Consider the following 57,671-nt stretch of genomic DNA (forward strand, 5'->3'; position numbering starts at 1 on the left):
TAGCTAAGCTCCCCAGCGCTGATGGTACTGCACTCGCTAGGGTGTGGGAGAGTAAGACACCGCCGACACAATCCTTATGAGCGGGGCCGGTTGATCCGAGCAGGATCAACCGGCCCCGCTTTTTCGTGTCTCCGCTCGACAAGGTCGTTTCCGTGCTTGAGACTTGGTCGCCGGAGTCCGGGCGAAAGGGGCACGGGAGTGGAAGAGAAAGACCTCCGATCGTTGCTGGAGAAGCTGACGGTGGAGGAGAAGGCCCGGTTGCTCACCGGTGCCGACTTCTGGACGTTGCACCCGATGCCGAAGATCGGCCTGCGCCGGCTGGTGCTGTCGGACGGCCCGAACGGGGTCCGGGGCACGACCTGGGACGAGCGCGACACCTCGCTGCTGCTCCCGGTCGCGTCGGGCCTGGCCGCGACCTGGGACCGGGCCGCGGTGCGTCGGGCCGGCGAGCTGTTCGGTGACGAGGCCGTCCGGCGCGGTGTGCACGTCGTGCTCGCACCCACGATCAACCTGCACCGGAGCCCGTTCGGCGGCAGGCACTTCGAGAACTTCTCCGAGGATCCACTGCTGACCGGTGTGATCGGTGCGGAGATCGTCGCCGGCATCCAGTCGCGCGGTGTCGCCGCCACGCCCAAGCACTACGTCGGCAACGAGAGCGAGACGGAACGGCTCACCTACAACGCGGTGATCGACGAGTCGACGCTGCGGGACTGCTACCTGGCGCCGTTCCGGCGCATCGTCGACGAGGCGCAGCCCTGGGCGATGATGGCCGCTTACAACTCGGTCAACGGCCACACGATGACCGAGCACTCGGCGCTGGTCAACGACGTGCTCAAGGGCGAGTGGGGCTTCGACGGCGTGCTGGTCTCCGACTGGTTCGCCACCAGGTCCTGCGCCGGTGCGGCCAACGGTGGACTGGATCTGGCGATGCCGGGCCCGAAGAGCCCGTGGGCCGATGGTGCCCTGGCGAAGGCGGTCCAGGACGGTGAGGTCGACGAGTCGGTCCTGGACGACAAGGTCCTGCGATTGCTGCGCCTGGCGGACCGGGTCGGCGCGCTGGGCGAGGACGAGGCCGAGCGGAAGACCGCGGAAGCCCCGCCGGAGCAGGCGCGCGCCTCGATCCGGGAGCTGGCCGCCCGCGGGTTCGTGTTGCTGCGCAACGACAAGTCGCTGCTCCCGTTGGACCAGGAGATCACCAAGGTCGCGGTGATCGGTGAGAACGCGACCTTCCCAGCGGTGCAGGGCGGGGGTTCGTCGCACGTCAGTCCTCCGCACGTGGTGACTCCGCTGGAGGGCATCCGCAGGGCCCTGCCGAACGCGGAGGTCCACTACCAGCGCGGTGCGCGGCACCGGCGGCTGCTCGACCCGATCCCGTCCGAGCTGGTGCTCGACCCGCAGGGCGAGGGCAACGGTCTGCGCGTGGAGTACCTGGGTGACGAGGGACAGGTGCTCGACACCGAGCTGCGCGGCACCGAGCGGTTGACCTGGCAGCGGGGCGCGATGCCGGAGGGCACCAGGAAGCTCCGGGTGAGCGGACGGCTCGCCGCCGAGGTCGGTGAGCACGTGTTCGGCGTCAACGGCACCGGGAACTTCCGCGTCGAGGTCTCGGGTCGCGAGGTGCTGTCCGCCGACGTCAAGAGCAGCAGCGAGATCGACGATCCGCTGGGCGACATGCTGGCGCCGCCGGAGCAGCGCTTCAACGTGGTGATGGTCGAATCAGACCTGGACGAGGCGGGTCGAGTCCGCCTGTCGGTGGAGTTCACGCCGCTGGAGGTCGACGCGGACCTGGTCTGCGTGGGCCTCGGCCACCGGCCGGAGCGCTGGGACGACGCGACCGAGCTGGAGGCAGCGTTGCGGGCGGCGCGGGACTGCGATGTAGCGGTGGTCGTGGTCGGCACCAACGACGAGGTCGAGACGGAGGGCCGGGACCGGAACTCGCTGGACCTGCCGGGCCCGCAGAACGATCTGGTGGCGAAGGTGATCGCGGCCAACCCGAACACCGTCGTGGTGGTCAACGCGGGTGGTCCCGTGCTGATGCCGTGGGCGACGGAGGCGTCGGCGGTGCTGTGGACGTGGTTCGGCGGTCAGGAGTACGGCGACGCGCTGGCCGACGTTCTGCTGGGAACCGCGGAGCCGGGCGGCAGGCTGCCCACGACGTTGCCCGCGGCGCTCGCGGACGTCCCGGTGCCGCTGCCGGGCGTGCAACCCGTCGACGGCGAGCTGAGCTACGAGGAAGGGCCGCTGATCGGCTACCGCGCCTACGCCGCTCGGGACATCACGCCGGGCTTCTGCTTCGGGCACGGGCTGGGCTACACGACGTGGTCGTACGACGAGGCGACGCTCGACGGCGACGCGGTCACGGTGAAGCTGCGCAACACCGGTGACCGCGCCGGCCGCGAGGTCGTGCAGGTCTACACCGCGGATCCGTTGCGGCTAACCGGTTTCGCGGTGGCCGAGGCAGAACCCGGGGCCGAGGTGGAGGTGACGGTGGAGGTCGAGCCGGGCGCAGCGGACGTGCGCGTCGGTCCGAGCTCCGGCGATCTCCGCCTCGACGCCGGGCGCTGACTCACTTCTTGGCGACGAACTTCTCCAGGTCGTCGAGCACCAGGTTGGCGGCGAGCGGGCCCAGGCCCAGGTACCAGGTGTCGTCGGGCACCTCGATGGCCTGGCCCGCGCGCACCGCGCCGAGGGTGGTCCACTGCACCGAGCCGGTCACCTGGTTCATCTGCTGGCGGGCGTTGTCGCCGTAGGCGGCGTAGAACAGCATGTCGCCGTCCGCCTGGGAGATCTGCTCGCGGCTGAGCTTGGTGAAGGTCTTGTCGCCGAGCTGGTTGTCCGGGCGGTTGAAGCCCGCGTCGGCGAGGATCGTTCCGATGAACGATCCCTTGTTGTAGAGCCGGATGTCACCGGGGATGAATCGGAGCATGCTGACCTTGCGCCCGGCGGCCTGCTTGCCGATCTCGGCGGCGCGGGCCTGGTAGTCGGCGAGGATCCGGTCGGCCTCCGCGCGCTTGCCGAGCGCCTCGGCGTCGAGCAGGAAGTTCTCCTTCCACGTCTTGCCCACGGTCTGGGCGAAGACGGTGGGGGCGATCTTGCTCAGCGCCTCGTAGTGCTCGTCGTCGCGGGTCTTGCTGGACAGGATCAGGTCCGGCTTGAGGGCGGCGATCTGCTCCAGGTTGGGGGAGCCGATGGTGCCGACGATCTGGGGGTTGCCCGCCTTCTGCGCCAGGTACGGCTGGAGCTGGGTGTTGGCGTCGGGCAGCACGGTCGCGACCGGCTTCACGCCGAGCGCCAGCACGGAGTCCAGCTCGCCGGTGTCGAGAACGACCACGCGCTTCGGCGTTCCGGCGATGGCGGTCTGGCCCTTGGCGTGCTGGACGACGCGGCTCTGGGCGGGAGCGGGCTGCTCGGGCGCGGGCGTGCCGCAACCGGCGATGCCCAGGGCGAACGCGGCGGACAGCGCCGCGATGAGTCTGCGATGGCGCAGCATGGGGCACCCAATCTGTCGTAATCGTGCAAAAGTTTGGGTAGCCTAACCTGTCCACGTGGGAGTGACCAGAGCTGTGGCTTGTAATACTGATCATTAGCAGGGAGAACTGTCAGCGCCTGCTTACCGGGGACTTTCTAGAGCATCACCAGGAACATGTGGGCCATCGCGGCCGACAGCGCCAGCTCGACCAGGGATCGCAGACGCGGCGGTGGAGTGCGCACCAGGTCGGTGGCGGCGAATCCCGCGGCCAGCGCGCAGTAGGCCATCAGCGACCAGGCCAGCAGCGGGTACGCGAATCCCGGGGCCTGCGCCGCGATCGTGACCGAAGCGTGGTGGTGGCCGGCCGTGACCAGCGGTGCTCCGGCGGCTCCGGACTGCTGCCCGGCGAACATGTAGACCATCGCCAGCGCTCCGATCGCGTGGTGCAGGTGCGAGCCGGTGCGCAGCCACGCCGCGCGAAACCCCAGCCAGCAGGCCAGAACGAGGAAGGGGCCGGCGAGCAGCGGCGACGGAGTGACGTGCATCGCGATCATGCCCAGGCCCATCATCAGCTGGGCGACGTCGACGTGGCATGGGTCTTCGCGATTGCGGTGGCCGATGCCGAGCCGCACCAGCGCGGTCACCGTCGCCGCGATGACCGTGCCGGTCATGACCTGCTCGAACATGACCCTCCACCATCGCTGGAGCCGCGTGCGCGATCGATTGTTGGTGCCCCGGGAGGCCCGCAGATACCGCCTTGCGGGCGGACTTCGGCGAACCGGTGGTGACCAGGCGTGGTCAGGTCCTCAGTGGACGGTCATGATGCCGTGCGGTGGACGAAGTCCTCCAGCGAGACCGACACCTCGTGGCGGGTTTCGCTGTGCCGGGTGCAGTAGGTCGTGGGGTACCAGCCGGTTTCCTGCCACGCGGCCGGGAGCTTGAAGTCGAAGCACCCGTCCTCGACGGCTCCGGTGCGGAGTCCGTCGAGCCATGCCGAGGTGATCATCGGTTCGAAGTAGGTGACCTCGCGGTTCCAGACCCCGTAGATCCAGGTGTGCCGGAACGGCCGGCCGTTGAACTCCGGCGCGGTGCGATCGATGAGGTGGTTGCCCATCGCGGGCTCGATCGCGTCGGCGTCGGTGAAATCGGCTGGTACGTAGCGGGAATCGGGCAGCCGCTTGCCCAGCTCGTAGTCGTCGCAGTGCACCAGCTGCGGGCACGGGCCGGTGCGGATCGCCAGGCGCTCGGCGTTGTCGTTGAGGTAGAAGTGCACGTCGTAGTGCGGTTTGTCGTAGACGCCGAGCGGGATGTGACCGTGCGGGTTCCAGTTGTTGAGGACGTAGGTGAACGGGAAATCCGGCTGCTGCCGGGCGCGTTCACCGAGTCCGAGCTTCTGCCCGTAGCCGCCGGAGCACTCGTGGACCGGGTCGGTGCTGCCGTCCCCGTTCTTGTCGAAGCACAGCGTCCCGTCCGTCGGCGGGTCGTGCGGCAACCCGCTGAAGCTCGCGTCCGACATGCGCACGCCGATGGACACCGGACGCGAGTCGAGGAACTGGGTGTAGGCGGTGATCCGGCCGTCGCCGAGCGGTGCGGACTCGCCGTACTCGGCGCAGGGACCGCGGTAGGACGGCGTCTCGGCGACCAGCCGGTCGACGGCGCCGCCGGGCAGCAGCAGCGACTGCTCCCGCGCGGTGACCGCGCAGACCCATTCGAGCTCGTCGGTCGCTGCGGCCTGCGTCGTGGATGCGTTGGTGGCGGCGAGCAGGAGCGCTCCTGCGGATGCCATCACGAGCGGGATCTTCATGATTCCTCCGGGGTGGTCCTGGTCAACCACGCCAGAGTCCCGCCGGCTGCTGTCCCGCCGCTTTCACCGGCCACCAAAATGAAGGAAGACCCGCCGATGGGGCGGGTCTTCCTTCGCTGTGCGCCAACAGGGACTCGAACCCCGAACCCGCTGATTAAGAGTCAGCTGCTCTGCCAGTTGAGCTATTGGCGCTAGTCCCGAGTCTCCCCGGCAACGCGAAAAAGATTAGCACGCGCTCGGAACGGCCTGTGCAGCAGGTCCGACCGTGTTCGCGGTCGTGTTTCGTCCGAGCGGTATCGGAAATGAAAAAGACCCGCCGATGAGGCGGGCCTTTCGTTTGCTGTGCGCCAACAGGGACTCGAACCCCGAACCCGCTGATTAAGAGTCAGCTGCTCTGCCAGTTGAGCTATTGGCGCTAGCGCGTCCCCCGGGGTTTCCGTTCGGTCTCCCTGGCGACGTCGAAAACATTAGCACGGGCCGTCGGTGCCCTCGGCGGGGGGTCTCCTCATCGGCCGAGGGCAACCCCGGTGCCCCGCCGCACGTCCACCGGACGTGCGCGGAGGTGGCCGGAGCACAGGGAATATGACACTGAGTGCGGACCCGGTCGCTGCACGCACGGTCGGGTGATTACGGCACACTGGTGTTCAGGCGCAGGTGTGGTTTGTGACGGGACGGATAGTTGCCAATGAGGAAAAGGCGTAACCCGGTCGGGTCTCTCTCGCGGGTTAGGCGGCTGACGACCGCGTCGGTCGTCGGGCTGGTGGGTTTGCTGGTCGCCGGGTGCGGCGGCGGGGGAGTGGAGGCCGGGCAGGATCAGGGACCCCCGGCTCCGGTGGTGCGGTTCGCGCAGCCGAACGGGGCCAAGGACGTGTCGCCGGCGGCTCCGGTGACCGCGAACGTCAGCGGCGGCCGGATCGTGAACGCGACGCTGACCAACTCCGACGGCAAGCAGGTGCCGGGACAGGTGTCCCCGGACGGCGCGAGCTGGTCGTCGACGGAGAAGACCGGCTACGGCAAGACCTACACGCTGGCGGTGACGGCTCGGGGCGAGGGCAGCCCGGCCATCACGCAGCAGTCGACCTTCACCACGATCGACCCGAAGTCGCAGACCTACGTGTCGATGATCCCGCTGGACGGCGAGACCGTAGGGGTCGGTCAGCCGCTGGTGTTCCGCTTCAGCAGCAACGCGCCCGCTCCGGACAAGCGGAAGGCGGAGGAGGCGATCAAGATCGCCACCGAGCCGGTCGTCGAGGGCGCCTTCTACTGGTTCAACAGCCGCGAGGTGCACTGGCGGCCCAAGGACTACTGGCAGGCGGGCACCAAGATCTCGATCGCGGTGGACGTCTACGGTCGCGAGTTCGGTCCGGGTCTGTGGGGCGAGGAGGACCGCAAGGCCACCATCACCATCGGCGACCGCGTGGTGCTCAAGGCCGACGGTGCGTCGCACCAGATGAGCGTGGAGAAGAACGGCCAGGTCATCCGGACGATGCCGGTGTCGCTGGGCAAGCCGGAGTTCCCCTCGAACAACGGCGTGCACGTGGTCACCGAGCACCACCGCAAGAAGCTGATGGACTCGACGACCTACGGGCTGCCGCTGGAGGCCGGTGGCTACCAGACGGAGGTCGAGTGGGCGGTCCGCATCTCCAACGGGGGTGAGTTCCTGCACGCGGCTCCCTGGTCGGTCGGCGACCAGGGGCACCGCAACGTCAGCCATGGCTGCATCAACATGAACAACGCCAACGCGGAGTGGATCTTCAACCTGCTCAAGAAGGGCGACGTGGTCGAGATCACCAACTCCGGCGGCCCGGACCTCCGCTCCTGGGACGGCTTCGGGGACTGGCAGGTCCCCTGGAACGAGTGGCTGAAGGGCAACAAGTAGCCCTTGCGAGCGAAGCGACTGCGCCGGAATCCGACGCAGTCGCTTTCTCTTTCCCGGTCGAGGCGGTCACAGCAGGCAGTTCGGCTGGAATCCGGGGTCAGCGGGTCCTTCGCGGTCGAGGGCGTGCAGCACCCACTGCACGACCACCGGGTCGTTGGGGCTCTGGTCGTGCTCCGCGAGGTCGTTCGGGCACGCGTCCTGCACGGTGATGTTGGTCAGGTCGCCGGCCGGGCCGTCGTGGAGGAAGGAGTTGGTGTACGGGGTGACCACCTGGTCGTAGCGGGTGGTGACGACGGTGTAGTCGGGTCCGTCCGGGGTGTCGTCGCCGGCGTTGAGCTCGGTCAGGAACGGCGAGCCCTGCATCTGCTGGGTGCACGCCTCGCAGACGACGCCCGCCGGGGCGATCAGCGGAGTGGTGGTGCCGTAGTTCGACGGGACGATCCCGATCAGCTCGCCGGTCTTCGCGGCGCCGCCGAGGGACTTCAGGTACGCGCGGGGCATCATGCCGCCCTGGCTGTGCCCGACGAGGTCGACCTTGCTCGCGCCGGTGGCCGCGAGGACCTCGTCGACGAAGGACGCCAGTTCCTGCGCGGAGTTCTCGACCCGGCCCGTGGCGTTGTTGCCGTAGTCCAGCGCGAACACGCAGTAGCCGGCCCGCTTGATCTGCGGGGCCAGCAGGGACCAGTTCTTGGCCATGTTCTCGAAGGTGCCGTGCACGAGCACGACCGGCCGCGGGTGTTCGGGGCTGGGCGTGCAGCTCCAGTCGTTGGCCCCGGGCGGGGAGACGCCCACCGGGGCGGCCTGCGCGGTGCCGGATCCGAGCAGTGCGGTCGCGATCGCCAGCGCGAGCAGTGCCGGCAGCCCTCGGTGTCGCATGCGGTCGTTCCTTCCAGCAGCCGGGAGCGCTCCGAACACCGCTGGGCACAGGGCCGAACGGGTTGCGGTGCAGTGGTTCTTAGCCCGGGGAGCGACCGGTGTCAAACGGGACGTTGATGATCTGACCTGACCGAACGCCGGTCGAGGGCTTCTTCGATCACCGGTGGGTTCGAGCGGAGGGGACGCGCGAATTCCGCTCTCGAAATCGCCGCGCCACGCAAAGAACTCCGGCCGACCACCATGTCTGGCGATCGGCCGGAGTTCTCCTCGAAGGGTGAGTGACGGGATTCGAACCCGCGACTCCTGGGACCACAACCCAGTGCTCTACCGACTGAGCTACACCCACCTCGGCCGCTCGGACCGGCCCTGGCGGGCCCCGTCCGGAGCAACGGAAACCATCCTAGCGTGTGCCCGCCACGGGATTTCCACCGCCTCCGGTTTTCGCGTCCGAGCAGCTCAGCGGGGTCTCAGGACTCCTCGCGGGCTCGCGTGGTCCCGCTGACCCCTCCGGGGTCGCTGAGCAGTTCGGCTGCGATGGCCTGTGCCTGCTCGCTGCTCGGACCGGGGCGCGGGACGAACGCGGTGCGCCGGTAGTACGCGAGCTCGCGGATGGATTCGCGGATGTCGGCCAGCGCGCGGTGGGCGAGGCCCTTCTCCGGCTGCGCGTAGTAGATGCGCGGGTACCAGCGCCGGCAGAGCTCCTTGATGGAGGAGACGTCGACCATCCGGTAGTGCAGGTGCGCGTCGAGCTGCGGCATGTCGCGCGCGATGAACCCGCGGTCGGTGGCGATGGAGTTGCCCGCCAGCGGCGCGGACCGCACGTCGGGCACGTACTGCCGGATGTATTCCAGGACCTGCTGCTCTGCTTCGGCGAGGGTCACCCGGGATGCGCGGACCTCCTCGGTGAGCCCCGAGCGGTCGTGCATGTCGCGCACGACCTCGGGCATGCCCGCGAGGGCGTCGTCGGCGGCGTGGATGACGATGTCCACGCCTTCGCCGAGGATGTTGAGGTCCGCGTCCGTGACCAGGGCGGCGATCTCGATCAACGCGTCCTTGCCGAGCTCCAGCCCGGTCATTTCGCAGTCGATCCACACTAGACGGTCATTCACTCGACGCAGCCTAACTCCCGCGACCGGTTGATCGCGGCAAGAGTGTCGGGATCGCAAGCTTCGGGGCTACCCGTCGAGGTGCGTCCGCAGTTCGCGGGGGACCACCTTGCCGGTGGCGTTGCGGGGGAGCTCGTCGAGGAAGATCACGTCGCGGGGGACGGCGAACTTCGACACCCGGCTGCGGACGTGGTCGCGCACCTGGTCGGCGTCCATGGAGCCCTTCTCGCGCGGGACCACGAAAGCGGCCAGGCGCTGGCCGAAGTCGGCGTCGTCGACGCCGATGACGGCGGCTTCGGAGACCTCGGCGATTCCGACGATGGCGTCCTCGGCTTCCTTGGGGTAGATGTTCTCGCCCCCGGAGATGATCATGTCGTCCTCGCGGCCGGCGATGAACAACCGCCCGGAGCGGTCGAACCGCCCCAGGTCGCCGGTGGACATGAGCCCTTCGTGGCGTTCGCGGCTGTTGCCGTTGGTGTAGCCGTCGAACAGCATGTCGTTGCCGGCGAAGATGCGGCCGGTCTCGCCGCGGCGGACGGGTTCGCCGTTGTCGTCGAGGATGCGCACCGTGGTGCCGCGCGGCGGACGTCCGGCCGAGGACGGTGCGGCGCGCAGGTCGGCGGGGGTGGCGATGCTCACCCAGGAGACCTCGGTGGAGCCGTAGAGGTTGTAGAGGACCGGGCCGAAGGCGCGCTGGAACGTGGTGGCCAGGTCGCCGGGCAGCGCGGAGCCGCTGGCGGCGACGACGCGCAGCGACGAGGTGTCGAAGCGCTCGCGCTCCTCGGCGGGCAGGTCGAGCATCCGCTGGAGCATGACCGGGACGCCGAACATGCCACCGACGCGGTGCCGCTGGATGGTGCGCAGCGTGTCGATCGCGTCGAACTTGCGTCGCAGCACCAGGGTGGCGCCGAGGACGGCGGAGAGCTGGAACCCGGCGATGCCCCAGGTGTGGAACAGGGGAGCGCTGAGCAGCACGCGCTCGCCCGCTCGCAGCGGGATGCGGGAGAACACCGCGCCGGCCGGGTTCAGGCTCGGCGGGTCGGGGCGGCGGGCGCCCTTGGGCGTCCCGGTGGTACCGGAGGTGAGCACGATCAGCCGCGAGTGCCGCTTGGGCCGGGGCACCTGCTTGCCGGTGCCGGTGGCGATGAGGTGGTCGAGGGTGTTGTGCTCGGTGGGGCCGTCGGCCCAGCCGAGGACGACGTCGAGGTCGCTGGGCAGGTCCTGGAGGTGCCCGGCGAACTCCTCGTCGAGGACGAGCACGCTGACGTCCTGCTCGGCGAGCACGTCGGCGAGCTGGCGGGTGCTGAGCCCGACGTTGAGCAGCACCACGTCGACGCCGAGCTTGGCCGCGGCGACGATGACCTCGACGGGGCCGTGGTGGTTGCGGGTGAGCACGCCGATGCGGGTCTTGCCGGGAACGCGGTCGCGCAGCGCGGCGGCCAGGCGCGTGGTGCGGGTGGCGAGTTCGGCGTAGCTGAGCGCGCCGCGCTCGTCGATCACAGCGGGGCGATCGGGGTGGCGGGCGGCGCCGACGGCGAACCCGAGCGGCAGGGTGATGCCCCACCGGCGGTAGGCCAGCGCGATGCGCGCCAGCTTGTCCGGCCGCATGGGCCGGATGACGCCTTGTCTGGCCAGCACGAACAAGGTGTGCAGTGCCGGTGCGGCGTGGTTGGTAAGAAAACTGGGCAGTCGCCGCAAAACGCTCACTCGGTCACCCCTCGTCCGTGAAACCTACTCGGGAGTAGATTGTGCCGTGAGTAATCCTCCCGGCCAAGTCCTCCGTGTCGAGTATCCCGGTTCCGCGATCGCGAGGGGGCGGAGCGGATCCCCTCCTCACCGCTCCGGAAGACCCACCGCCTGGGCGGCGAAGTGAGGCGGTGCGGCGAGGGGAGGAGGAGCTTCCCCCGCCGCGCCGACCCCCAGGTTCCTAGTCGACGCCGGCGGCGGTGACCACCGCGTCGCGCAAGGCCGCGCGCAGGCGGCCGACTTCCAGCGGTGAGAGCACCGCCGTCTCCCCGGGCGGCGCGACGATGACGACCCGGCCGTGGTTGACGAACACCGACATGTCTCGTCGCCGTCCGGCGACGTCGCGGCAGCTGACGTGCCACTCCTGGTTGGGCCCCACAGTCCCAGCCTCCCTGTGCCGATCCGCTTGGTGCGGTGGAGCCGCGCAGCGCGCGCTCCTGGTGGAGGGACGCACCGATCCGAGGGGCGTGACGGCACTTCGCCGAAACAACGGGAAGTGTGCGCGGCCACGGCCGGGTTCGCGGGCCCGAACGCAACTCGGGGCGATCCCCACAACCGGGAATCGCCCCTGAGCGAACGCTGTTAGCCGACGACACTCGTCCGGCCCAAGAAACCGTCAGACCGGACGTACCTTCAGCCCCGCGGGCTCGGCGGAGAGCACGACCGCGCCCTCGAAGTCGGCGATCGGGAGCTCGTCGCGCACCAGGCGGTGCGGCGCGTCGGAGGCCTCGATCCGGATCTCGCCGGTGTTGACCGACCGCTCGTCCAGCTCCTGACCGCCGAACTGCACGCTGAGCCGGTCGCCGGTCACGGTGGCGGTCAGCCAGCCGCCGTCGATGACCTGTTCGGTGCCGTCGAAGGAGACGGTCAGCCGGCCCTCGGTGGGCTGGTCGCCGCGCACCGCGACGTGCGAGAGCGCGACGTCGCGCTTGCCGGACTCCTCGCCGGCCAGGGCGATGACGTCCCGGTTGACCTCGTCACCCGGCTCGGTGCCGGGCTTGGGGGTCAGCACCGGGGCGCGCAGCTGCGCGGCGAGCCGGTAGGGCTGCCACGAACCGGCGCCGATCAGGTTGACCACGGCGCTGACCGCCACGTCGGCCAGCAACCGGTCGCTGCCCGGGGCGGGCGTGACCTCGATCGCGGGCACGTCGCGCCGGGCCAGCAGATCGCGCAGTGCCTTGGCGCGCTGACGGCTGTTGCGGTCAAAACCGCGGGTGATCGCCACCGTCCCCGATCCGGCGGCCGCGACGGCGGCCTCGGTCAGGTCCGCTAGCGGCGCCCAGATCTGCGCGGGGTCCTGTTCGGGACGCTGCCGGCGCGAGCGGGCGAAGCCTGGGGCATCGGTCGTGGTTTCCATCGCCCTCCACTTTAGTCCGCTGCGAAGGATGACCTCGCCTTCCGGTGGGGGCTTTCACGGTGTGAAATCGATCGCGGTCGCACTGCTCCATCGGGGTGGCTTTTCCCTCCGGTGGGCTCATCCGCTGCGGCATTCGTCGCATCCTTGCGGCTCTGGCGAGCCGGGGGGCCGGGATGACCGATCTTCACCTGCCGGGTGAGCGCGCGGGCCCGGCCCGCTGGCGGCTGGTGCGCTGGCTGGCCTCCGACGGGAGCCGGGTTCGGGTGGGCCAGCCGCTGGCCGAGCTGCGCCCCGCCGAGTCCGACGGCGCCGCGATCCGGATGTCGGCGCTGGCCACGGGGACCTTGTGGCACCAGGTGCGGCGGGGCGAAGTGCTCCACGTCGGCCAGGTGATCGGGTTGATCGAGTGAACCGCGCGGGCCGGGGGCTTGCCCTGGGTTGTTAGGTTGGTGCCAGTGACGCGGGGTGCCCTGCCAGGGCTGAGAACAGACCCGTCGAACCTGACCTAGCTCGTACTAGCGGAGGGACGTCATGGCTCCCAATGTGCTGACCATCGCCGGGACCGACCCCAGCGGCGGCGCCGGAATCCAGGCTGATCTCAAGGCGTTCTCGGCCAACGGCGCCTACGGCATGTCGGTGATCACCGCGCTGGTCGCGCAGACCACCACCGGGGTGAGCCGGGTGCAGGAGGTTCCGCCGGACTTCATCACCGACCAGCTGGTGACGCTGCTCGACGACGTTCGGGTGGACGCGGTCAAGATCGGGATGCTGGCCAACGCCGAGGTCATCCGCGCGGTCACCGCCGTGCTGGAGCGCTACTCGCCCCCGTTCGTGGTGCTCGACCCGGTCATGGTCGCCAAGAGCGGTGACCGGCTGCTCGCGCCGGAGGCCGTCGGTGCGCTGCGCGACGAGCTGCTGCCGAGGGTGGACCTGATCACGCCGAACCTGCCGGAGGCGGCCGACCTGCTCGGCGAGGCCGAGATCGGCGGTCCCGACGAGATGCCCGCGCAGGCCGAGCGGCTGGCCGCGCTGGGCGCCAAGCAGGTGCTGCTCAAGGGCGGGCACCTCAGCGGCGAGTCGAGCGTCGACCTGCTCTACGGCGACGGCCTGGCCGAGTTCCTCAGCAGCGAGCGGGTGCCCACCACCAACGATCACGGCACCGGGTGCACGCTCTCGGCGGCGATCGCGGCGCTGCGCCCGCAGCGCGCGGACTGGCTGGAGGCCGTCCGCGAGGCCAAGCGGTACCTCACCGAGGCCCTGCGCGCCTCGGAGCGCCTCGACGTGGGTCACGGCCACGGCCCGGTGCACCACTTCCACCACTGGTGGTGAGGGGCCGAGGGCGGTTCTGGTCCGAACCGTCCGGGCACATCGGACTTCAATCGTGGACGGTTCGCGTCACCACCGCCGTCCGCTTCGCCACCGCACCCGAGATTCCGAATTGTGTGAGGGGTTCTCATGAGCACGTTGCCCGCTCCGCCCGCCGGAGGGTTCTGCGCCCAGGCCTGGGAGCGCACCGCCGGATTGCAGCAGGCGATCGTGGACCACCCGTTCAACAAGGCGCTGGCCGACGGCAGCCTGGAGCGGGACGTCTTCGCCTTCTACATCGTGCAGGACGCGCGCTACCTGGTCGGCTTCGCGCAGGCGCTGTCGGCCGCGGCGACCAGGGCCGATGACGCGGCCGACGCGGCGTTCCTCGCCGGCGCCGCGCAGGGCGCGCTGGTGGAGGAGCGGCGGCTGCACGCCGGTTACGTCGCCGAGTTCGGCCTGACCGACGAGGAGATCTCCGGTGTGGACACCTCGCCGTCGTGCCTGGCCTACACGTCCTACCTGCGCGCCTGCGCGCTGACCGAGTCGTACCCGGTGCTGCTGGCCGCGATCCTGCCGTGCTTCTGGGTGTACCAGTACGTCGGCAGCACGATCCTCGACGCCACCGGCGACATCGAGGGCCACCCCTACAAGGCGTGGATCACCACCTACGCCGACGACGAGTTCGCCGAGGCCGTGCTGGCCGCCCGGGAGCTCGTCGACAAGGTCGCGGCGCGCTCGGACGAGGCGACGCGCGAGCAGATGTTCGCCGCGTTCACCCGGGCGACCGAGTACGAGTGGGTGTTCTGGAACGGCGCGTGGGTCAAGGAAACCTGGCCCACTGCGAAATTCCTTGCATGACAAGGGTTTCGCGTCTCGGAAACGCCGATGACGGCTCGCCGGGAGCGGCGGGCCGTCATCCGTTTCGCACCACGCCACAGCGTGATTCATTCTGTGATGCGTGACACAATCTTGGGGTGTTAACGAAGTGGCTCGCACAGCGACATGCTGGACGAGCCCCCTGTCCTAGCAGGGCGTTGTGAGTGGCGGAATCTTCCGCAGGCGTGGATGGAGTTCTGGGGCAATGTCTTCACTTCTGATCGTTTTTCTCGGCATGTCGGTCCCGATCCTGGCCGCCGCGCCGTTCTACATCGCTGACCGCCGCAAGGACGGTCGCGAGGCTCCCGAGTCCGCGCAGCTGCTCCCCGGCATCGAGGCGCCGCAGATCTGGCCGCAGTCCGCGGTCGAGCCCGAGGCCACGGAGTGCGAGATCCCCGAGTCGCGCACCCCGGAGGGGACCAACGCGCTCGCCGACACCGTGCGCATCGAGCAGGACCGGGTCCCTCAGCCGTAGATCGCCTTCGCCAGCGCCGCCTTGCGCTGCTGCAACTCGCGCAGCGCGGCGGAGCTGAAGCCGCCGGCGCTCGGGCTCGACGGAATCCGCAGTCCCTCGCTTAGCTCCCAGCCGGAACCGCGGTCGATCAACGACCGGTGCTTGTTGGTGTAGTAACCCGAGTTGATCGACACCGCGACCCCGCTCGCGCCCGCAGCGGCGGCCAGCAGGTGCAGGTGGAACCGCGTGGACAACCACCGCTGGCCGGGCTTGGCGGGCAGGCCGTCGCGCAGGATCTCGTCGAACGCGTGGAAGCGGGCGCCCGGCAGATCGTGCTCGACCAGCGAGAACACCTCCCGGTCGGTGCGCGGGATGCCCTCCACGAAGGCGACCTGCTCGGGCTTGACCTGCCACTCGCGCAGCGTGTCCAGCAGGAATCCGGCCAGCGCGGGAACCGATTCGTCGAGCAGGTCCGACTGCATGCACACCACGACGTCGCGGATGTCGTCGTCGCCGGTGCGGAACAGCCCGGGTTCGATGCCGAAGAACATGTCGTCACCGGTGACAGACGGGTCGATCAGCAGCGATGCCGACGGCTCGTCGCGGACGTCGATGACCTCGAACTGCTCGGCGAGGCTGCGCAGCAGCGGCCCGGCGCCCTCGGCGATCGGCGACAGGCCCTGCCCGGTCATCACCGCCCGGCCGCCGGAGCGGTGCGCGGCGGCCGCGGTGGCCGCGAGCAGGCCGATGTGCCGCGGCCAGATGCCGTTGATGAAGCCGCCGCCGATCACGTGGAACAGGTCCATCTGCGAGGCGAGCTCGATGCCGGTGACCCAGCGCGGCGCCATGCCGGGGTTGTGGATCGCGTGCTGCACGAAGGCCGCGACCGACCACGGCTCGTCGTCGGGCGCCTCCCAGCACAACCGCCAGAAGGTGTCGGTGAACTGGACGTTCGGGTGCAGGTGGGAGAGCAGCACGGAGCTGGGCCCGGGGTTGGGGGAGTCCAGCCAGACCTCGCTGTGGGGAGCCACCTTCGCCAGGTGCTTGAGCCAGGCCGCGGCGATGAGCTCGTCGCCGTAGTTGGGGTGGCCCGTCGTGGCGACGAGGTAGGTCCGGGGCGGGTTCTTCACCTGGGAGACTCCAGCCGTAGGTTGCTAGGTTCGCCGTCGAACCTAGCAACCGGCAAAATGCCCGTACCAACGTCGCACCGCACGGGCCGGACGGCCGGGATCAGCCGGCGTTGTTGATCTCCGCGCGGATGCGCTCCAGGCGGCGCTGGGAGCGGTTGAACCTGGCCCGGTAGCGGGCGTCGAAGATGTCGGTCGGCAGCTCCGGCATCTCCATCGGTTCCGGTTCGCGAGGCTTCGGCGCGGTCGCCTCGATCTTCACCGGCTGCGTGGCCTCGCCGTCACCCTCGCGGTCGGTCTTCTCGTCCGAGCCGCTCGCGGCCGGGGTGGTGGCGGTCTCCTCGGGTGCCGAGGTCGCCCGCAGCGCGTGCTTGCCGTGCGGAGCGGCCTGCTGCGATTCGGTCGCCTTGCGGTGCGCGCGGTGCAGCAGCGGCCAGAACACCAGGGTGGCCACCGCGAGACCGCACACGAACATCAGCACCAGCATTTCCACAGCCGCCTCCCTGATCATCAGTTCTGCCGCGCACTGGGAGCCTTCGACGCTCCGTTGGTCGTCTGCTGCGGTTCGATGGGGATCGTGTAGGTCTGCACGTCGTCGCGCTGCTCGGGCAGCGTGACCTGCTGCAACCGGTGCTCTTCCGGCTCGACCGGACCGGAATGCTCCGACGTCGTGACGGCCTCCGTCTTGGCGCGCACGGTCGCGGCCGACTCGTCGAGCACCCGCTTGGCGTTGTCCATCGCCGCGAGCACCGAGGTCCGGAGCTCCTCCAGCCGCAGCTTCTCGACGCGGATCTCCTCCAGCGCCTCCAGCCGCATCTGCTCGGACTCGGCGTCCCACTGGCCGCACTGCCTGCGGGTCTCGGCGATCAGCGCATCGGATTCCTCCTGCGCGTTGGCGATGACCCGCTTGTACTCGTTGCGGATCTCCTGGCGCAGCCGGTACTCGCGGCTGCGCTGCTCGCTGATCTTCTGCTCGTGCTCGCGCTGCAGCTTCGCGCGCCGGGACTCGACGTCGTTGACGAGTTCGGTGCACTCCTCGCGGAGTTCGTCGGCGGCGCGCTCGGCCTCGCTGATCAGCGCTCGGGCCTCGGTCTCCGCGGTGCCGCGGATGATCTCGGCCTGGCGCTTGGACTGATCGCGCAGGGTCTGCACCTCGTCCTCGGCGATCGCGAGCATGTTCTGCACGCGCTGGGAGGCGGCGGGCAGGCCCGTGTCGGAGGACTCGATGCTCTTGAGGCGCTGTTCGGCTCGGTCCAGGCTCCTGCGGGTGTCGTCGCAGAGCGTGCGCAGGTCGTTGTTCAGCCGGACCGCTTCGTTGCGGTCGATGGTGACCATGCGCAGCTGATCTTCCAGGAGCTCGATGTGCTCGACGACCTGGTGGCGGCTGAAGCCGCGGACCTGGATGTCGAAACCCGGCCGGAGCGGCACGACTGCGTCGGCGTCATCCATGGGTGATCTCCTCTCCGGACGGTAGGCCCATTCGATGAATCGGAGAGTAGGGCGGATGTTCAGGCAACGCCCAGCGAGACACAACGACCGTCACCGGATCAGGTGTTGATCAATCGTGTGGTCTTGCTGCCACGTCCGAGGATGCTGACACGCATCTGTCCACTGTGCACGTTGCGGGAGGACGCCGATTCGTCCGGTCGGCCCGATCGATCCCGATCTCCGGGTGATGGCCTGTCTCCCGACGGAGTGATTAGGTTAGGCTCCGCTTACAAATTGTCTTGGGAGGGAGCGCGGCGTGTCTCACGGAGCCGACCTGGTCGGGCGACAGCACCAACGGGCCTCGGTGCTGTTGCGGCGTTGGCTGGCCGAGACCCACGCGCCGGTCGCCGAAGGCCCGCTCCGGCTCACGATCGCATCCTTGTCGCTGCACGTCGACGTCGTCTACGACTCGCCGACCGGTGCGCACGGGTTCGGCTCGATCGGCGTGTTGGACGAGGCCGGTCGGACGCTGGTCTCGGCGGACCCGGCGCTGCTGGCCGCCGCCTGCTCGGCCGACGCGCGGGCGCGCTCGCGGGCGGACGCGCCGGTCAACGCGCCGGAATCGGGAACGCTGGTCGACTGGCTGCTGGACGCGCTGCCGCGTCGCGAGGTCGATCCGCTGCCGCTGCCCGACGACCTGGTGACCGTCGGCCGCTCGCTGTCCAACGCCGCCGAAGCGCAGCGCTGGCTGACCGGGCACATCGAGGAGCGGTTGCTCCCAGGGGTCCTCGCATCCGAGGGCGAGGGTCGCGCGGAGCTGACCGCGCGCCTGCTCAGCCGGGGTGTGCTGGTGGTCGTCGGCCTGCTGGGCCGCCGCGGTGCGGTCCACGAGGAGTACATGCTCGCCGAGCTGGCCAGGCGGCTGGGTGCGATCGCCGAGCAGCACCCGCAGAGCGCGGGCCTGATCGAGCACTGGCTGACGAGCCCCACCCTGACCGATCTCGCCGCGCTCAACGGCTCGCAGCTGCGCTACCGGGACGCAACCGGTGCCGTGCGGGTCCGGCCGGTCACCTTCGAGGTCCGCAACCCGCTGCGCTTGGAGCCGCCGGCGGCGGTGCCCGGAGTGCCGCTGCCGGAGCTCGGCGACGGTTGGAGCCTGCGGCCGGTGGCGATCACCGGCGAGGACGGCGGCCCGGACGTCGAGCTGGTGCACCGCTGGATGAACCGCGAGCACGTCGCGGTCAACTGGAACCAGGACTGGCCGCTCAAGCAGTGGCGCGACGAGATCGCGACGCAGCTGGCGGGGGAGCACTCGGTGCCGTGCATCGTCTCGCGCGACGGTCGCGACATCGGTTACCTGGAGCTCTACCGCGTGCAGCGCGACAAGCTGGCCCGCTGCTACGCGCACGCGCCGCACGACCTGGGCGCGCACATCGCCATCGGCGAGCCGGACGCGATCGGCAAGGGCGTGGGCTCCGCGCTGCTGGAGGCGGTCGCGCGAGGGTTGCTGGCGGCGGACCCGGCGTGCCGCAGCGTCGTCGCCGAGCCGAATGTCCACAATGGAGCTTCGGTGGGTGCGTTCGGCAAGGCGGGGTTCGCCCAGGCGGCCGAGGTCGGTTTGCCGAACAAGAACTCCGCCCTGATGGTGTTCCCACGTCCAGGTGAGTAGTCCCACGTCAGGCGGTCTGGCGTGCGGTTGTGCTCCCGATCGAATCTGAACTAAGGTTAGCCTTACTTTTGTGTTGATCGTGGGGAGAGCAATGCCGTCGCGAGCTGACCAGCTGCCGTTGTCCGCGGCGCAGGCCGGGATCTGGTTCGCCCAGCAACTCGACCAGGCCAATCCGATCTTCAACACCGCTGAGCGCGTGGAGATCGCGGCCGAGGTCGACCCGGAACTGTTCGCCGAGGCGCTGCGCGCGGTGGTCGCCGAAGCCGAGACGCTGCGGATGCGGGTCGTCGACGACGGGGACGGTCCGCACCAGGTCATCGACGCGCTCGACGCCGTCGAGCTGCCGGTGCTGGACTTCGCCGACGAGGCCGACCCGGACGCCCGCGCGCAGGAGTGGATCCAGGCCGACCTGAACGCACCGGTCGACCTGACCCGCTCGCAGGGCGACGGCGGCAGGCTCTGGACCGCCGCGCTGTGCAAGCTCGGGGAGCGGCGCTGGTGGTGGTACCAGCGCATTCACCACGTGGCCATCGACGGCTACGGCTTCTCGATCACCATCCGCAGGGTCGCCGAGCTCTACAGCGCGCTGGCGGCGGGCGAAGACCCCGGTGAATCGCCGTTCGCCGGACTGGACGCGCTGATCGACGACGAGCGCGCGTACCTGGAATCGGCGAAGGCCGAGCGCGACGCCGCCTTCTGGCGCGAGCGCTTCGCCGACGAGCCCGACGTGGTCACCCTGACCGAGCGTTCGCGGTCGACCGCGCGCACCTTCCACCGGCAGCTCGCCGCCGGCTCCTCGCTGGAGGAGCTGGGCGCGGCCGCCGAGGCGGCGCGCACCATCTGGCCGGACGCGCTCATCGCGGCCTTCGGCGCCTACCTGCACCGGATGACCGGGGCGACCGACGTCGTGCTGGGCCTGCCGGTGATGGGCCGGATGGGTTCGGTCGCGCTGCGGGTGCCGGGCATGGTCGTCAACGTGCTGCCGCTGCGGCTGCGCGTCGAGCCGGGCACCACCCGCGACGAGCTGATCGCGCAGGTCGCCCAGGCCGTGCGGGACCTGCGCAAGCACCAGCGCTACCGCAGCGAGCAGCTGCGTCGCGATCTGATGCTGCTGGGCTCGGACCGGGCGCTGTTCGGGCCGATGATCAACATCAAGTCCTTCGACTACGACCTGGACTTCGCCGGTGCGCAGGGCCAGGTGCACAACGTCGCCGCCGGACCGGTCGACGACCTCAGCGTGCTGGTCCGCACCGAGGGCGACGAGCTGCGCTTCGAGTTCGACGCCAACCCCGACCGCTACACCGCCGAGGAGCTGACCGGGCACCGCGAGCGGTTCCTGCGGTTCCTGGACTCCTTCGCGGGCAGCGACGCCGACTTCCCGGTCGGGCGGATCGACCTGCTCACGCCGGCCGAGCGCACCCGCGTCCTCGACGAGTGGAACGCACCGGTGCCCGGCTTCGCCGAGGCCGAGCCCGCGACCCTGCCCCAGCTGTTCGAGGAGCAGGCGCAGCGCACGCCGGACTCGGTGGCGGTGACCTTCGAGGGCGAGTCGCTGACCTACTCCGAGCTGGACGCGCGCGCCAACCAGCTCGCGCACCACCTCATCGACCACGGCGTGGGGCCCGAGCAGCTGGTGGCGCTGGCGCTGCCGCGCTCCACCGAGCTCGTCGTGTCGCTGCTGGCCGTGCTCAAGGCGGGAGCCGCCTACCTGCCGCTGGACCCCGAGCACCCGGCCGAGCGCATCGCCTACATCGTCGGCGACGCGCAGCCGACCATGCTCATCAGCGACCGCGGCCACGCCGACCGGCTGCCCGAGGGCATCACGCGGGTGCTGCTGGACGAGGACAAGGCGATCGCCGAGATCGTCCGGCACTCCCAGCGCAACCCCAAGCCGGGCGAACGCGGGCCGCTGACCAGCGAACACGCCGCCTACGTCATCTACACCTCGGGTTCGACGGGAGTGCCCAAGGGCGTGTCGATCCCGCACCAGAACGTGGTGCGGCTGTTCTCGGCCACCGACCCTTGGTTCGGCTTCACCGGCGAGGACGTGTGGACGCTGTTCCACAGCTACGCCTTCGACTTCTCGGTGTGGGAGCTGTGGGGCGCGCTGCTGCACGGCGGCAGGCTCGTCGTGGTGCCGCACGAGGTGAGCCGATCGCCGCAGGAGTTCCTGAACCTGCTCGAACGCGAGCAGGTCACCGTGCTCAACCAGACGCCCTCGGCGTTCTACCAGCTCAGCCAGGCCGACCGGGAGAACCCGGGCGCGCGGTTGGCGCTGCGCTACGTCGTGTTCGGCGGCGAAGCGCTGGAACTGTCCAGGTTGGACGACTGGTACACGCGGCACCCCGAGTCGCCGAAGCTGATCAACATGTACGGGATCACCGAGACCACCGTGCACGTGTCCTACGTCGAGCTCGACGCCGACCTGGTCGCCCGCCGCGACGGCAGCGTCATCGGCAGGGGCATCCCCGACCTGCGCGTCTACCTGCTGGATTCGCTGCTCCAGCCCGTTCCGCCGGGCGTGACCGGTGAGATGTACGTGGCCGGTGAGGGCCTGGCGCGCGGATACCTGGGCCGGCGCGGGCTGACCGCGCAGCGGTTCGTCGCCGATCCCTTCGGCGAACCCGGTTCCCGGATGTACCGCTCCGGCGACCTCGGGCGCTGGCGGCCCGACGGGTCCATCGAGTTCATGGGCCGGGCCGACCAGCAGGTCAAGGTGCGCGGTTTCCGCATCGAGCTCGGCGAGATCGAGGCGAACCTGGCGGTTCACCCGCAGGTCAAGCAGGCCGCGGTCGTGGTGCGCGAGGACGTCCCGGGCGACGAGCGGCTGGTCGGCTACACCGTCGGCGACCCCGACCCGGCTCAGCTCCGCGTTCACCTGGCCGACCGGCTGCCCTCCTACATGGTCCCGGCCGCGTTCGTCGCGGTCGAGGAGATCCCGTTGACCGCCAACGGGAAGCTCGACGCCAAGGCGTTGCCCGCGCCGGAGGTCGCCGGTGGCGGTCGGCAGGCGCGCAACGACGCCGAGCGGGCGCTGTGCCGGTTGTTCGGGGAGGTGCTCGGCGCCGAGCAGGTCGGCATCGACGACGGCTTCTTCGAGCTCGGCGGGCATTCGCTGCTCGCGACCCGGCTGCTGGCGCGGGTGCGCACCGAACTCGGCGCCGAACTGGGCATCCGGACCCTCTTCGACCACCCGACCGTCGCGGAACTGGCCGAGCGGCTGGAGGTTTCGGGCGGTGGCGGGCCCGAACTGCGTCCCGTGCGCCGTCCCGAGGCGATCCCGCTGTCGTTCGCGCAGCAGCGGCTGTGGTTCCTCAACCGGCTCGAAGGCCCCAGCGCCACCTACAACATGCCGCTGGTGCTGCGGATGGCCGGCGAGCCCGACGTGACCGCGCTGCGCGCGGCGATCGGCGACGTCGTCTCCCGGCACGAGAGCCTGCGCACCACGTTCCCCGACACGCTCGGCGAACCGCGTCAGCTGATCGGCGATCAGGTGCCCGAGCTCCCCGTCACCGAGGTGTCCGATGTGGACTCCGCGCTGGCGGGTGCGGCGCGACGGGGCTTCGACCTGGCGCAGGAACCGCCGATCCGCACCGAGCTGTTCCGCGACGGCGAGCGCACCGCGCTGCTGGTGCTGCTGCACCACGTCGCGGGCGACGAGTGGTCGGTGCGCCCGCTGGTGCGGGACCTGTCGGCCGCCTACGCCGCCCGGCTCGACGGCCGCGCGCCGGAGTGGGAACCGCTGCCCGTGCAGTACGTGGACTACGCGCTGTGGCAACGAGAACTGCTCGGCGACGAGGAGGACCCGAACGGTCTCGCGGCCCAGCAGCTGGACTTCTGGAAGCAGGAGCTCGCGGGCCTGCCCGACCAGCTGGAACTGCCTGCGGACTTCCCGCGACCGGCGGTGTCGAGCCACCGCGGCGAGGCCGTGCGCTTCGGCCTCGACGCCGAGCTGCACCGGCGCATCCGCGAGCTGGCGGCCGAGCACCAGGCCAGCGCGTTCATGGTGCTGCAGACCGCGCTCGCCGCGCTGCTGACCAGGATGGGCGCGGGCACCGACATCCCGATCGGTTCGCCGGTCGCCGGACGCGGTGACGACCGGCTCGACGACCTCGTCGGGTTCTTCGTCAACAGCCTGGTGCTGCGCACCGACACCTCCGGCGAGCCGACGTTCGCCGAACTGCTCGACCGGGTCCGCGACACCGACCTGGCGGCGTTCGGCAACGCCGAGCTGCCGTTCGAGCGGCTCGCCGAACTGCTCAACCCGGCCCGGTCGCTGGCCAGGCACCCGCTGTTCCAGGTCATGCTGGCCTACTGGGGTGCCGCCGAGTCGGTGCGCGCCGACCTGCCCGGCGTCGAGACCGCTGTGGACACCATCCCGGCCGGGGCGGCGAAGTTCGACCTGGCCTTCAGCCTCAGCGAGAGCGCCGACGGCGACGTGCGCGGGCTGGTGCAGTACAGCACCGACCTGTTCGGCGAGCGCACCGTGCGATCCCTCGTCGAGCGGTTCGTGATGCTGCTCGAATCCGCCGTGTCCGCACCGGGAACGCCCATCGGACGGCTCGACATCCTCGGTGCCCAGGGTCGCGAGCAGGTCCTGGCCTGGGGTGACGCCACCACTGACGTCCGCCCTGCGGGAACCTTCCCGCAGATCCTCGCCGAACGCGCCGACGCCACCCCGGACAAGCCCGCGCTGGTCTTCGCCGGCACCGGGCTGACCTACCGGCAGCTGCGCGAGAAGGTCACCGAGCAGGCGAAACTGCTGGTGGAACGCGGTGCCGGGCCGGGTGACATCGTCGGCGTGATGCTGCCGCGCTCGGCCGAGCTGATCATCGGCCTGCTCGCGGCGATGCACGCCGGGGCCGCCTACCTCGCGCTCGACCCGGAGTACCCGCCGGAACGCCTGCGGCACATGGTCGACGACGCCCGGCCGCGCCTGGTGCTCACCGACGACCTCGACGCCGACCTTCCGGCGACGCTGGTGCACCACGCCGACCGGCCCGAGGGCGATCCGCGCCTGCCGGAGCCGCAGCTCGACGACGCCGCCTACGTCATCTACACCTCCGGTTCCACCGGCACGCCCAAGGGCGTCGTCGTCGCGCACCGGGGCATCGGCAAGCTGCTGGCCACCCAGACCCGCCGCGTCGGCATCACCCCGGACAGCCGGGTGCTGCAGTTCGCCTCGCCGAGCTTCGACGTGGCGTTCTGGGAGATCTGCATGGGTCTGCTCGGTGGCGGAACGCTCGTCGTCGTGCCCTCCGACCTGCGGGTTCCCGGCGAAGCCCTCGCCGAGTACGTGCGGCGGCACGAGGTCACGCACCTGGCGATCGGGCCGTCGATGATGGGCATGTTCCCGGCGGACGTGCGGCTGCCGGAGAACGCCACGCTGCTGTGCGGTGCGGAGAAGGTGCCCTCCGACCTGGTGCAGCGCTGGGGCCGGGACCGGCCGATGCTCAACTGCTACGGGCCCACCGAAGCGACCGTGAACACCACGCTGTGGGACTGCGATCCCGACGCGGTGTCGAGCTCGGTGCCGATCGGCGTGCCCGACCCGGGCGCCCGCGTGTACGTGCTCGACCAGCGGCTGCAGCCGTGCCCGCCGGGTGTCGTCGGCGAGCTCTACGTCTCCGGGCTCGGACTCGCCCGCGGCTACCTCAACCGGGCCGGGCTGACCGCGGAGCGGTTCGTGGCCGACCCGTTCGGCGAGCGCGGCGCGCGCATGTACCGCACCGGTGACCTGGTGCGGTGGCGCGCGGACGGGACCCTGGACTTCGCCGGCCGCGCCGACGACCAGGTCAAGATCCGCGGTTTCCGCATCGAGCTCGGCGAGGTCGAAGCCGCGCTGGCCAGGCACGACGACGTCGCGCAGGTCGCCGCTGTGGTCCGCGAGGACACCCCGGGCGACAAGCGCCTCGTCGCCTACGTCGTCGGTGACTCCGACGCCGAGTCCGATGCCGCGGCACTGCGCCGTCATGTCGGCGAGGAGCTGCCCGACTACATGGTCCCGGCGGCGGTGGTGTTCGTCGACGCGCTGCCGCTGCTGCCCAACGGCAAGCTCGACCGGCGCGCGCTGCCCGCTCCCGACCTCGCCGAGGTCGTCGGCAACGACATGCCGCGCAACCCCACCGAGGAGATCCTCTGCGGGCTGTTCGCCGAGGTCCTGGGCCTGCCGCGGGTCGGCGTGCACGACGGTTTCTTCGACCTGGGCGGGCATTCGCTGCTCGCGGCCAAGCTGATCGGCCGGATCCGCGACGCGCTGGGCACCAAGGTCAACGTCGGCAGCCTGTTCGCCGCGCCCAGCGCGGCCGGGCTCGCCGAGCGCCTCCGCACCGGAGGTAGCCGGGACGCGCTGGAGATCCTGCTGCCGCTGCGCACCAGCGGCAGCAAGCAGCCGCTGTTCTGCGTGCACCCGGCGGCCGGTCTGGCGTGGCCGTTCTCGGGCCTGCTCAAGCTCATCGACGACGAGCGGCCGATCTACGGCATCCAGACCCGTGGGTTGGCCGAACCGGCACCGGTCGCGGGCAGCCTCGCCGAGATGGCCGCCGAGTACCTGGAGCACATCCGGACGGTGCAGCCGCACGGGCCGTACCACTTCCTCGGCTGGTCCTTCGGCGGCGTGGTCGCCCACGAGATGGCGACCCACCTGCAAGCCGAGGGGGAGGAGGTGCGCTTCCTGAGCATGCTCGACTCCTATCCCAAGGATGTCTGGGACACCCTGCCGACCGAGGAGGAGGCGCTGCTGGCCCTGCTCTACATGGCCGGCTACGACCTCTCCGAGCTCGGCGAAGGGCCGCTGAGGCGGTCCGACGTGCTGGAGATCCTCTCCGCCGAGGGAAGCGCCCTGGCGAACCTGGAGGAGCACAGCATCACCGCCATCATCGACAACTTCGCCAACTGCGCGGTCCTGGAGAACTCCGCCGACCACGACGAGTTCCGGGGTGACGTGCTGTTCTTCAGCGCCACCGTCAACCCGGCGAAGGAGTCGCTGACCAGCAAGATGTGGCAGCCGTACGTGGACGGCGACGTGATCGACCACGACATCGCCTGCGAGCACAAGGACATGACCCAGCCGGAACCGCTGGCCGAGATCGCAGCAGTCGTGCAGCGAGCGCTCACCGAGACCGAGGGCTGAACCGGCGTTCCGCCCGGCGGGCGGAGTTTCGGGGAGGTCGAGTGATCGGTGGACCGAGGAGGAGCAAGACGATGACGAACCCGTTCGAGGACCCGGACGCGCAGTACTACGCCCTGATCAACGATCAGGACCAGTACTCGCTGTGGCCGGCCGCGATCGAGGTGCCCGCCGGGTGGACCGTCGCGCACGGCCCGACCGACCGGCAGTCCTGTGTCGACCACATCGAGGTGCACTGGACCGACATGCGGCCCGCCCGCTGATGGCCACCGCGTTGCGCCGGGTGAACCCGCAGGTCGCGGTCTGCGTCTGCTACGTCGCGGCGATGTTCATGAACGGCATGGACGCCACGATCGTCAACGTCGCGCTGCCCGCGCTGGTCGAGGACTTCTCGGTGTCGGCGAGCTCGGCGTCCGCGGTCAACGTCGGCTACCTGGTCAGCCTCGCGGTGTGCATCCCGGTGTCGGGCTGGCTCGGCGACCGGTACGGCACGAAGCGGGTCTTCCTGTACGCCTTCGGCGTTTTCGTGTTCGCCTCCGCGCTGTGCGGGCTGTCGGGCGACCTGCTGCAGCTGACGCTGGCCCGCATCCTGCAGGGCGCCGGTGGCGGGGTGATGAGCCCGGTCGCGCTGACCCTGCTGTTCCGCGCCTACCCGCCGGCCGAGCGGATCCGGTTGTCGCGGGTCCTGCTGCTGCCCACGGCAGTGGCGCCCGCGCTCGGACCCGTGCTGGGCGGGTTCTTCGTCGAGCACCTCACCTGGCGCTGGGGCTTCTTCGTCAACCTGCCCGTCGGCATCGCCGCGCTCGTCTTCGGCGCGCTGCTGCTGCGGGAACACGTGGAGGCACCGGACAAGCGCTTCGACCTGCCCGGGTTCGCTCTGGCCGCACCGGGTCTCGGACTCGTGGTCTTCAGCCTGGAGGGCATCGCCACGGGCGCCTCGGCCGCGGTGAGCTGGCTGGCCGGTGCCACCGGGCTCGTCCTGCTGGGCCTGCTGGTGCGGGCCCAGCTGCGCACCGAGCACCCGATGCTGGACCTGCGGCTGTTCGCCGACGACCACTTCCGCAGAGCCAGCCTGATCCTGTTCACCTGCCTGGTCGGATTCCTCGGCACGCTCTACGGGTTCACGTTGATGTACCAGGTGGAGCTGGGCGCGTCGGCGTGGGAGACGGGCCTGGTGACCCTGCCGAAGGCGGTGGGGCTGATGATCGCTTCGCAGCTGGTCGGCTGGGCGCACCGCAGGTTCGGGCCGCGACTGCTGATCGCGGTGGCGATGTTCGGCGCGGCCCTGTCCTTCGCGGCGATGAACCTCATCGGCCCGCACGACGTGTGGATGGCCGCGTTCGTCCAGCTGGCCTCCGGCTTCTTCGTCGGGGCGGCCACGGCCGAGCTGCAGGTGGTCGCGTTCATGACCATCGACAAGACCGACACCGGCGGTGCGTCGACGCTGTTCAACGTGCAGCGGCAGGTCGGTTCGGCGCTCGGCGTGGCCATCACGGCCAGCGTTCTGGCGGCCTCGGGGCCGGGTCTGGGTTCCTACCACTTGGCGATGTTGACCTCCGCCGCTTTCGCGATCATCGGTGTTCTGCTGGCCCTGCGCGTGACGGAATCCGTGGTGCTGCAACGAGAACCGGTCCCGGCGGGGCGCTGAGAGACCTGAGCCACCGAGGGGAAGACAATCGTCCGATCTATGGTTAGGCTAGCCTTAACTCAATGATCGTTGGTGGAGCGGAAAGGAACGCATGGTCGATGAGTACTGCGGATCGACTTCGGCGCAACCGGCCCCCGGCACGTGACCTCGAGGTGCTGCGCACCGCCGAGCTGAGCCCGTCGATGCGTCGGGTCACCCTCGGGGGCGAGGAGCTGTCCGGCTTCCTCGACCAGCACACCGGGCCCAACATCAAGGTCTTCGTGCCGCGACAGGGCCAGGAACGCCCGGTCCTCCCGCAGCTGGACCCCGAGACCGGCCGGTACAGCTGGCCGGAGCCGGAAGTCCGACCGACCATGCGCACCTACACCGTCCGCCGCTACGACGAGTCGCGCGGCGAGCTCGACATCGACTTCGTGATGCACGGCGAGCACGGCGTGGCCTCCAACTGGGCGCGCCACGCCCGGCCCGGTGACCGCCTCGGCGTGATGGGCCCCGGCGGCAAGACCTGCCGGGCCGCCGACTGGTACCTGCTGGCAGGCGACGAGACCGCCATGCCGGCGATCGCCGGCATCGTCGAATCGCTGCCGCCCACCGCGCGCGGACACGTGCTCGTCGAGGTCGACACCGCCGACGACCGCCAGCACGTGCAGTGCCCGCCGGACCTGCGGTGGACCTGGCTGCACCGCGACGGTCGCCCCGCCGGCCTGTCGCAGCAGCTGATCAACGCCGTGCAGGGGCTGGACGTGCCCGCCGACGTCGACGTCTCCGCCTGGGTGGCGGGGGAGTCCGGCGTGGTGCGCGGCATCCGGCGGCACCTGCGCGACGAGCGAGGCATGGACGGCAAGTCCGTGCTGGCCATCGGCTACTGGAAGTACGGCATGGCCGAAACCGAGTACCACGACAAGCACAACCACGATCGGGACTGACCGACGCGGCGAAATCCGGCCTGACCCCCGCGGGTTCGCCGGTACATCCACTCGCCCGCGAATCGGGCACCGGCGAACCGAGGGGACGACGTGTCTGCGGCGCTGAACCAAGAGAAAGTCCACGACGTGCTGGGGATCGGCTTCGGGCCGTCCAACCTGGCGCTGGCGATCGCGCTGGAGGAGCACAACCGGACCGCGGGCAACGACCCCATCGACGGGGTGTTCTTCGAGCGCCAGGCGTCCTTCGGATGGCACCGGGGCATGTTGATCGAAGGCACGACCATGCAGGTGTCCTACCTCAAGGACCTGGTCACCATGCGCAACCCGGCCAGCGACTTCTCGTTCCTGTCCTACCTGCACGCCAAGGACCGGCTGGCCGACTTCATCAACCACAAGACCCTGTTCCCCACCCGGGTCGAGTACCACGACTACCTGGAGTGGGCGGCCGGGCGGCTCGACGACGTGGTGCGCTACGACTCCGAGGTCGTGGAGGTGAAGCCGGTCGAGGAGCACTTCGAGGTCGTCGTCCGGCACGGTGGTCAGCTGGCCGTGCACCGGGCGCACAACATCGTCATGGCCGTCGGGCTCGAAGCCTCCTTGCCGGAGGGCGCCGAACTCGGTGATCGGGTGTGGCACAACCTCGACCTGATGCACCGGGTTCCGGAGCTGACCGACCAGCCGAAGCGCTGCGTGGTGATCGGCGCCGGTCAGTCCGCCGCCGAGGTCACCGACTACCTGCACCGCACCTTCGCCGACGCCGAGGTGTGCGCGGTGTTCGGCCGCTACGGCTACAGCCCGGCCGACGACAGCCCCTTCGCCAACCGGATCTTCGACCCGCAGGCCGTGGACGACTTCTACGCGTCCTCGCCCGAGGTCCGCGCCAAGCTCATGGACTACCACCGCAACACCAACTACTCGGTGGTCGACCTGGAGCTGATCGAGGAGCTCTACTCCCGCTCCTACCAGGAGAAGGTGCGCGGAGCGGAGCGGCTACGGATCCTCAACGCGAGCAGGCTCGTTGACGTCGACACCCGCCCGGGCGGGGCGGAGGTGACCGTCGAGTTCCAGCCCACCGGGGAGTGCAGCGTCCTCGACGCGGACCTGCTCGTCTACGCCACCGGCTGCCGCCCGCGCGACCCCTACACGCTGCTCGGCGAACTGGCCCGGCACTGCGAGTGGGACGAGCAGGGCTCGTTGCAGGTCGAGCGGGACTACCGGGTCCGCACCACCGGCGAGCTGCCGGGCGCGGTCTACCTCCAGGGCGGCACCGAGCACACCCACGGCATCACGTCTTCGCTGCTGTCCAACGGCGCCGTCAGGGCCGGCGAGATCCGCGACTCCCTCGTCGCCCGCCGCAAGGCCCACACCCACGACTACGCCCTCTCCGGCAGCTGAACCCCGCCCCGGCCTGCGTTATTCGAATCTCGCGCGACATTCGAACGGCCCTGTCGTGGCGTGGGAACAAGGTCGGGGGTGCGGGGGTTGTACCGCGTGATGAGTGCGAGTGAGGATCTGATTCGGGGTTCGGCCAAGGGTGAGGCCTCGGTGCCGTTGTCCGTGCTGGACCTGGCGACCGTGGGAGTCGAGGACTCGCCGTCGGACGCCCTGGCGGGGACCACGGAGCTGGCCAAGCGGGTCGAGGAGCTCGGCTACCACCGGATGTGGGTGGCCGAGCACCACGGCATGCCCGGGATCGCCAGCTCCTCACCGGCGGTGGTGATCGCGCACCTGGCCGCGCACACGCGGACCCTGCGGCTCGGTTCCGGCGGCGTGATGCTGCCCAACCACGCGCCGCTGGTGATCGCCGAGCAGTTCGGAACCCTGCAGGCCCTGCACCCCGGCCGGATCGACCTGGGCGTCGGCCGGGCGCCCGGCACCGACCAGGCCACGGCGCGGGCGCTGCGGCGCACCGAGGGGCCGCTGTCGGCGGAGGACTTCCCGCAGCAGCTCGGCGAGCTGATCGCCTTCCTCGACGACGACTTCCCGCTGGACCACCCCTACGCCGAGGTGCAGTCGGTGCCGCACGGCCCGCTGCCGCCCGTGTGGCTGCTGGGCTCCAGCGGCTTCAGCGCGCAGCTGGCCGGGGCGCTGGGGCTGCCGTTCGCCTTCGCCCACCACTTCAGCGCGCAGAACACGCTGCCCGCGCTGGAGCTCTACCGCGAGTCCTTCCAGCCCTCCGAGGTCCTCGCCGAGCCGTACTCGATGATCGGCGTGCAGGCCGTCGCCGCCGACACCGAGGAGGAGGCGCTGGACGTCGTCCGGCCGATCGCGCTGAGCATGCTCAAGCTGCGCCAGGGCGTGCCCGGCAAGCAGCCCACCCGGCAGCAGGCGCGGGACTACCCCTACACCGAGCTCGACCAGGCGTTCGTCGACCACTGGCTGGCCGACGCCGTCCACGGCACCCCGGACGCGGTTCGGGCCGGGCTGGAGGAGTTGCGCGAGCGCACCGGCGCCGACGAGCTCATGATCACCGCCAACCTCCCGGACGCGGAGACCAAGCTGCGCTCGTTCGAGCTGATCGCGAAGTCCTTCCGGATGATCTGACTCGGGCTTCCCAGGTCGGACGTGGTTCCGGCCGCGGTGGAGTGTGCCTGGCCACTCTAGTTCGAGGTCGCGAGCGGGCGCGTGGTGCGCGTGTCGTACGGTCTATTGACACCGGTGTTGCAGGTGCCCGGTGTGTGGGCACGACGCGGGATTGAGGGATTGGCGTGAAGCCTGGTGTGCTGATCTTCTACCGGATCATGGCGTACGTCACTGCCGTGCTGCTGATCCTCTTGTGCGCCGCCATGGTGCTCAAGTACGGGCACTTCCTCGGCCTGTGGCCCGAAGGTTCGGCGACGCAGCAGACCGGTACGACGTGGGTCACCACGATCGGCATCGCGCACGGCTGGCTGTACATGGTGTACCTGCTGGTCGCGGTCGTGGCCACGACGCAGCTGCGGGTCCCGATGGGCCGGATGCTGCTGGTGCTGCTGGCCGGGACCATCCCGTTCGGTGCGTTCTTCGCCGAGCGCAAGGTCGTGCGCTGGCACGAGCTGCGGTTGGCGGGCAAGCCGATCGTGCAGCCGCAGACCGCGGAGGAAACAACCGCCAAATGACAGCCATCCCCGAGTCAGTGAACCGGTCCGAGCAGCCCGCGCCGGAGAAGCCGGTGCGCCGCCGCACGGTGCTCGGCGCGTACTTCGCGCTCACCAAGCCGCGCGTCATCGAGCTGCTGCTCGTCACGACCATCCCTGCGATGTTCCTCGCCCAGCGCGGCATCCCGTCCCCGTGGCTGGTCGTCGTCACGCTGCTCGGCGGCGCCATGTCCGCCGGGAGCGCCAACGCGCTCAACTGCGTCGCGGACTCCGACATCGACGCCGTCATGGACCGCACCAAGAAGCGCCCGCTGGTGCGCTACGAGGTGCCGCGCCGCAGCGCGCTGATCTTCGGCATCGCGCTCGGCGTCGTGTCGTTCCTGGTGCTGTGGCTCGGGGCGAACCTGCTGGCCGCGTCGCTGTCGACGGCCGCGATCCTGTTCTACGTCTTCGTCTACACGCTGGTGCTCAAGCGCCGCACCTCGCAGAACATCGTGTGGGGCGGTGCAGCGGGCTGCATGCCCGTCGTGGTCGGCTGGGCCGCGGTGACCGGCAAGGTCGAGTGGCCCGCGATCGTGATGTTCGGCGTGGTGTTCCTGTGGACGCCGCCGCACTTCTGGTCGCTCGCGATGAAGTACAAGGACGACTACGCCCGCGCGGGCGTGCCGATGCTGCCGGTGGTGGCCACCACCAAGCAGGTCTCGGCGCGCATCCTCGCCTACAGCTGGGCCACCGTCGGCTGCACGCTGCTGCTGTTCCCGGTCACCAGCTGGGTCTACATCGCTCTCGCCGGTGTGTCGGGCGTGATCTTCCTGGTCGTCGCGCAGCGCCTGCACAACAACGCCCGCAAGGGCCTGGCGCTGAACCCGATGAAGCTGTTCCACCTCTCGAACTCGTACTTGACGCTGGTGTTCGTGGCGATCGCGGTGGACGCGGCGCTGACACCCGTGATCGGCTGACTCAGCGCATCACGGGGAACACCGCGGCGTCGCCGCGTCCGGTCGCCGCGTCGATGAGGGTGACCGGGTCGGCGGTCTCGGCCAGCAGCCGGATCGTCACCTTCAGCGCTTCACCGGCCATGGGGCCGGGCATGTCGCGGTCCAGGGCGGCGGCGATGTCGAAGTAGTGCACGACGCCCTCCATCACGAAGATCCGCAGCGCCTCGCGCGCGGGCACCACCGCGAACCCGCCGTAGTGCACCGTTCTCTCCAGGTCGGCCTCGCGGAGCCGGTCGATGGCCTGCGGTGCGACGGTCGCGAACTGGGCGACCAGCTCGTCTGTGGACATCGTCCGCGACCGGGTGGTCGCGGACTCCTTGAGCAGTTCCGCGGACTGGTCCGCCACGCCTCCCGGGCGCTGCATGAACGACAGCAGGTCGGCGGCGTCGTCGTGGCTGACCGGGGCGTCCGGGGAGGGGGCCTCGACACCTGCCAGGGTCGCCGACGGGAACGGGCTGCAATGGGTGTAGACGTCCTTGACGGTCCAGCTCGGAAGTCGCGTGGGTCGGGTCCACTCGTCGTCGGTCAGCTCCCCGCCCAGTCGCGCCCACACTTGCCAGGTCTGGTCCAGGGCGTCGATGATCATGCTTCTCCGATCGGCTGGAAGGACTCTTCTCTTCGGCCTGAGGTACCCATTCACTCACGAGATGTCGGGTGACGCGGATAATCTTTCCGGGTGTTCCGGTGTTGATCGACGACGAGACGCGGGAGCGTGCGATGAGCGGAGGTAGTCCGGCGGAGCAGACGCCGGAGCCACCGGGTACCGGCGAACCGCCTCAGGCCCCGGCCAGGCGCTGGGTGCCGCGCGTCCTGACGCCGGATTCGGTCGAGGCGGTCAACGTCGTCGAGCTGGCCGACGAGTTCGCCCGCACCCGGGGCGAGCCGCACGCCGGCCCTGCCGACCGGCTGGCCGCGGGCGTCATCGTGCTCGGCGAGGCGCTGGCGACCGAGGACTGCGCGCTGGTCGCGGCCTGGCTGCACTCGGCGCCCGCCGACGTGCGCGGGCCGGTGCTGTCGGCGGTGCTGGCCGCCGAGCCGCCGCGCGAGGTGCTCACCGACCTGGCCGCCGAGCACTCCGGTCGTGCCCGGATAGCCCTGCTGCGCTGCGAGGTCGCCGATCTGGTCGGCGGAGCGCAGGTGCCCGAACCGGTGCCGCTGACCTCGAACCCCTGGGGCGCGGACGAGGCCGAGGAAGCCCGGTCTCTGCTGGCCGACGCCGCAGCGGAAGTGGCCCCGGAACGCGTCGACCTGCTGTTACGCACGGCCACCCGGTTCGGCGTCGACCTGCCGCCGGACCGCTTCGCCGCCGAGCGGTTCGTGGGCTGGTGGGCCTCGCACCCCGAAGCCGCGCTGGACCCGGCGGAGTGGCCCTGCGGCGACGAGCTCGTCGCGCTGCTGCGGCAGACCCTCGGCGAGCGGCTCAAGCACTCCGACGTCGTTCTGACCGCCGTGAACGAGCACTGGTGGCCGCTGCTGCGGCGCACCGCCACCGACCCCTTCGAGCCGCTGGACGCCGCGGTCATCTCGGCGGCGGTGCGCGCCAAGGGCGACGCCCGCCGCGAGATCGTCGACCTGTTCGCCGACCGGCTGCGCGATCCCGATCTCCCCGACACCCCGGAGGCGGTGCTGGCCGCGCTGTTCAGCGCCGCACCGCCCACCGTGGACGAGCTGCACCGGCTCATCGGGGCGCTGCCCGCCACGGCCGTCACCGAGTCGATCGCGCAGCGCGCGTTCTCGGTGCTGAGCAAGGCCAAGGTGACCGGCCGCCACCTCGACCTGCTGCGCGTGCTGAGCCACCACCTGTGCGCCGACCAGCGCGAGCTGTGGGCCGAGGACGGGCGGGTGCGCTCCTGGGCGGCCGGGTTCTCCCGGGGCGCTGAGGTCGGCTCCTTGGACGACGTCTCCGAGCGGGTGCTGCGCGCGCGGTTGCCCGAGGTGGTGACCGCGCTGCTGGCCGCCGATCCCCGCGCGGCGGTGCGCGCGATCGCGTCGGCCGGGCAGGCCCTGCAGCGCCTGCTGCTGCGCGAGCTGCCCTCGGTGTGGAACGACGAGCGGGCCGAGGAGTCGCGGCGGGATCGGGCCGTCGCGCTGGCGTTCGTGCTGGCCTGGTCGGACACCGCGACCGCCGACGTGCGCACGGCCTACGACCGCGAGCTGGAGCGCTGGGCGCGCGGAGGCAGGCGCGCCGATCACCGGCGGATCAGCAAGCTGCTGCGCGTCTCGGCCGCGGATCACGCCGCCGGGTGGCACGAGTGGTTGCAGGAGATCGTCAGGACCCCGGCGGAACCCGACCGCGCCCCTCGCAAGTGGTGGCAGCGACGTCGTTGAGTGTCTGGAGCCGTTCAGCCGGCTCACTGGAACGGGTTGCCGTACGGCTGAACGCGTGACACCGAGGGTCAATATCGGGCATTCGTCGCATCGTTAGTGTATGACCGGTCACGGTGCGATAACGATCGACGTTCGGAGCGGGATACTTCTCGTGGGTAGTCATCGCGCAGGGCCACCACCGCATCACCGCCGGTGCCCGCGCCGAAGGAATTCCACGGGAGGTTCGCTCATGGGGGCGGCGCTCAAGGCGCACGCGGCATGGCTGGTCAACGCGCTGGGCATCGGGCGGAACCCGCTGCGCCGGCCGATCGACCGGCTCGCCGCCGGGCTCACGTTAATGCTGCTGATGGTCGCGATGATCGCGGTTCCGGTGTCGGGCATGTTCGCCGAGTCCACGCACCGGGACCTCACCGAACGCGCCGAGCAGGCGGCCCGCACCAGTCGTCCGGTGGCCGCGGTGGTCGTCGCTCCGCCCTCGCTGAGCATCCCGGCCTCCGAGGTCTACAGCCAGGACGCGGTCAGCTCCACGGCGGAGGTGGCGTGGAAGGCGGGTCTGCACGAGCAGCGTTCCCGCGTGCAGGTGCCGTCGTCGGCGAAGGTCGGTGACGACGTCGAGGTGTGGGTCGACGAGCAGGGCTACCGCGTTCCGCCGCCGCCCGACGAGGGCTCCATCACGGCTTCAGCGGTGTTCGCCGCCTTGCTGCTGCTGGTGGTCCTGGAGATCGGGAGCTTCGCGCTGATCGGTGCGGTGCAGGCCGGCGCCCGCCGGATCGCCATGAACGCCTGGGCCCGCGAGTGGGATCACGTGCAGCGCGGCGGCACCTGGTCGCAGCGCTGACCGTCCGTCTCCGCCCCCGCGCGGAGCCGCTGATCGGTCACCCTTCGTCGCCGTGAACTTGAGGCTTCGTGGCGGCAACGTTATCGATGAGCGACGCCAGCGTTCGCTCCCTTCACCCGGTCGGGTTAAATGTGGCCGCCGAACTTGTCAGTGGGACCCGGCGCTGTGTTTGGGTACCCGCGTGGATCTCCACAACGGAGTGACACCTTTGACGAGCCGGTTGGTGCCGAGGCCGGCACGTCATCGCAGGGACGAGGACACTCGCCCGCTGACGATTATGAGGGGATGCGGCAATGGGGGAGCAGCAGTCGACCGAGACGGCGGAGAGCGTGCCGATCTACGAGGAGCTGGCCAGCGAGCTGTGCGATCCGGCCGGCACCACGTGGCAGTTCTCGCCCGTGCCGTCCTTCGCCGAGGAACTGGCCGAAGCGCTCGAGGCCGACGAGGCCGCGGTGGCGAGCTGACCGCTCAGCGCTGGACGGTCTCCGGCACCGTGATGTCCAGATCCTTGGTCTCGCGGGAGAACGCGAACGCCACCAGCGAGATGAGCGCGGTGATGACCATCCACACCGCCACCGACCAGCCCGTTCCTCCGCCCTGGATGACCAGCGCGGAGGCGACCAGCGGGGAGAACCCGCCGAGCGCCGCGCCGATCTCGCGGGACGAGGCGAACCCTGTGTAGCGCACGCGGGCGCCGAACAGCTCGGCGTAGAACGCGGGCTGCACCGCGATCATCGGAGCCAGTCCCAGGCCGGCGGCGACCACCAGCGCGATCCAGATCAACGCGGGCTGCTGGGTGTCGAGCAGGGCGAAGAACGGGAACGCGAACAGCCCGGTGAAGATCACGCTGAACAGGTTCAGCGGTTTGCGGCCCACCCGGTCCGACAGCGCGCCGTAGAGCGGTTGCAGCACGATCACCACGAACGTCGAGGCGATCACGCCGGTGAGGCCGATCCAGCGCGGCAGGTCCAGCGTCTCCTGGACGTAGGCGACGCTGAAGGTCGCGTAGATGTAGACCACGGCGGTGTCGCAGATGTGCGCGCCGATGCCGATCAGGAAGTTGCGCGGGTAGCGGCGCATCGCCTCGAACACCGGCAGCTTGACGGTGCGGCGATCGGCGGACATGCGCTCGAACACCGGGGATTCGGCGACCCGCAGTCGCACGTACAGCGAGAGCGCGATCATCACGAAGCTGAGTAGGAACGGCACCCGCCACGCCCACGCCTGCACGGCCTCGTCGCCCAGGCTCTCCACCAGCAGGAACGACACGGTTCCCAGCAGGAGCCCGATCTGCACGCCGGTCTGGGCGTAGGAGCTGAGGTAGCCGCGCCGGTGGGGCGGGGCGTGCTCGCACAGCAGCGTCGAGGCGCCGCCGAACTCCGCGCCCGCGCCCAGGCCCTGGAGGACTCGCAGCAGCGTGAGCAGCACCGGAGCCCAGACGCCGATCGTCTCGTAGGTCGGCAGCAGGCCGATGAGACCGGTCGACACGCCCATGACCAGCGTGGTGAGCACCAGCGTCGCCCGGCGTCCGACGCGGTCGCCGAGGTGCCCGAACAGGAATCCGCCCAGCGGCCGGATGGCGAAGCCGACGCCGAAGGTCGCGAAGCCGGCGATGGTGCCGACCGCGGGGTCGCTGGTGGGGAAGAACAGCTTGTTGAACACCAGCGTGACGGCGAAGCCGTAGATGAAGAAGTCGTACCACTCCAGGGCGGTGCCGACGACGGAGGAGGTGACCACGCGCCGGAGTTCTCGCGGCTGCGTGGGCGGGATCTGCTCGGAACCGATGGCGGCGCTGCTCATCGTCACTCCTCGATGCACCAGGGCGTGAAAAACCCCTGCGAGCAACGGGTTCCGCGTTGAACCCGGTTGGTGAGGCATGCCCGCAACCGCCCTGTCCGGGTCATTGGCGGCCATCGTGCCACTGCGAATCCGGAAGGCAAACCCTCCGCTTGTCCCGTGGCCCCTTCGTGACCACCCCGTGCCCGCCCTGCTCCGAAAGGCGGACAACCGCTGGGCCGACCGCCGGGGTCCTCGGGGTGGTCGCGTCGTTCGACGTGCGTTGACAGTGGACGGGTTTGATCCGAACGGTCCGCGATCAACGCCCGTTCCGCCGGGTCGGTTCGGGTCGGAACCGCCCGCCGCAGAGGGGCTACCAAGCGGGTGCTTGCTTGGGTAGGCTCCGTCCCGGGTTCGCGACGTCGGTGTCTGACCCCGGGAGGACGAGATGGCTCGTGCGCAGGGCGTGGAGTCGATTCCGGCTGCGGTCCGGAACGCGGCGGAACGCTTCGGCGAGGTGGAAGCGCTGGTGGACGGCCCGGTCCGGCTGACCTTCGGTCAGCTCGCCGAGCGCGTCCGGGAGCTGGCGCGGATGTTCGCCGCCGTCGGCGTCCGCCCCGGCGACCGGGTGGCCCTGAACTCGCCGAACACCCACCACTGGGTGCTGGCCGCCCTCGGCGCCTCCTGCGCGGGAGCGACGCTCGTGCCCGTCAACACCCGCTTCACCGGCGTGGAATCGGCGGACCTGCTGCACCGCAGCAAGGCTCGCGCCCTGGTGGTGGCCGACGAGTTCCTGGGCGTGGACCGGCTCGCGGACGTCCACGAGGCCGCAGGCGACGGTCCCGGCGAGGTGGTCGCCGGATTGCCGGAGCTGCGCGCGGTCCTGCGCGTCCCGGTCGGCACCGCGTCCCCGGCGGGACCTGGCGTGCACGACTGGGACGAGATCGGCGAACTGGCCGCGAAGGTGCCGGAGTCGGAGGTCGAGCGCCGCGCCGACGCGGTCACCGCGGACGACCTCGCCGACGTGCTGTTCACCTCCGGAACCACCGGTCGCGCCAAGGGCGTGATGTCGCTGCACCGCCAGACGCTCGGCGTGGCCAGGGCGTGGGCCGAGTGCGGCAACGTCCGCAAGGGCGACCGATACCTGCTGGTCAACCCGTTCTCGCACAGCTTCGGCTACAAGGCCGGAATCCTGGTGTGCCTGCTGACCGGCACCACGATGGTCCCGCAGGCGATCTTCGACGCGGCCTCGACGCTCGACGTCATCGACACCGAGCGGATCTCGATCCTGGCCGCCGCCCCCACGATCTTCCAGACCCTGCTGCACGCGCCCGAACGCGGTGACCGGGAGCTGCCGGGACTGCGTCTGGCGGTCACCGGTGCCGCGACGGTCCCGGTCGCGCTCGTCGAGCGCATGCGCACCGACCTGGGCTTCGACACGGTGCTCACCGCCTACGGGCTGACCGAGGCGGTCGTGGCCACCATGTGCCGCCCCGGGGACGACGCCGAAACCGTCGCCCGCACCTGCGGTCGTGCCGCCGCCGGTTTCGAGGTGGCGGTGGTCGACGCCGACGGCAACGACATGGACCCGGGGCAGGCGGGAGAGGTGGTGCTGCGCGGTCCGAACGTGATGCGCGGCTACCTCGACGACCCGAACTCCACGGCGCACGCCATCGACCACGACGGCAGGCTGCACACCGGTGACATCGGGGTGCTGGACGAACGCGGCTACCTGCGGATCACCGATCGTCTCAAGGACATGTACGTCTGCGGCGGTTTCAACGTCTACCCGGCCGAGGTGGAGCAGGCCCTGGCCTACCTGGACGGGGTGCGGGACGTGGCGGTGATCGGGGTGCCGCACGAACGCCTCGGCGAGGTCGGCAAGGCGTACGTGGTGGGCGACGACTCGCTGACCGAGGAGTCGGTGCTGGCCTTCTGCAAGCAGCGGCTGGCGAACTTCAAGCTGCCGCGCTCGGTGGAGTTCGTCGGTGAGCTCCCGCGCAACGCCTCCGGCAAGATCCTCAAGCGGGTTCTCGCGGAGCGGTGAGCCGGTTCAGCAGCGCCGTCCTGATCGACGGCCGCGAACCGAACAGCAGCAGGAACGTGGCCTCCCGGACCAGCCGCTGCGCGTGACTGCCCGGCAGCACCGATCGGCTGCCGTGGTGCACCGCGGCAGCCGAGGCCGCCCGCATCGCCAGCTCCGACGCCCGCGCCCGCACCTCGGAGAGCTCCTCGTCGGTGGCGGTGACCAGCTTCGATCGCGTGGCGTCGAGCTCACCGGGCAGACCGCCCGCGTCCTCGCCGAGCAGCGAGATCGCCCGCCCGGCCACGCCGAGGGCGAGGGCGCCGTTGAACCGCACGGAACTGGAATCGCCCTTGAGGAAATCGGCTTGCGGCACGGTCGAGGCGATCCGGTCGCGCGGCACGAAGTGCCTGTTGAACCGCAGCGTCACGGTGCCGCTGGCCCGCACCGCCATCAGGTCGAGCGGTTCGGCGTGCAGGGTGTCGGTCTCCGCGACGTCGAGCATCGCGAAGATCAGCGCGTCCTCGGAGTTGCGGCCGGCGACCAGCAGCGAGTCGACCATGCCCCAGCCGGTGAACCAGGGCGCGGTGCCTTCCAGCAGGTACCCGCCGACGACCGGCGAGGCGCGCAGCGGGGCCGGGCCCGTCCGCAGCGCCGAGGCCAGCGCGATCCCGCCGCGGCGCTTGCCTGCGAGCAGGTCGGACAGGTAGTTCTCGCGCAGGTTGCGGTTCTTGGTGGTCTCGGCGGCGTTGAGCACGCCGTGGTGCTGGATCCAGACGAACGTCGTGGTCAGGCAGCCGCTCGCGAGGACTTCGATGAGCCGCAGCACCGACGCGAGGTCGCCGACGTCGAGCGTGGCCAGCTCCTGGGACGCCGCGAGTCCGTAGAAGCCGCGCTCGGCGAGCAGGTCCAGGTGGCCGTCGGGGACCCGCTCGGCGGCGTCGACCTCCAGCGCGGCGGGGAAGAGCACGTCCTCGGCGATCTGCCGAGCATCCTGCAACGCGGGCGACTCCGGAGTCATCCCCCCAGTTTCCCCGAGTCCCCACGACCGGCACGACAGGGCTCGGCCACCTGGCGGGGAGCGTCAGCGGGGTGCGCCGGCATCACTCGCCGGGGAGGCGTGGTTCGGCCATGCGCACGCCTGCGGTTCTCAGGCGTTCGTCGAAGGATTCGGCGAGGTCGTTGAGCGCTTGTTCGCAGTCGCCCGTGTGGGCGGGGCCGTGCATCAGGCCGAGCGTGGTGGGGTGCAGGTTCGCGAGGGAGCGGATGGTCGGTGCCGTGGAAGGGGTGAGGCAGGTTGCGCCGAAGTTGTCCTCGGCGCTCAGCGCCGGTCCGACGATGTCGGCTTCGGTGAGCGCGGTGGTGCGGCCGAGCGCGGTGAACAGATCGCCGCAGAACAGGGTCCCGGTCACCTCCTCGAACAGAAGACCGGCGTCCCACCCGTGCGGTACGTGCGGTGTTTCGATGCGCCGGACGCGTTTGCCGCCGAGGTCCACCACCTCGTCGTGCGAGAGCTGCCGCGGCGGTCGGTCGGCCATGTCGTTGATCGACAGTCGGCACCCGAGGGTCCCGTGCGCGATCTGCGAGGACGGGGCGGCGTGCAGCCACTCGTTCATCGACCCGCACTCGTCGGCCTCCAGATGCCCGAAGGCCACCCATCGCAGCCGGGACAACGGCACGATTCGCCGCACCGCGGCCGATACTTCCGGGAACAAGCCGCGCATCCCGGTGTGGAACAGCAGCGGTTCGTCCGCGGTCAGCAGGAACTGGTTGAACACGAGGCCGGGCGGCTCCACGTAGGTCGAAATCCGGTGCACCCCGTCAGCGATCTCGGTGGTCTCCGTCGGCATCGCTGCTCCCCCTTGATCCAGCCGTTGTCGTCCGCTCGGGCCCAGTGTGGCCCCGGACACCGACAACGACGAGCGAGCGGGGGGACCGGGCGGTGCGGTGGGAGGTGGGCACCGCCCGGTCCGGACGGCTCGGTGTCGTGTCGGGGGCGCGTCGACACCGAGCCTGGTCTGAGCAGTTCAGGGGTGTTTCGGGTTCGTCGGCATGGGGACGTCGGCGAGGCGGTGGGCGGCGACGTTGCAGTCGGGGCAGGTCGCCCAGAACCAGGCGAAGGTCGAGTTGTCGGCGCGGACGTCGTCGCCGCAGAGGGCGGTGATCTCCGCTTCGTCCGGCCAGCCGCCGGGAGGCCGTGCCTCACCTATCGCGTGTCGTCGGCCGTCCCCGGGGACCCAGCTGAACGGGTGCGGCCGGTAGCGCGGTTCGCCCATGTGCGACGCCTCCATCTGCGGTGATCTCTGCTGGTTGCGGCGTGGGCCACAAGATCAGCTCCACATGGGCGAAGGTATTGCATGTGTACACATACGCCAATTACCGATATGGGTGAACGCAATGTGGGCACTCTTGTTGCAGGATGATCGACAGTCAGATGCGCAGCCAGGGAGTGCGAGAGATGGTCGAAGAGCACGAGGGCGGGCCGGGCCCCAACCTCCGACGCCGCGAGCTCGGGCGGGAGCTCCGCCAACTGCGCGAGCAGGCGGGCAAGAAGGTCGCCGACACCTCCAAGTACGCGGGCCTGACCATCACGACGATCAACAGGATCGAAGGTGGCAAGCAGGTCATCCTGCCGCGCAACGTGCGCTTGCTCTGCCAGTTCTACGGCGTGGAGGCCCCGCTGTCGGACAACCTCGTCCGCCGGGCCGAGGAGTCCAACGAGCGCGGCTGGTGGGCGATGTACTCCGACACCATGCCGGAGTGGTTCGAGAAGTTCGTCGGCCTGGAATCCGACGCCGACGAGCTGTGGAACTACTCGCCGATCGTGGTGGACGGACTCCTGCAAACGCCCGAGTACGCGCAGGCGATGTTCGGGGTCAGGGCATCGGCCGTCGATGAGCAGACGCTTCAGCGCTCCATCGGTCTCCGCAAGGCCAGGCAAGACCGGGTCAACTGCGAGAAGAACCCGACTCGACTGCACGTCGTGCTCGACGAGGCCGCCCTGAGGAGGGCTGTCGGAGGCGAGGAGGTTCTCAGGGACCAGCTGCGCTACCTCGTCGTGACGGCCGCGAAGCCCAACATGACGATCCAGGTCATGCCCTTCGCGGCAGGAGCGCATCTCGGATTGCAGACGCCGTTCTCGATGCTCCGGTTCCCGGAGGGTTTCGACGACATGGACGCCGTGTACGTCGAAAACCTCCGGGGTGGTGTCTGGTTGGAGCGCCCGAACGACATCAAGCACTACACCGAGGTCTTCGAGCAGATGCGTGCCGAAGCGCTCACTCCTGCCGATTCCGCGGAGTTCATGGATAGCCTTGCGTCGTCCCTGTGACACACCTGCGAAGGGGAGGACGCGAACATGAACGAGCTGGCGGGCGCCGTGTGGCGGAAGTCGAGTCGGAGCACCGATCAGGGGCAGTGCGTCGAGCTAGCGCAGAACCTGCCGCACGTCAGCGGGGTTCGTGACTCGAAGGCTCCTGAGCAGGCCGCTTTAGCCTTCTCCAAGAAGCGGTTCGCGGACTTCCTCGTCGCGGTCAAGACCGGCGAACTGGACGGGTGAGTTTCGCTCGGCCCCTGCCTTCGCGGCGGGGGCCGCGCTGTTTGCCGGAGGCGAGTTCGCCGCGGTCGCGTCGAAGGGGTTTTTCGGTCCACCTCGCGCGAAAGGCACGAGCAGTGGTAATCCGTCACGTCGAATCCAGCGCACCGCCCATCAGTTGTCCGTTTTGGGAAGTGCCGAATGACGAAACCGACAAGTTCGAGCCCGGATCACGCATCGCGCGGTTCGACGTGACGAACACCCAGAAGATGCGCTCGGAACTCGGCCTGCGGCATAGCCCCCACCAGTGGGAACGCTGCCGAAGTGCGGTCGGTGCAAGCTTGGCCCCAGAGGGTGCGGTCTCGCGAGCGATCCATCCACTGTGGATTCGGATTCTGCCGGAGCGCCGGAAGAAATCGTGCCGATGCGGCATGGTTGCTTCGCCGAATCGTCTTTCTCGTCACATTTTTCGGTGCTGAGGTAAACAAGTGATCACGATGCGTCCAGTGTGCCCCGCCGTTCACATCGTCTGGTAAGTGTTGAGCCGTGGGGGATGTTGGTGACCGGCCATCCGGTATGGGCCGTTGTCCTTGTATTTCGGGGGAGAGATGAACAAGCCTGACGAGCAGGCGTCTCAGTCGCTCGCCGAATCGACGGCTTCGGTGGCCGCCATGCGCGATGCCGTGGAGTCGTTGGACCTGAAGCTGGATCCGGCGGCGGGCGAGTCGATCCGCTCCGCCCTGGACGAGCGCCTGAACTCGGTCGACTCCTGGTTGTCGCAAGCGCGCAACCTCGCCCGCCAGGCGCCTCTGGGGCAGAACCCGGTGGGCACGGCGATGGCGGAGAAGTTCGCCGGTAGAGCCGAAGGAGCCGAGCACTCGCTGGTCGCGGTTCTCACGCGCTACCGGGACGTCCTCGTGGACGCGCGAGACGCGATAGAGAGCGCGATGCGCACCTACCGGGAGACCGACCAGCGCGTCGCCGACTCCTTCCAGAAGCTCATCTGATCCGCCTGGTACCCAGGCCGAGGAGAAGAGAACATGCCGCAGGACTCACCCGACCTCGCGTTGGTGGAGACGCAGAACTGGGCATCGCGCAGCCACCGCGAGCTCTACGACGCCGTGCACATCGAGAACGATCCCGGCCGCGTCGGTCAGCTCGCCGACGAGTGGACCAAGCTGAGCCGCGCGATGGCCGAGTCCGCAGACCGGATGTCCGAGCAGCTCCGCGCCACCGAATCGGGCTGGCAGGGCGAAGCCGCCGACGCCGCGCGGTCGGCGATCGAGAAGCTGGCGAACTGGAGCCGCGACGCCGGGGAATCCGCTGGGGCGCTGGCAGATCGCGTCGCGGAGCAGGGTCGCGTCATGGAGACCGCGAAGGCCGAGATGCCCGAGCCGGTCAAGGGCGCCGAGGTGCTCCACGCCACCGCCGCGCTGACCTTCGCCACCGGTGACCTTGAGTCCTTCACCAAGGCGATGGGAGACCTGCGCGCCAACCAGGAGCGTTCCTCCAGCGCGCACGAGCAGGCCGTGCGGGTGATGACGCGGATGGAGGAGTCCTCGCGCGCCATCGACGGCGACACTCCGCGCTTCACACCCCCGCCGGACCCGATCGAGGAGTTGAAACCCCGCACGACGGTCCGGTCCGTGGCCGCGGCGGAGGACGGGGGGCCCGGCGAAGCGCCGACAGAGCAGCAGTCCGCGGGCGGGGGCGCCGAGACGACGCAGAAGATGACCAGGCCCGAATCCGCACCTGCCGGTCAGCCGACGGCTCCGCCGCCGGCCGCGCAGACCGGACCCGCTGGGACCGGGCCGGAGGGAATGCCGTTGGCGGCGCAAACCGGTCCGGCCGGGGCCGGCGCGCCGACGAAGAGAATGCAGATCCCGCAGATCGGCGGCCCGAGCTCGATGGATTCGCCGACGATCCGCGCGAACCCGGTCTCGCCCGCGAGCAGTGGCCCGACCCAGAAGCCGCCGTCGCTGGAGGACCACAAGCCCAAGAGCACCACCTCGCAGAGCGCGACCCCGTTCCAGGGCGGCGACCGGCAGACCGAGAAGACCCAGAAGCTGCGACCGCACCAAGGGCCGGACGGGGCCACCTTCGGTCCGGGCGGGCGTCGTCCCGGCAAGCCGAACAACCGCGACGGCAACCGGAACTGGGGCGGGCAGATCCCACCGATCCCGAACACCACCGGCCCGGACGGCCAGATCCCGCCGATCGGCCAGACGAAGGCGGCCGGAGGCTCCTCCGGCGGCGCGGGCGGTCTGGGCGCGACACCGCCGCCGATGCCGTCCGGTGGCGCACCCGGCAGCAACATCACGCCCGGCGGCACGTCCGGCGTCGGCGGGACGCCCGCCGGTGACCACGGCGGAGCCGGCCCGGTCCAGGGCGGCGGTGCCGCTCCGGGACAGGCCCCGGCAGGCGGTGCCGGCGGGATGATGGGCGGCGGTCCGATGGGCAACCGCGGTGGTCAGGGCAGCGAGGACGAGGCGCGCAAGGCCAAGTACGTCGAAGGCGGTCCCGTCGTCGAGGTTCCGGGCAAGGACCTCCCGCCGCCGGTGATCGGCGAGGGCAAGAAGAAGAAAAAGAGCGAGGAATGACGAACCCGGACTTCGTGCTCTCCGCGGCCGAATTCGACCTGGTCTGGGGCGAACTCGGACTCGGCAAGATCCCGTACCCGCTGGAGGTCCCGAGCCTCGGCGCCACCACGCGGGAACGGGCGGAACTCACCGCCGAGGCCTTCCGCTCGCTGGCCCGTCGCGGACTCGCCACCGACCGCGACCTCGACCTCGACCCGAAGCTCGCGCACCTGCTGCGGTTGCTGGTCGACCACGACACGTCGGTGGACGTGATCGGACACCGCGACCAGCCCATTCGCGCTCTCGCCGCCGTCGCACCACGCAGCGGAGCGCTCGCGCAGCTGGTGGGCGACGAACTGCGGCTGACCGAGATCCGCCCCACCGCTCTGGCCCTCTCGGCCGTCGGCGTGCTGCCGCCGGGTGAAGCGGGCCTGCAGCGGGCGATCTCGGTTCCGGCCGAAGCGCTGTCGAAAGCCCTCGAAGAGGACGACGACGATCCCTTCGGCGGCGACGTGGACGAGGACGTCGCCCTGGTCAAGGCCGGGTTGTCACCGCAGGACGCGGCGACCGTGCTCGAACTCGCCAACAACCGCCGAGCAGGCGGCCAGTTCGGCGTTTCACGCGGAACACGCCGCTCCACAACCCTCGTGACCTGGTTCGACACCCACCAAGGTCGCTACCTGATGGTCAGCCAGGGCGCCTGGCTCAGCATCACCCCGGCCGACAACAAGAAGATCGAACACCGCCTCGCCGACGTCGTGGCCGCGGTGGCCTGAACACACGAAGAAGCCGGGGGAGCTCATGACGTCGTTCAACGTCCAGGCAGAAGACCTGACCGCGCACGCCAGCCACCTGGACGGCCTCACCGACCGGCTGGACACCGCGATCTCGGCGGCCCAAGCCGTCAGCATGTCCGACGAGGCCTACGGGCTGCTGTGCTCCTTCCTGCCGCCCATCGTCAACCCGATGGAGGAGGAGGGGATGAACGCGCTGAAGGCGGCCAAGGAAGGCATCACCGTCACGGCCGACAACGTGCGCTCCACCGCCAAGGACTACCTGGACACCGATGACGCCAACGCCGATTCGCTCAAGACGTTCGACGAGGCGGTCAAGGTGAACCGGTCGGCCGTGGCGCTGCGCGGAGTCCCGCCGGTGGGAACCCCGCAGCAGCAGGGGACTCCGGTGATGGATCCGGAGCGCGGCACACCGGCCTGACCGGCCGGTTCACACAGAACACCGAGGATTTCGAGATGTCGACGGAGGTCGTGCGATGACGGGCCAGAGCTCGGGGGGATTCGCGGTCGCGGGGGCCGACCCCGATGAAGCGGAACGTCGCATCCAGCAGTGGGCGCAGGGGTTCGCCGAGAAAGCCCAGCGGTACCAGGAAGTCCAGGCGCAGACCGAGCAGCTGCGGCTGTCGGCCAGCAGCCCGGACGGGCGCATCAAGGTGACGGTGCGCGCCGACGGCAGCGTGACCGACCTGGAGTTCACCGACAAGATCCGCTCGATGCCGCCGAACGAGCTCGCCGCGCAGATCCTGTCGACGATGCACCGCGCGCAGGCCGACATCGCGGGCAAGGTCGGCGAGACCATGGCCGCGACCCTCGGCGACGAGGACCAGCAGACCCGCTCGATGATGCTGGACAACCTGCGCGAGCGGTTCCCGGAGCAGCCGGAGGACGAGGTCGAGGAGGAGACCTCCTCGAAGTGGGACGGCCCCGCCGAGGACGACGAAACCCCGGCTCCGCCCGCCGCTCCGGCAGCACCGACGGCACCTCCGGCGCAGCCGAGGCGACCGCGCTTCGAAGACGAGGACGACGACGAGTTCGGCCCGGACTTCGACCCGCTGCGCGACTGAGTTCTCCTACCTGATTTCTTGTTCTGGGGGTTGTAGTGACGAATCCGTTGGTGGCGCAGCGCGAGGACTCGACGCAGTCGTTCAGCGGTATCCAGATCGCCGAGTCGGTCGCCGACACGCAGAAGGCGATCGAGTCCGGTGATTGGGCCGCCGGCGTCCTGGGCGCGGTCGGGACCGGACTGGACGCGCTGGGCATGGCGCTGGACCCGTTCGGCGCGATCTTCTCCGCCGGTGTCGGATGGTTGATCGAGCACGTCGGACCGGTCTCGGACGCCCTGGACTCGCTGACCGGCGATCCGGACGAGATCAAGGCTCACTCGGAGACGTGGAAGAACGTCTCGGCCGAGCTCGAAGCCATCAACACCGAGATGAAAGACCTGGTCAAGGCCGACACGGCCAGCTGGCTGGGCGATGCCGGCGACGCCTACCGCAAGCGCAGCGAGGACACCGCGAACCTGATCGCCGCGGCCAAGTCCGCCGCCGACGGCGCAGCGGACGGCATCGGAACGGCGGGTGAGGTCGTCGCCGCGGTGCGCACGCTGGTGCGCGACATCATCGCCGAACTCGTCGGCCACCTGATCAGCTGGGCGCTGCAGGTCGTCTGCACGCTGGGCATCGCCCTGGCGTGGGTCGTGCCCCAGGTCGTCGCCGAGGTCGCCAAGGTCGCGGCCCGCATCGCCGACATCACCACCAAGCTCATCCAGGCGATGAAGAAGCTCTCGCCCATGCTCCAGAAGCTCGGCGACTCCTTCGGAGACACCAAGAAGGCCCTGGACAAGATCAAGGCCGACAACAGCAAGAACGACGGCCCAGCCTCGACGAACGCCGCGAACGCCGACAACAAGCCCACGGGCGGTTCGAACAACACCAATCAGCAGTCGGCCGATCGGTCGCCCGACAACAACGACTCGAACGGCGGGCAGGGAAACAATTCGAGGTCGATTGACCCGGCGGGCACGAATGCAGCGGGTGCGAAGCAGCCGAACATCCGGGACAACAACCGCGGCGCGAAGAGGGAAGCGACGCCGGACAAGAACAAGTGCACCACAGGCGACCCCATTGACGTAGCCAGTGGCGATGCTGTGCTGCCTCAGACGGACGTGGCGATGACAGGCGTGTTGCCGCTGGTCCTACGCCGGTTGCACTTGTCGTCGTACCGGGTTGGGCGGTTCTTCGGTGCCAGTTGGGCGTCCACTCTGGACCAGCGGCTGGAGGTGGATGCGCAAGGGGTGTCATTCGCGGGCGACGACGGCACGCTGCTGTTTTATCCGCACCCGACACCCGTGTCCTTGCCGCAGGTGGGACCGCAGAAGCCACTCGCGGTGACCGACGAGGGTTACACGATCACTGTCGCGGAGCAGGGCCAGACCCTGCATTTCGGCAGCGGAGGTGCGGTGTTGCCGCTGCTCGCGATCACGGACCGCAACGGGCACCGCATCGAGTTCGACCGCGATGAGGCCGGGGTGCCGACTGAGATCCGACACAGTGGCGGCTACCGCATTCGAGTTGATTCCGAGGATGGTCTGATCACGGCCCTGCACCTGTGCGGGGCCGACAACGGTGCCGATCTGACGCTGATGCGGTATAGCTACCAGCACGGTCGGCTGTCCGAGGTCATCAACGCCTCCGGGCACCCGCTCCGCTTCACCTATGACGACGCGGGCCGGCTCACGAGCTGGACTGACCGCAACGAATCCTGGTACCGCTTCAGCTACGACCACGAGGGCCGCGTGGTGCGTGGTGACGCAGCCGGCGATTTCCTCAGCGGCGCCATGTCCTATGAGGACGGTGTGACGCGATGGACGAACTCGCTCGGGCAGCAGACTGCGTTCTTCTTGAACGAAGTCGGTCAGGTTGTCAAGGAAGTAGACCCGCTGGGCAACGCTACTGAGTCTGAGTGGGACGCTTACGGTCGGTTGCTGCGCCGCACAGATGCCCTGGGACGCAGCGTTCGCTACGACTATGACGAGGTAGGTAACCTCTGCGCGATCACTCGCCCGGACGGGAGTCAGGTCCGTTGTGAGCGCAATGGATTCGGACTGCCGGTCACGTTGATCGACGCGGACGGCACAGTGTCGCATCACGAGTATGACGAGCGCGGGAACCTCACGAGGTCCACTGATGCCAGTGGCGCGGCCACCACGTACACCTACGATGAGCAAGGGCATCTCGCCGCGGTCACTGATGCCCTTGGTCGTACCCAACGCGTCGAGACAGACGGCAATGGTTTGCCGACGACATTCGTGGATCCAGCCGGGGCCGTGACCCGGTATGAGCGGGATCGGTTCGGCCGGGTCGCCGCGATCATCGACTCTGAGGGTGGCGTGGATCGGTTTGGTTACACGGTCGACGGCAAGCTCGCCTGGCGTCAACTACGTGACGGCACGACCGAACAACGAAACTACGACAGTGAAGGCAACTTGCGGGCTCAGGTAGATGCACTGGGTGGCGTCACCAGAACCGAGACCACCCACTTCGACCTGATCGCAGCCGAGGTCCGTCCGGACGGTACCCGTCTTGAGTTCGCCTACGACACGGAAATGCGTTTGATCGGCGTGACCAACCCGCTGGGGCTCGTGTGGAGTTATGACTACGACCCGGCGGGAAGACTGGTGCGGGAGACCGATTTCAGCGGATCGACAGTCGAATACCGCTATGACGGGGCGGGACAGCTCATCGAGCGCGTCAACGGATCCGGTGGGGCGACACAGTTCCGCTACGACGCGATCGGGAACATGGTTGAACGCCGTAGCGAGCCCGTGATTGCGAGGTTCACCTACGATGACGCTGGCCTACTCCTGGAGGCGGTCGAAGGGGAAAGTCGAGTTTCCTTCCAACGCGACCCGGCGGGCAGGGTGATCGCCGAAACGATCAACGGTCGTACTGTGCACTCCGCATACGATGCGGCAGGGCGGCGAATCCGGCGGCGAACTCCGTCAGGCGCGGAGAGTGCGTGGGAATACGATGCGAGGGACCAGCCGGTTGCGCTGCACACCGCTGGTCGGTCACTGCTCTTCGAATATGATCACCTCGGCCGAGAAGTGAGAAGGACGCTCGGTGCGGGCATGGTGCTCAATCAAGCATGGTTGCCGAATCACCAACTCCAGACGCAGACGATCTTCAGCGGGGCCGGGCACCAGAACCAGCATCGTTCATTCACTTATCGCGCGGATGGACTGCTCACGGAGCTGAACGACCAGATCACCGGACCGCGCTCATTCGTCCTGGACAAGGTGGGCCGGGTGCTCGGGGTGCACGCTGCCGGGTGGAGCGAGCGTTACGCCTACGATGCTGCGGGCAACGTCTCCCAGGCCAGTTGGCCAACGCAGTTCGAACAGGACGCGCTCGGTGAGCGGGTTTACGCCGGATCTCTCATCCGCAGCGCAGGCAACGTCAGTTATGAACATGATGATCAAGGCCGACTCGTACTTCGTCAGCGGTCTCGCGAAGGAGATTCGTGCCGATACTTCTGGGATGCTGAGAACCGGCTCGTCTCCGTCTTGACTTCTGACGGCTCGAACTGGCGGTACCAGTATGACGCGATGGGGCGCCGGATCGCTAAACAGCGCCTCAGCCGCGATGGTTCGGTCGTCGAGAGAGTTGACTTCACATGGGACGGCCCGGTGATGGTCGAGCAAGCCAAATTCGACGCAGGTCCTGGTGGTCCTCGGGTCACGGTTTGGGACTACGAACCGGACACGTTCCGGCCGTTGACCCAGGCTGAGCGTGTGATGAGAAGCTCTGATGAGTGGGTCGACGAACAGTTCCACGCCGTCGTGACTGACCTGGTCGGCGCTCCGACAGAGCTTGTAAATGATCAAGGCGAGATCGTGTGGTTCCATCGCGCGACGTTGTGGGGACGCACTGTCGAAGATAGCCGTACCGGTGTGGAGACCCCGCTGCGTTTTCCGGGCCAGTACTTCGACGCTGAGACTGGTCTGCATTACAACTTGTATCGATACTACGATCCGTCCACGGGTCGTTACGTCACCCAAGACCCGCTCGGCCTCACTCCTTCTCCCAATCCGCACTCCTACGTGCTCAATCCTACGGGCTGGATTGACCCGCTTGGGCTCATGAACTGCCGAGAGGCAGGAAGCACCCCCAATACTAGGGATGACATCGCTCATCGGGTCAACAACCCGAATCGAAATCAAAATGCTGTAATGGGCGGCGAATCGGCGCGCGATATGCTCAATAGACGTGGAACGCCGGTAGCACCTCAAACTCGTACTGCGCATCTTCATCTGGCTGAACAGTATGCTATTCACGGCGAGAGGGCTCAGCGTCGCGACAACTTGGAGCCAGGTACCCAGAACACCAACCTCCAGCACAAAAAGGCTGAGGATCAGCTGCGGAGGTACGGGGTCGAAGATTTCGGTGCCCCGATTACGACCACCACGGTCAACGGAAGAACTCTGGAGTATCGGATTAACCCACCGGAGAACCCTGACGGTGGATTCACGAGGACGTACGACCTGCTCGATGAAACTCCTACGGGGCAGCGTGAATCAACGGCTGACGTGAAGAAGAAGTACCAGGCAGACATGTTCGCTGCACAGATGGACGAAATTGATCCAAACTGGCGGCAAACCTACGCGAATCAGCCGCCTTCGGGTTCATGACTCCTTGTAGCCTCGTCGCTCAGGCCTCGGCGGCGAGCTTGACGCCGAGGCCTGACGGAGGACTGTGGCTGTGATGCGGTCCATCCAGCGGCGGACTCGTTCCTTCTGGAGGAAGGCTCTGGCCCGGCCGGGGCTGCAACGTCTTCGGTGACCGGTTTCCTGTTGTTGCGGGGGAGTGTTCTTCACAGACTGCGAACGCCCACGGCGCTCCGCTCGTGATGTCTTCTCTCGCGCTCCGTCGAACGACCGCGCGGTCATTCCCCACGACGACACTTGTGGCGGGAGCAGCGTCGGGGTCGACCACCTGTGATGGTGCCCGTTCGGCGCGTCGCGCCCGCGCGGGTCGGATCCGTCCGGCGGCTCGCCGTCAGGCGCCGAGCTCCTCGCTGATCTCGTCGGCGATGCGGACGAGGACCGGGACGAGGTCGCGTTCGACCCGCTCGGGGCTCATGCGGCCCGTGGACGTCGACGACGACAGCGCCGCGATCACCTGGCCCGTGTGGTTGCGGATCGGAGCCGAGGCGGCGATCAGGCCGATCTCGCGTTCTTCGGAGACCAGCGACCAGCCTCGTTCGCGCACCCGCGCAAGCGTGTTGCGGAACTGGTCGGGATTGGTGACGGTGTGCCGGGTCAGCGGTCGCAACCCGTGCTCGGCCAGGTACTGCTCGACGAACTCGGGAGGTTGCGCCGCCAGCAGCACGCGTCCCATCGACGTGGCGTGGGCGGACACGCGGGTGCCCGCCGTGGCGTTGATGTTGAGCACGTGCTTGGCGGGAACGCGCGCGAGGTACACGACATCGCTGCCGTCCATCGCCGACAGGGAAGCCGATTCCTGGGTTTCCTCCACCAAGCGGCTCATGTGCGGCTCGGAGACCGCTACGACCGCGCTCGACGTCGTGAAGTGCTGGCCGATGGTCAGCACCCGCGGCGTGAGCTCCCAGTGGCTCCCGCCGGTCGGCCGGACGTAACCGAGGTGCTGCAGCGTCAGCAGGATTCGACGTACGGCGGGCCGGGACAGCTGGGTCGCCTTCGCGATCTCGATCAAGCTCGGGTTCCGCCGCTCGGCGTCGAACACCAGCAGTACTGCGAATCCGCGCTCGATGCTCTGGATGCGGTCCTGGGCTCCGATCTGCACGTCGTTCACCTGCGCATCGTCCCACAGCGCGGGTCCTGCACAGCGGTTCGCCCGAGGGGAGGAGCCGGATCGCTGTTGACGGCCGGGGTGCGCTGTGCCACTCTCTCTGCACGCTTTACGTACATGTTGCACGCACAGCGTGCAGGCGTGGAGGTAGGTCAATGGCGATCGATCCGAAGGAACTGCGCCGGTGCCTCGGGCACTTCACCACCGGGGTCACCGTCATCACCTGCAGCGGTGAGGACGGGAATCCGCACGGCGCCACCGTGAACGCGTTCACGGCGGTGTCGTTGGACCCGCCGCTGGTGCTGGTGTCCCTCGATCGACGTTCCCGCCTGTGCGGGCTGATCGACGCGCGGCCGTTCACGGTCAACGTGCTCGAGTCGAGCCAGAAGGACCTCGCGCTGCACTTCGCGGGCAAGCCGAGCCAAGAGGTGCGGTGGGCGCCGGACAGCGCCTGCGGCACCCCGCGGCTCGACGGCACACTCGCGCACGTCGCCTGCGTGCCCTGGCGGTCCTACGACGGCGGCGACCACGTCCTCTACCTGGGCGAAGTGCAGGAGTTCCTCATCCACGACGGGCGACCCCTGTTGTTCCACACCGGGAAGTTCCACCACCTCGGCGACGGGCACGCGCCGCTGCTCTGGGACGACTCCGTCGACGGGCCGGGCGGCGTCACCTTCGTCGCCGGGTCGATCACCGGCTCCAGCTGAGCCGACCCGCCCATCCATCCCGAAGTCCTTTCACCTCCAGTTCACGACAGGCGAGGAGGCAGCAATGACGCTGCAGCAGGATGCCGCGAACACGTCAGCCGCGACGAACGGTCGCGTCAACAAGCCTTTGACCGGCGACGAGTACATCGAGAGCCTCAAGGACGGCCGCGAGGTCCACCTGTACGGCGAGAAGGTCAAGGACGTCACCACGCACCCGGCGTTCCGCAACGCGGTGCGGATGACCGCTCGGCTCTACGACGCCTTGCACGACCCGGCCAAGCAGGACGTGCTGACCGTTCCCACCGACACCGGCAACGGTGGGTTCACCCATCCCTTCTTCCGGGCTCCGCACTCGGCCGAGGACATGAAGAAGGACCAGGCGGCCATCGCCGAGTGGGCCCGGATGACCTACGGCTTCATGGGTCGTTCCCCCGATTACAAGGCCAGCTTCCTCGGAACCCTCGGCGCGAACCCCGAATTCTGGGACCCCTACGCCGACAACGCCCGGCGCTGGTACACCGAGTCCCAGGAGAAGGTCCTCTACTGGAACCACGCCATCGTCAACCCACCGGTCGACCGCCACCGCGGCCCGGACGAGGTCGCGGACGTGTTCATGCACGTCGAGGAGGAGAACGACAAGGGTCTCGTGGTGTCCGGGGCGAAGGTCGTGGCCACCGGCTCGGCGATCACCCACTTCAACTTCCTGGCCCACTACGGTCTGCCGATCAAGAAGCGCGAGTACTCGCTGGTCTGCACCGTTCCCATGGGTGCGCCCGGGATGAAGCTGATCTGCCGCCCGTCCTACTCGCAGCAGTCCGGCGTCATGGGCAGCCCGTTCGACTACCCGCTCTCCAGCCGCCTGGACGAGAACGACACCATCTTCGTCCTCGACAAGACGCTGATCCCCTGGGAGAACGTCTTCGTCTACGGCGACCCGGAGAAGGCGTCGAGCTTCGTCCCCGCATCGGGGTTCCTGCACCGCTTCACCTTCCAGGGCGTGACCCGCCTCGCGGTGAAGCTGGACTTCCTCGCCGGCCTGCTGATGAAGGGCCTCGAAGCCACCGGTACCAAGGACTTCCGCGGGGTGCAGACGCGCGTCGGCGAGGTGCTCGCGTGGCGAAACCTGTTCTGGGGCCTCTCGGACGCCATGGCGGCCAACCCGGAGGAGTGGCTCGGCGGCACCGTCCTGCCCAAGCACGAGTACGGCATGGCCTACCGCTGGTTCATGACCGTCGGCTACCCGCGGGTGCGCGAGATCATCATGCAGGACCTCGGCTCCTCGCTGATCTACCTGCCCAGCCACGCCACGGACTTCATGGACCCGAGCGTGCGTCCGTACCTGGACAAGTACGTGCGCGGCTCGAACGACTACTCGGCGGTGGACCGCGTCAAGCTGATGAAGCTGATCTGGGACTCGATCGGCTCCGAGTTCGGTTCCCGCCACGAGCTCTACGAGCGCAACTACGCGGGCAACCACGAAGGGGTGCGAGCCGAGATGGTCGCCGACGCCGAGATGTCGGGCACCAGCGACTACTTGAAGGACTTCGCCCAGCAGTGCATGTCCGAGTACGACCTCGAGGGCTGGCAGGTTCCCGACCTGATCAACCCCGACGACGTGTCCATCATCGGCAAGCGCTGACGCGCCGGTCGTCTCGAGGAGCGCATCATGACCGCTACGCACGACTCACCGACCGCCGCGGGCTCGGGCGACTCGGCCACCAAGGCGTTCCGCGCCAGCCGGTCCAACGGTCCCGCGGTCTCCCAGGAACGCGTTTCGGAGGTCGTCACCGAACTGCTGGCCGGGATCCACGCCACGATCCGGTCGAAGAAGGTCAGCTACGACGAGTTCCAGGCCGCCAAGAAGTACCTGATCGACGTGGGGGAGGGCGGCGAGTGGCCGCTGATCCTCGACGTGTTCGTCGAGCACGTCGTCGAGGACGTCGCCGCCGAGGACCAGGAGGGCACCAAGGGCTCGATCCTCGGCCCGTACTACCTGCCCGACCAGGCCCGGCTCGACACCCCGGCAACGCTGCCCCGGCGTCCTGACGAGAAGGGCACGGAGCTGCTGTTCACCGGGCAGGTCCGGGACACCGAGGGCAACCCGGTCCCCGGAGCGGAGCTCGACATCTGGCACGCGGACGAGGAGGGCTACTACTCCGGGTTCGCCCCGCACCTGCCGGACGGCAACCTGCGCGGTGTCGTCGTCGCCGACGACCGGGGCCGGTTCGACATCCACACGATCGAACCGGCCGCGTACCAGATCCCGACCGACGGGCCGACCGGTGCGTTGATCGAGGCCGCGGGCTGGCACCCGTGGCGTCCGGCGCACCTGCACCTGATGGTTCGCGCGCCGGGGTACCGGACGATCACCACGCAGCTCTACTTCCGCGGCGGGGAGTGGCTCGACAGCGACGTCGCGTCCGCGACCAAGCCGGATCTGATCCTCGACCCGACCGACAGCGGGGACGGGAAGCGCGCCGTGACCTACGACTTCACGCTCGAACCCGTGTGAGACCGGCGCCGAGCCGGGTGCGACGACACCCGGCTCGGCGTTCACCCCCGTTGGAAAGGAGAGGACTCGATGACCGACCTGCGGATCGACGCCGTCGAGACGGTGATCGTCGACGTCCCCATGCGCCGCGCGCACCGCTTCGCCAGGACCGGCATGAGCACGCAGCCGCTGCTCTACGTCTTCGTCCGGACCGCCGGTGGTGTCGCGGGAGTCGGTGAGGGAGTCGTTCCCGGAGGCCCGTGGTGGGGTGGCGAATCCGTCGAGACCATGCAGGTCATCGTCGAGAAGTACCTCGCGCCGGTGCTGCTCGGCCGCCGCGTCGACGACGTTCCGGCGATCCTGCGTGACTGCGCGGACGTCGTCGCGGCGAACCTGTTCGCCAAGAACGCCGTCGAGGTCGCCCTGCACGACGCCTGGGCGCGCCACCTCGGCGTTCCGGTGCACACCCTGCTCGGCGGGGCGGTCCGGAACAGCGTCGCGGTGACCTGGGCGCTGGGCGCCGAGGCCGCCGACGTCGTCGTCGATGAGGCGCTGGCGAAGCTGGACTCCGGGCTGCACACGTCGTTCAAGCTGAAGATGGGCGCGCTGGATCCGGCCGACGACGTCGACCGGGTCCTCGGCGTCGCGGAGAAGCTCGCTGACGTCGCCGGCGTGCGGGTCGACATCAACGCCCGCTGGGACCGGCTGACGTCCTTGACCCACCTCCCGGCGCTGGCCGAGGCCGGCGTGGAGATGGTCGAGCAGCCGGTGCCGGGGCACGACGTCGACGCGATGGCCGCCATCGCCGCCGCGCTGCCGATCCCGGTGATGGCCGACGAGAGCCTGCGCACCCCCGCCGACGCGCTGCGACTCGCCCAATCCGGGGCCGCCGG

General features: G+C 69.4%; 48 protein-coding genes, 3 tRNA genes and 1 riboswitch (1 of these 52 running past the window's edge). Of the genes, 31 read left to right on the forward strand and 20 right to left on the reverse strand.

Translation table 11 applies throughout. The annotated features are described in order from the left end of the window. Positions 1–198 precede the first annotated feature (198 nt). A complete protein-coding gene (locus tag E1202_RS16785) occupies positions 199–2,565 on the forward strand; it encodes a glycoside hydrolase family 3 protein (protein WP_235878524.1) in 2,367 nt (788 codons plus the stop codon). Position 2,566: 1 nt separating this feature from the next. Here the strand turns inward: E1202_RS16785 and E1202_RS16790 are convergent, their stop codons facing one another. From E1202_RS16790 to E1202_RS16810, 5 genes are all read right to left on the reverse strand, one after another. Then, complete coding sequence (locus E1202_RS16790; protein WP_132684101.1) at positions 2,567–3,490, reverse strand: ABC transporter substrate-binding protein; 924 nt, start codon at positions 3,488–3,490, stop codon at positions 2,567–2,569. Positions 3,491–3,624: 134 nt separating this feature from the next. Then, entirely contained in the window at positions 3,625–4,155 is a 531-nt protein-coding gene (locus tag E1202_RS16795; RefSeq protein ID WP_132684102.1) for a DUF5134 domain-containing protein, read from the reverse strand. A 131-nt stretch (positions 4,156–4,286) separates the two neighbouring features. After that, on the reverse strand, positions 4,287–5,273 hold the full coding sequence (locus tag E1202_RS16800; protein WP_132684103.1) for a hypothetical protein: 987 nt from the start codon (positions 5,271–5,273) through the stop codon (positions 4,287–4,289). 119 nt (positions 5,274–5,392) lie between these two features. Then, positions 5,393–5,465 (reverse strand) — tRNA-Lys (locus E1202_RS16805). Between the two features lie 151 nt (positions 5,466–5,616). Then, positions 5,617–5,689, reverse strand: a tRNA-Lys gene (locus tag E1202_RS16810). Between the two features lie 344 nt (positions 5,690–6,033). Between E1202_RS16810 and E1202_RS16815 the strand changes: the two genes are divergently transcribed. After that, positions 6,034–7,152, forward strand: a complete 1,119-nt coding sequence (locus E1202_RS16815) for a L,D-transpeptidase (protein WP_235878532.1) — start codon at positions 6,034–6,036, stop codon at positions 7,150–7,152. Between the two features lie 66 nt (positions 7,153–7,218). Here E1202_RS16815 and E1202_RS16820 read toward each other — a convergent pair whose 3' ends face one another. The 6 genes from E1202_RS16820 to E1202_RS16845 all read right to left on the reverse strand — a co-directional run bounded on the left by E1202_RS16820 (position 7,219) and on the right by E1202_RS16845 (position 12,237). After that, on the reverse strand, positions 7,219–8,028 hold the full coding sequence (locus tag E1202_RS16820) for an esterase/lipase family protein (protein WP_132684105.1): 810 nt from the start codon (positions 8,026–8,028) through the stop codon (positions 7,219–7,221). Between the two features lie 273 nt (positions 8,029–8,301). Next, positions 8,302–8,374, reverse strand: a tRNA-His gene (locus E1202_RS16825). A 121-nt stretch (positions 8,375–8,495) separates the two neighbouring features. Then, complete coding sequence (gene orn / locus E1202_RS16830) at positions 8,496–9,137, reverse strand: oligoribonuclease (protein ID WP_132684106.1); 642 nt, start codon at positions 9,135–9,137, stop codon at positions 8,496–8,498. A gap of 66 nt (positions 9,138–9,203) precedes the next feature. Continuing rightward, entirely contained in the window at positions 9,204–10,841 is a 1,638-nt protein-coding gene (locus E1202_RS16835) for an AMP-binding protein (RefSeq protein WP_235878542.1), read from the reverse strand. Between the two features lie 220 nt (positions 10,842–11,061). Beyond that, positions 11,062–11,259, reverse strand: coding sequence for a hypothetical protein (locus E1202_RS16840; RefSeq protein ID WP_132674889.1), 198 nt, complete (start codon positions 11,257–11,259; stop codon positions 11,062–11,064). A 237-nt stretch (positions 11,260–11,496) separates the two neighbouring features. Further along, positions 11,497–12,237, reverse strand: a complete 741-nt coding sequence (locus E1202_RS16845; RefSeq protein WP_132684107.1) for a hypothetical protein — start codon at positions 12,235–12,237, stop codon at positions 11,497–11,499. Between the two features lie 173 nt (positions 12,238–12,410). Between E1202_RS16845 and E1202_RS16850 the strand changes: the two genes are divergently transcribed. From E1202_RS16850 to E1202_RS16865, 4 genes are all read left to right on the forward strand, one after another. Then, the gene (locus E1202_RS16850; protein ID WP_132684108.1) at positions 12,411–12,647 is read left to right on the forward strand and encodes a lipoyl domain-containing protein; all 237 of its coding nucleotides are present in this window, start codon (positions 12,411–12,413) and stop codon (positions 12,645–12,647) included. Positions 12,648–12,688: 41 nt separating this feature from the next. Next, a riboswitch (TPP riboswitch) is annotated at positions 12,689–12,781 on the forward strand. After that, a complete protein-coding gene (thiD, locus tag E1202_RS16855; RefSeq protein ID WP_132684109.1) occupies positions 12,769–13,566 on the forward strand; it encodes a bifunctional hydroxymethylpyrimidine kinase/phosphomethylpyrimidine kinase in 798 nt (265 codons plus the stop codon). (Overlaps the previous riboswitch by 13 nt.) A 126-nt stretch (positions 13,567–13,692) precedes the next feature. Continuing rightward, on the forward strand, positions 13,693–14,403 hold the full coding sequence (tenA, locus tag E1202_RS16860; protein WP_132684110.1) for a thiaminase II: 711 nt from the start codon (positions 13,693–13,695) through the stop codon (positions 14,401–14,403). Between the two features lie 223 nt (positions 14,404–14,626). Then, a complete protein-coding gene (locus tag E1202_RS16865) occupies positions 14,627–14,896 on the forward strand; it encodes a hypothetical protein (RefSeq protein ID WP_132684111.1) in 270 nt (89 codons plus the stop codon). On the opposite strand, the gene E1202_RS16870 is transcribed toward E1202_RS16865, so the two are convergent. From E1202_RS16870 to E1202_RS16880, 3 genes are all read right to left on the reverse strand, one after another. Continuing rightward, positions 14,887–16,005, reverse strand: coding sequence for a polysaccharide pyruvyl transferase family protein (locus E1202_RS16870; RefSeq protein WP_132684112.1), 1,119 nt, complete (start codon positions 16,003–16,005; stop codon positions 14,887–14,889). The two genes, E1202_RS16865 and E1202_RS16870, sit on opposite strands and share 10 nt — an antisense overlap. 100 nt (positions 16,006–16,105) lie before the next feature. Further along, complete coding sequence (locus E1202_RS16875; protein WP_408006659.1) at positions 16,106–16,489, reverse strand: hypothetical protein; 384 nt, start codon at positions 16,487–16,489, stop codon at positions 16,106–16,108. 23 nt (positions 16,490–16,512) lie between these two features. Beyond that, positions 16,513–17,451 (reverse strand): hypothetical protein, encoded by a 939-nt coding sequence (locus tag E1202_RS16880; RefSeq protein ID WP_132684114.1) that lies wholly within the window; start codon positions 17,449–17,451, stop codon positions 16,513–16,515. Between the two features lie 295 nt (positions 17,452–17,746). On the opposite strand from E1202_RS16880, the gene E1202_RS16885 reads away from it, so the two are divergent. The 9 genes from E1202_RS16885 (at position 17,747) to E1202_RS16925 (ending at position 32,838) form a co-directional block, all read left to right on the forward strand. After that, positions 17,747–19,099 (forward strand): GNAT family N-acetyltransferase, encoded by a 1,353-nt coding sequence (locus E1202_RS16885; protein WP_235878544.1) that lies wholly within the window; start codon positions 17,747–17,749, stop codon positions 19,097–19,099. 91 nt (positions 19,100–19,190) lie between these two features. Next, positions 19,191–26,231, forward strand: a complete 7,041-nt coding sequence (locus E1202_RS16890; protein WP_132684115.1) for an amino acid adenylation domain-containing protein — start codon at positions 19,191–19,193, stop codon at positions 26,229–26,231. 71 nt (positions 26,232–26,302) lie between these two features. Beyond that, positions 26,303–26,491, forward strand: coding sequence for an MbtH family protein (locus E1202_RS16895; RefSeq protein ID WP_093424246.1), 189 nt, complete (start codon positions 26,303–26,305; stop codon positions 26,489–26,491). Next, positions 26,491–27,876, forward strand: coding sequence for a DHA2 family efflux MFS transporter permease subunit (locus E1202_RS16900; protein ID WP_132684116.1), 1,386 nt, complete (start codon positions 26,491–26,493; stop codon positions 27,874–27,876). Before E1202_RS16895 ends, E1202_RS16900 begins: the two co-directional genes overlap by 1 nt. A 98-nt stretch (positions 27,877–27,974) precedes the next feature. Continuing rightward, positions 27,975–28,802, forward strand: a complete 828-nt coding sequence (locus E1202_RS16905) for a siderophore-interacting protein (RefSeq protein ID WP_132684117.1) — start codon at positions 27,975–27,977, stop codon at positions 28,800–28,802. Positions 28,803–28,892: 90 nt separating this feature from the next. Beyond that, the gene (locus E1202_RS16910) at positions 28,893–30,197 is read left to right on the forward strand and encodes a lysine N(6)-hydroxylase/L-ornithine N(5)-oxygenase family protein (RefSeq protein WP_132684118.1); all 1,305 of its coding nucleotides are present in this window, start codon (positions 28,893–28,895) and stop codon (positions 30,195–30,197) included. A 99-nt stretch (positions 30,198–30,296) separates the two neighbouring features. Next, positions 30,297–31,346 (forward strand): LLM class flavin-dependent oxidoreductase, encoded by a 1,050-nt coding sequence (locus E1202_RS16915; RefSeq protein ID WP_132684119.1) that lies wholly within the window; start codon positions 30,297–30,299, stop codon positions 31,344–31,346. A 164-nt stretch (positions 31,347–31,510) separates the two neighbouring features. Next, entirely contained in the window at positions 31,511–31,900 is a 390-nt protein-coding gene (locus E1202_RS16920) for a DUF3817 domain-containing protein (protein WP_132684120.1), read from the forward strand. After that, complete coding sequence (locus tag E1202_RS16925; protein ID WP_132674919.1) at positions 31,897–32,838, forward strand: heme o synthase; 942 nt, start codon at positions 31,897–31,899, stop codon at positions 32,836–32,838. The genes E1202_RS16920 and E1202_RS16925 overlap by 4 nt, the downstream gene beginning before the upstream one ends. Before the next feature lies 1 nt (position 32,839). Here E1202_RS16925 and E1202_RS16930 read toward each other — a convergent pair whose 3' ends face one another. After that, positions 32,840–33,463 (reverse strand): maleylpyruvate isomerase N-terminal domain-containing protein, encoded by a 624-nt coding sequence (locus E1202_RS16930; RefSeq protein ID WP_132684121.1) that lies wholly within the window; start codon positions 33,461–33,463, stop codon positions 32,840–32,842. A gap of 131 nt (positions 33,464–33,594) precedes the next feature. On the opposite strand from E1202_RS16930, the gene E1202_RS16935 reads away from it, so the two are divergent. The 3 genes from E1202_RS16935 to E1202_RS31460 all read left to right on the forward strand — a co-directional run bounded on the left by E1202_RS16935 (position 33,595) and on the right by E1202_RS31460 (position 36,507). Beyond that, a complete protein-coding gene (locus E1202_RS16935; protein WP_132684122.1) occupies positions 33,595–35,205 on the forward strand; it encodes a GTPase-associated protein 1-related protein in 1,611 nt (536 codons plus the stop codon). A 229-nt stretch (positions 35,206–35,434) separates the two neighbouring features. Then, positions 35,435–36,043, forward strand: coding sequence for an Rv1733c family protein (locus E1202_RS16940; RefSeq protein ID WP_132684123.1), 609 nt, complete (start codon positions 35,435–35,437; stop codon positions 36,041–36,043). Positions 36,044–36,336: 293 nt separating this feature from the next. Then, positions 36,337–36,507: a hypothetical protein gene (locus E1202_RS31460; RefSeq protein ID WP_165943879.1), complete on the forward strand. Its 171-nt coding sequence runs from the start codon at positions 36,337–36,339 to the stop codon at positions 36,505–36,507. A gap of 4 nt (positions 36,508–36,511) precedes the next feature. Here E1202_RS31460 and E1202_RS16945 read toward each other — a convergent pair whose 3' ends face one another. Further along, positions 36,512–37,843, reverse strand: coding sequence for an MFS transporter (locus tag E1202_RS16945; RefSeq protein ID WP_132684124.1), 1,332 nt, complete (start codon positions 37,841–37,843; stop codon positions 36,512–36,514). A gap of 424 nt (positions 37,844–38,267) precedes the next feature. Between E1202_RS16945 and E1202_RS16950 the strand changes: the two genes are divergently transcribed. After that, a complete protein-coding gene (locus E1202_RS16950; RefSeq protein WP_132684125.1) occupies positions 38,268–39,866 on the forward strand; it encodes a FadD3 family acyl-CoA ligase in 1,599 nt (532 codons plus the stop codon). Here E1202_RS16950 and E1202_RS16955 read toward each other — a convergent pair. From E1202_RS16955 to E1202_RS16965, 3 genes are all read right to left on the reverse strand, one after another. After that, positions 39,841–40,863: an acyl-CoA dehydrogenase family protein gene (locus E1202_RS16955; RefSeq protein WP_132684126.1), complete on the reverse strand. Its 1,023-nt coding sequence runs from the start codon at positions 40,861–40,863 to the stop codon at positions 39,841–39,843. The two genes, E1202_RS16950 and E1202_RS16955, sit on opposite strands and share 26 nt — an antisense overlap. Before the next feature lie 82 nt (positions 40,864–40,945). Continuing rightward, complete coding sequence (locus E1202_RS16960; RefSeq protein ID WP_132684127.1) at positions 40,946–41,692, reverse strand: oxygen-binding di-iron domain-containing protein; 747 nt, start codon at positions 41,690–41,692, stop codon at positions 40,946–40,948. 177 nt (positions 41,693–41,869) lie between these two features. Continuing rightward, positions 41,870–42,118 (reverse strand): zinc finger protein, encoded by a 249-nt coding sequence (locus tag E1202_RS16965; RefSeq protein WP_132684128.1) that lies wholly within the window; start codon positions 42,116–42,118, stop codon positions 41,870–41,872. A 182-nt stretch (positions 42,119–42,300) separates the two neighbouring features. Here E1202_RS16965 and E1202_RS16970 point away from each other — a divergent pair, with 182 nt between their 5' ends. The 8 genes from E1202_RS16970 (at position 42,301) to E1202_RS17005 (ending at position 52,439) form a co-directional block, all read left to right on the forward strand. Beyond that, positions 42,301–43,173, forward strand: a complete 873-nt coding sequence (locus E1202_RS16970) for a helix-turn-helix domain-containing protein (protein WP_235878546.1) — start codon at positions 42,301–42,303, stop codon at positions 43,171–43,173. A gap of 27 nt (positions 43,174–43,200) precedes the next feature. Beyond that, positions 43,201–43,401 (forward strand): DUF397 domain-containing protein, encoded by a 201-nt coding sequence (locus E1202_RS16975; RefSeq protein WP_132684129.1) that lies wholly within the window; start codon positions 43,201–43,203, stop codon positions 43,399–43,401. A gap of 584 nt (positions 43,402–43,985) precedes the next feature. Next, positions 43,986–44,384: a hypothetical protein gene (locus E1202_RS16980; RefSeq protein ID WP_132684130.1), complete on the forward strand. Its 399-nt coding sequence runs from the start codon at positions 43,986–43,988 to the stop codon at positions 44,382–44,384. Positions 44,385–44,417: 33 nt separating this feature from the next. Then, positions 44,418–45,977 (forward strand): PPE domain-containing protein, encoded by a 1,560-nt coding sequence (locus E1202_RS16985; RefSeq protein WP_132684131.1) that lies wholly within the window; start codon positions 44,418–44,420, stop codon positions 45,975–45,977. Next, positions 45,974–46,732 carry an ESX secretion-associated protein EspG gene (locus E1202_RS16990; protein WP_132684132.1) on the forward strand — a complete coding sequence of 253 codons (759 nt, stop codon included), beginning with the start codon at positions 45,974–45,976 and terminating at the stop codon, positions 46,730–46,732. Before E1202_RS16985 ends, E1202_RS16990 begins: the two co-directional genes overlap by 4 nt. A 25-nt stretch (positions 46,733–46,757) precedes the next feature. After that, entirely contained in the window at positions 46,758–47,171 is a 414-nt protein-coding gene (locus tag E1202_RS16995) for a type VII secretion target (RefSeq protein ID WP_132684133.1), read from the forward strand. Between the two features lie 55 nt (positions 47,172–47,226). After that, positions 47,227–47,814 (forward strand): YbaB/EbfC family nucleoid-associated protein, encoded by a 588-nt coding sequence (locus E1202_RS17000; RefSeq protein WP_132684134.1) that lies wholly within the window; start codon positions 47,227–47,229, stop codon positions 47,812–47,814. A 35-nt stretch (positions 47,815–47,849) separates the two neighbouring features. After that, positions 47,850–52,439, forward strand: a complete 4,590-nt coding sequence (locus E1202_RS17005; RefSeq protein ID WP_235878548.1) for an RHS repeat-associated core domain-containing protein — start codon at positions 47,850–47,852, stop codon at positions 52,437–52,439. Positions 52,440–52,806: 367 nt separating this feature from the next. Here the strand turns inward: E1202_RS17005 and E1202_RS17010 are convergent, their stop codons facing one another. Continuing rightward, a complete protein-coding gene (locus E1202_RS17010; protein WP_235878550.1) occupies positions 52,807–53,583 on the reverse strand; it encodes an IclR family transcriptional regulator domain-containing protein in 777 nt (258 codons plus the stop codon). 152 nt (positions 53,584–53,735) lie between these two features. Here E1202_RS17010 and E1202_RS17015 point away from each other — a divergent pair, with 152 nt between their 5' ends. From E1202_RS17015 to E1202_RS17030, 4 genes are all read left to right on the forward strand, one after another. Continuing rightward, complete coding sequence (locus E1202_RS17015) at positions 53,736–54,287, forward strand: flavin reductase family protein (protein WP_132684135.1); 552 nt, start codon at positions 53,736–53,738, stop codon at positions 54,285–54,287. Between the two features lie 64 nt (positions 54,288–54,351). Then, entirely contained in the window at positions 54,352–55,926 is a 1,575-nt protein-coding gene (locus E1202_RS17020; protein WP_132684136.1) for a 4-hydroxyphenylacetate 3-hydroxylase family protein, read from the forward strand. A gap of 27 nt (positions 55,927–55,953) precedes the next feature. Then, positions 55,954–56,799, forward strand: a complete 846-nt coding sequence (catA, locus tag E1202_RS17025) for a catechol 1,2-dioxygenase (RefSeq protein ID WP_132684137.1) — start codon at positions 55,954–55,956, stop codon at positions 56,797–56,799. Positions 56,800–56,868: 69 nt separating this feature from the next. Next, positions 56,869–57,671 carry the 5' portion of a muconate/chloromuconate family cycloisomerase gene (locus tag E1202_RS17030; protein WP_132684138.1) on the forward strand. Its footprint extends 319 nt past the window's final position, so 803 of the gene's 1,122 nt are visible here — the first part of the coding sequence; its start codon is at positions 56,869–56,871; its stop codon lies off the right edge, out of view.

The organism is Saccharopolyspora karakumensis (genome assembly GCF_004349225.1).
Taxonomy (GTDB): domain Bacteria; phylum Actinomycetota; class Actinomycetes; order Mycobacteriales; family Pseudonocardiaceae; genus Saccharopolyspora; species Saccharopolyspora endophytica.

Bases quoted from the DNA above. Each gene is read 5' to 3' on its own strand.
- E1202_RS16975 (WP_132684129.1), top strand. From the start codon at position 43,201: ATGAACGAGCTGGCGGGCGCCGTGTGGCGGAAGTCGAGTCGGAGCACC.
- E1202_RS16865 (WP_132684111.1), top strand. From the start codon at position 14,627: ATGTCTTCACTTCTGATCGTTTTTCTCGGCATGTCGGTCCCGATCCTG.
- E1202_RS16875 (WP_408006659.1), bottom strand. From the start codon at position 16,489: ATGCTGGTGCTGATGTTCGTGTGCGGTCTCGCGGTGGCCACCCTGGTG.
- E1202_RS16850 (WP_132684108.1), top strand. From the start codon at position 12,411: ATGACCGATCTTCACCTGCCGGGTGAGCGCGCGGGCCCGGCCCGCTGG.
- E1202_RS16965 (WP_132684128.1), bottom strand. From the start codon at position 42,118: ATGGGCGAACCGCGCTACCGGCCGCACCCGTTCAGCTGGGTCCCCGGG.
- catA (WP_132684137.1), top strand. From the start codon at position 55,954: ATGACCGCTACGCACGACTCACCGACCGCCGCGGGCTCGGGCGACTCG.
- E1202_RS16925 (WP_132674919.1), top strand. From the start codon at position 31,897: ATGACAGCCATCCCCGAGTCAGTGAACCGGTCCGAGCAGCCCGCGCCG.
- E1202_RS16880 (WP_132684114.1), bottom strand. From the start codon at position 17,451: ATGGATGACGCCGACGCAGTCGTGCCGCTCCGGCCGGGTTTCGACATC.
- E1202_RS31460 (WP_165943879.1), top strand. From the start codon at position 36,337: ATGGGGGAGCAGCAGTCGACCGAGACGGCGGAGAGCGTGCCGATCTAC.
- E1202_RS16995 (WP_132684133.1), top strand. From the start codon at position 46,758: ATGACGTCGTTCAACGTCCAGGCAGAAGACCTGACCGCGCACGCCAGC.
- E1202_RS16890 (WP_132684115.1), top strand. From the start codon at position 19,191: ATGCCGTCGCGAGCTGACCAGCTGCCGTTGTCCGCGGCGCAGGCCGGG.
- E1202_RS16790 (WP_132684101.1), bottom strand. From the start codon at position 3,490: ATGCTGCGCCATCGCAGACTCATCGCGGCGCTGTCCGCCGCGTTCGCC.
- E1202_RS16960 (WP_132684127.1), bottom strand. From the start codon at position 41,692: ATGCCGACGGAGACCACCGAGATCGCTGACGGGGTGCACCGGATTTCG.
- E1202_RS16845 (WP_132684107.1), bottom strand. From the start codon at position 12,237: ATGGAAACCACGACCGATGCCCCAGGCTTCGCCCGCTCGCGCCGGCAG.
- E1202_RS17015 (WP_132684135.1), top strand. From the start codon at position 53,736: ATGGCGATCGATCCGAAGGAACTGCGCCGGTGCCTCGGGCACTTCACC.
- E1202_RS16970 (WP_235878546.1), top strand. From the start codon at position 42,301: ATGGTCGAAGAGCACGAGGGCGGGCCGGGCCCCAACCTCCGACGCCGC.
- tenA (WP_132684110.1), top strand. From the start codon at position 13,693: ATGAGCACGTTGCCCGCTCCGCCCGCCGGAGGGTTCTGCGCCCAGGCC.
- thiD (WP_132684109.1), top strand. From the start codon at position 12,769: ATGGCTCCCAATGTGCTGACCATCGCCGGGACCGACCCCAGCGGCGGC.
- E1202_RS16990 (WP_132684132.1), top strand. From the start codon at position 45,974: ATGACGAACCCGGACTTCGTGCTCTCCGCGGCCGAATTCGACCTGGTC.
- E1202_RS16945 (WP_132684124.1), bottom strand. From the start codon at position 37,843: ATGAGCAGCGCCGCCATCGGTTCCGAGCAGATCCCGCCCACGCAGCCG.
- E1202_RS17020 (WP_132684136.1), top strand. From the start codon at position 54,352: ATGACGCTGCAGCAGGATGCCGCGAACACGTCAGCCGCGACGAACGGT.
- E1202_RS16985 (WP_132684131.1), top strand. From the start codon at position 44,418: ATGCCGCAGGACTCACCCGACCTCGCGTTGGTGGAGACGCAGAACTGG.
- E1202_RS16950 (WP_132684125.1), top strand. From the start codon at position 38,268: ATGGCTCGTGCGCAGGGCGTGGAGTCGATTCCGGCTGCGGTCCGGAAC.
- E1202_RS16800 (WP_132684103.1), bottom strand. From the start codon at position 5,273: ATGAAGATCCCGCTCGTGATGGCATCCGCAGGAGCGCTCCTGCTCGCC.
- E1202_RS16895 (WP_093424246.1), top strand. From the start codon at position 26,303: ATGACGAACCCGTTCGAGGACCCGGACGCGCAGTACTACGCCCTGATC.
- E1202_RS16955 (WP_132684126.1), bottom strand. From the start codon at position 40,863: ATGACTCCGGAGTCGCCCGCGTTGCAGGATGCTCGGCAGATCGCCGAG.
- E1202_RS16915 (WP_132684119.1), top strand. From the start codon at position 30,297: ATGAGTGCGAGTGAGGATCTGATTCGGGGTTCGGCCAAGGGTGAGGCC.
- E1202_RS16795 (WP_132684102.1), bottom strand. From the start codon at position 4,155: ATGTTCGAGCAGGTCATGACCGGCACGGTCATCGCGGCGACGGTGACC.
- E1202_RS16935 (WP_132684122.1), top strand. From the start codon at position 33,595: ATGAGCGGAGGTAGTCCGGCGGAGCAGACGCCGGAGCCACCGGGTACC.
- E1202_RS17000 (WP_132684134.1), top strand. From the start codon at position 47,227: ATGACGGGCCAGAGCTCGGGGGGATTCGCGGTCGCGGGGGCCGACCCC.
- E1202_RS16820 (WP_132684105.1), bottom strand. From the start codon at position 8,028: ATGCGACACCGAGGGCTGCCGGCACTGCTCGCGCTGGCGATCGCGACC.
- E1202_RS16900 (WP_132684116.1), top strand. From the start codon at position 26,491: ATGGCCACCGCGTTGCGCCGGGTGAACCCGCAGGTCGCGGTCTGCGTC.
- E1202_RS16940 (WP_132684123.1), top strand. From the start codon at position 35,435: ATGGGGGCGGCGCTCAAGGCGCACGCGGCATGGCTGGTCAACGCGCTG.
- E1202_RS16980 (WP_132684130.1), top strand. From the start codon at position 43,986: ATGAACAAGCCTGACGAGCAGGCGTCTCAGTCGCTCGCCGAATCGACG.
- E1202_RS16905 (WP_132684117.1), top strand. From the start codon at position 27,975: ATGAGTACTGCGGATCGACTTCGGCGCAACCGGCCCCCGGCACGTGAC.
- E1202_RS16930 (WP_132684121.1), bottom strand. From the start codon at position 33,463: ATGATCATCGACGCCCTGGACCAGACCTGGCAAGTGTGGGCGCGACTG.